At 65.4% G+C, this 56,011-nt stretch carries 56 protein-coding genes and 3 tRNA genes (1 of these 59 cut by a window edge); 35 read left to right on the top strand and 24 right to left on the bottom strand.

Features of this window, described 5'->3' with window-relative positions; genetic code table 11:
• A protein-coding gene (locus tag DES52_RS17060) for a cytochrome c biogenesis protein CcdC (RefSeq protein ID WP_146237341.1) crosses the window boundary here: on the top strand, positions 1-491 show its 3' portion. It extends 13 nt beyond the left edge of the window; 491 of the gene's 504 nt are visible here — the last part of the coding sequence; its start codon lies beyond the left edge, outside the window; the stop codon is at positions 489-491.
• A 15-nt stretch (positions 492-506) separates the two neighbouring features.
• On the opposite strand, the gene DES52_RS17055 is transcribed toward DES52_RS17060, so the two are convergent.
• Positions 507-1,490: a quinone oxidoreductase family protein gene (locus DES52_RS17055; RefSeq protein ID WP_110888036.1), complete on the bottom strand. Its 984-nt coding sequence runs from the start codon at positions 1,488-1,490 to the stop codon at positions 507-509.
• Positions 1,491-1,616: 126 nt separating this feature from the next.
• Positions 1,617-4,682, bottom strand: a complete 3,066-nt coding sequence (carB, locus tag DES52_RS17050) for a carbamoyl-phosphate synthase large subunit (protein ID WP_110888035.1) — start codon at positions 4,680-4,682, stop codon at positions 1,617-1,619.
• Between the two features lie 99 nt (positions 4,683-4,781).
• Between carB and DES52_RS17045 the strand changes: the two genes are divergently transcribed.
• From DES52_RS17045 to DES52_RS17005, 9 genes are all read left to right on the top strand, one after another.
• Positions 4,782-5,267, top strand: coding sequence for a hypothetical protein (locus tag DES52_RS17045; protein ID WP_146237340.1), 486 nt, complete (start codon positions 4,782-4,784; stop codon positions 5,265-5,267).
• Between the two features lie 217 nt (positions 5,268-5,484).
• On the top strand, positions 5,485-6,720 hold the full coding sequence (locus DES52_RS17040) for an argininosuccinate synthase (RefSeq protein WP_110888033.1): 1,236 nt from the start codon (positions 5,485-5,487) through the stop codon (positions 6,718-6,720).
• Positions 6,717-7,187: a GNAT family N-acetyltransferase gene (locus tag DES52_RS17035; protein ID WP_110888032.1), complete on the top strand. Its 471-nt coding sequence runs from the start codon at positions 6,717-6,719 to the stop codon at positions 7,185-7,187. The genes DES52_RS17040 and DES52_RS17035 overlap by 4 nt, the downstream gene beginning before the upstream one ends.
• 26 nt (positions 7,188-7,213) lie before the next feature.
• On the top strand, positions 7,214-8,605 hold the full coding sequence (gene argH / locus DES52_RS17030) for an argininosuccinate lyase (protein ID WP_110888031.1): 1,392 nt from the start codon (positions 7,214-7,216) through the stop codon (positions 8,603-8,605).
• A gap of 16 nt (positions 8,606-8,621) precedes the next feature.
• The gene (locus tag DES52_RS17025) at positions 8,622-9,122 is read left to right on the top strand and encodes a GNAT family N-acetyltransferase (protein ID WP_110888030.1); all 501 of its coding nucleotides are present in this window, start codon (positions 8,622-8,624) and stop codon (positions 9,120-9,122) included.
• Complete coding sequence (locus DES52_RS17020; protein WP_110888122.1) at positions 9,116-9,640, top strand: N-acetyltransferase; 525 nt, start codon at positions 9,116-9,118, stop codon at positions 9,638-9,640. The genes DES52_RS17025 and DES52_RS17020 overlap by 7 nt, the downstream gene beginning before the upstream one ends.
• 122 nt (positions 9,641-9,762) lie before the next feature.
• Positions 9,763-10,947, top strand: coding sequence for a glutamine-hydrolyzing carbamoyl-phosphate synthase small subunit (gene carA, locus DES52_RS17015; RefSeq protein WP_110888029.1), 1,185 nt, complete (start codon positions 9,763-9,765; stop codon positions 10,945-10,947).
• A gap of 207 nt (positions 10,948-11,154) precedes the next feature.
• On the top strand, positions 11,155-11,643 hold the full coding sequence (locus tag DES52_RS17010; protein WP_110888121.1) for a gluconokinase: 489 nt from the start codon (positions 11,155-11,157) through the stop codon (positions 11,641-11,643).
• Positions 11,640-11,855: a DUF2256 domain-containing protein gene (locus tag DES52_RS17005; protein WP_110888028.1), complete on the top strand. Its 216-nt coding sequence runs from the start codon at positions 11,640-11,642 to the stop codon at positions 11,853-11,855. The genes DES52_RS17010 and DES52_RS17005 overlap by 4 nt, the downstream gene beginning before the upstream one ends.
• Here DES52_RS17005 and DES52_RS17000 read toward each other — a convergent pair.
• Positions 11,834-12,241 (bottom strand): DUF3197 domain-containing protein, encoded by a 408-nt coding sequence (locus tag DES52_RS17000; protein ID WP_110888027.1) that lies wholly within the window; start codon positions 12,239-12,241, stop codon positions 11,834-11,836. The two genes, DES52_RS17005 and DES52_RS17000, sit on opposite strands and share 22 nt — an antisense overlap.
• A 71-nt stretch (positions 12,242-12,312) precedes the next feature.
• Here DES52_RS17000 and DES52_RS16995 point away from each other — a divergent pair, with 71 nt between their 5' ends.
• The 5 genes from DES52_RS16995 to DES52_RS16975 all read left to right on the top strand — a co-directional run bounded on the left by DES52_RS16995 (position 12,313) and on the right by DES52_RS16975 (position 15,950).
• Positions 12,313-13,008 carry a S4 domain-containing protein gene (locus tag DES52_RS16995; protein WP_110888119.1) on the top strand — a complete coding sequence of 232 codons (696 nt, stop codon included), beginning with the start codon at positions 12,313-12,315 and terminating at the stop codon, positions 13,006-13,008.
• Positions 13,005-14,003 (top strand): AFG1/ZapE family ATPase, encoded by a 999-nt coding sequence (gene zapE, locus DES52_RS16990; protein ID WP_170131106.1) that lies wholly within the window; start codon positions 13,005-13,007, stop codon positions 14,001-14,003. The genes DES52_RS16995 and zapE overlap by 4 nt, the downstream gene beginning before the upstream one ends.
• 223 nt (positions 14,004-14,226) lie before the next feature.
• Entirely contained in the window at positions 14,227-14,421 is a 195-nt protein-coding gene (locus DES52_RS16985; protein ID WP_170131104.1) for a hypothetical protein, read from the top strand.
• Positions 14,422-14,494: 73 nt separating this feature from the next.
• A complete protein-coding gene (locus DES52_RS16980) occupies positions 14,495-15,589 on the top strand; it encodes a M20 family metallopeptidase (RefSeq protein ID WP_110888025.1) in 1,095 nt (364 codons plus the stop codon).
• A 70-nt stretch (positions 15,590-15,659) separates the two neighbouring features.
• Positions 15,660-15,950 (top strand): hypothetical protein, encoded by a 291-nt coding sequence (locus DES52_RS16975; RefSeq protein WP_110888024.1) that lies wholly within the window; start codon positions 15,660-15,662, stop codon positions 15,948-15,950.
• 3 nt (positions 15,951-15,953) lie between these two features.
• Here DES52_RS16975 and DES52_RS16970 read toward each other — a convergent pair whose 3' ends face one another.
• Positions 15,954-16,787, bottom strand: a complete 834-nt coding sequence (locus DES52_RS16970) for a 1,4-dihydroxy-6-naphtoate synthase (RefSeq protein ID WP_110888023.1) — start codon at positions 16,785-16,787, stop codon at positions 15,954-15,956.
• Positions 16,788-16,852: 65 nt separating this feature from the next.
• Here DES52_RS16970 and DES52_RS16965 point away from each other — a divergent pair, with 65 nt between their 5' ends.
• From DES52_RS16965 to DES52_RS16935, 7 genes are all read left to right on the top strand, one after another.
• A complete protein-coding gene (locus DES52_RS16965) occupies positions 16,853-18,130 on the top strand; it encodes a replication-associated recombination protein A (RefSeq protein ID WP_110888022.1) in 1,278 nt (425 codons plus the stop codon).
• A gap of 405 nt (positions 18,131-18,535) precedes the next feature.
• A complete protein-coding gene (locus tag DES52_RS16960) occupies positions 18,536-23,290 on the top strand; it encodes a DUF11 domain-containing protein (RefSeq protein WP_110888021.1) in 4,755 nt (1,584 codons plus the stop codon).
• Positions 23,291-23,395: 105 nt separating this feature from the next.
• Complete coding sequence (locus DES52_RS16955) at positions 23,396-24,355, top strand: hypothetical protein (protein WP_146237339.1); 960 nt, start codon at positions 23,396-23,398, stop codon at positions 24,353-24,355.
• 8 nt (positions 24,356-24,363) lie between these two features.
• Complete coding sequence (locus DES52_RS16950) at positions 24,364-25,317, top strand: GNAT family N-acetyltransferase (RefSeq protein WP_110888019.1); 954 nt, start codon at positions 24,364-24,366, stop codon at positions 25,315-25,317.
• Positions 25,318-25,335: 18 nt separating this feature from the next.
• Positions 25,336-26,673, top strand: a complete 1,338-nt coding sequence (gene glmM / locus DES52_RS16945) for a phosphoglucosamine mutase (RefSeq protein WP_110888018.1) — start codon at positions 25,336-25,338, stop codon at positions 26,671-26,673.
• Between the two features lie 16 nt (positions 26,674-26,689).
• Positions 26,690-26,974 carry a ribosome-binding factor A gene (locus DES52_RS16940; protein ID WP_110888017.1) on the top strand — a complete coding sequence of 95 codons (285 nt, stop codon included), beginning with the start codon at positions 26,690-26,692 and terminating at the stop codon, positions 26,972-26,974.
• Complete coding sequence (locus tag DES52_RS16935; protein ID WP_281268580.1) at positions 26,971-27,366, top strand: acyl-CoA thioesterase; 396 nt, start codon at positions 26,971-26,973, stop codon at positions 27,364-27,366. The genes DES52_RS16940 and DES52_RS16935 overlap by 4 nt, the downstream gene beginning before the upstream one ends.
• Before the next feature lie 49 nt (positions 27,367-27,415).
• Here DES52_RS16935 and DES52_RS16930 read toward each other — a convergent pair whose 3' ends face one another.
• The 6 genes from DES52_RS16930 to DES52_RS16905 all read right to left on the bottom strand — a co-directional run bounded on the left by DES52_RS16930 (position 27,416) and on the right by DES52_RS16905 (position 31,022).
• Positions 27,416-27,916 carry a CarD family transcriptional regulator gene (locus tag DES52_RS16930; protein WP_110888117.1) on the bottom strand — a complete coding sequence of 167 codons (501 nt, stop codon included), beginning with the start codon at positions 27,914-27,916 and terminating at the stop codon, positions 27,416-27,418.
• A 243-nt stretch (positions 27,917-28,159) separates the two neighbouring features.
• Positions 28,160-28,465, bottom strand: coding sequence for a DUF2171 domain-containing protein (locus DES52_RS16925; protein ID WP_110888016.1), 306 nt, complete (start codon positions 28,463-28,465; stop codon positions 28,160-28,162).
• 9 nt (positions 28,466-28,474) lie between these two features.
• Positions 28,475-28,681 (bottom strand): type II toxin-antitoxin system antitoxin, encoded by a 207-nt coding sequence (locus tag DES52_RS16920; protein WP_110888015.1) that lies wholly within the window; start codon positions 28,679-28,681, stop codon positions 28,475-28,477.
• Position 28,682: 1 nt separating this feature from the next.
• Entirely contained in the window at positions 28,683-29,525 is an 843-nt protein-coding gene (locus DES52_RS16915; RefSeq protein WP_110888014.1) for an SPFH domain-containing protein, read from the bottom strand.
• Positions 29,526-29,656: 131 nt separating this feature from the next.
• On the bottom strand, positions 29,657-30,067 hold the full coding sequence (locus DES52_RS16910; protein WP_110888013.1) for an HU family DNA-binding protein: 411 nt from the start codon (positions 30,065-30,067) through the stop codon (positions 29,657-29,659).
• 247 nt (positions 30,068-30,314) lie between these two features.
• Positions 30,315-31,022 carry a HesA/MoeB/ThiF family protein gene (locus DES52_RS16905; RefSeq protein ID WP_110888012.1) on the bottom strand — a complete coding sequence of 236 codons (708 nt, stop codon included), beginning with the start codon at positions 31,020-31,022 and terminating at the stop codon, positions 30,315-30,317.
• Positions 31,023-31,116: 94 nt separating this feature from the next.
• Here DES52_RS16905 and DES52_RS16900 point away from each other — a divergent pair, with 94 nt between their 5' ends.
• Together DES52_RS16900 and DES52_RS16895 are read left to right on the top strand one after the other, a co-directional pair.
• Positions 31,117-31,695: a glycerol-3-phosphate acyltransferase gene (locus DES52_RS16900; protein ID WP_110888011.1), complete on the top strand. Its 579-nt coding sequence runs from the start codon at positions 31,117-31,119 to the stop codon at positions 31,693-31,695.
• Between the two features lie 8 nt (positions 31,696-31,703).
• Positions 31,704-33,845, top strand: a complete 2,142-nt coding sequence (locus DES52_RS16895) for a hypothetical protein (protein WP_110888010.1) — start codon at positions 31,704-31,706, stop codon at positions 33,843-33,845.
• Between the two features lie 3 nt (positions 33,846-33,848).
• On the opposite strand, the gene DES52_RS16890 is transcribed toward DES52_RS16895, so the two are convergent.
• The 3 genes from DES52_RS16890 to DES52_RS16880 are packed head-to-tail and all read right to left on the bottom strand — an operon-like array spanning position 33,849 to position 35,880.
• Positions 33,849-34,679, bottom strand: a complete 831-nt coding sequence (locus tag DES52_RS16890) for a 4-(cytidine 5'-diphospho)-2-C-methyl-D-erythritol kinase (RefSeq protein ID WP_110888116.1) — start codon at positions 34,677-34,679, stop codon at positions 33,849-33,851.
• Positions 34,676-35,326, bottom strand: a complete 651-nt coding sequence (gene ispD / locus DES52_RS16885) for a 2-C-methyl-D-erythritol 4-phosphate cytidylyltransferase (RefSeq protein WP_110888009.1) — start codon at positions 35,324-35,326, stop codon at positions 34,676-34,678. Before ispD ends, DES52_RS16890 begins: the two co-directional genes overlap by 4 nt.
• The gene (locus tag DES52_RS16880) at positions 35,323-35,880 is read right to left on the bottom strand and encodes a UbiX family flavin prenyltransferase (protein WP_110888008.1); all 558 of its coding nucleotides are present in this window, start codon (positions 35,878-35,880) and stop codon (positions 35,323-35,325) included. Before DES52_RS16880 ends, ispD begins: the two co-directional genes overlap by 4 nt.
• Positions 35,881-36,031: 151 nt before the next feature.
• Here DES52_RS16880 and DES52_RS16875 point away from each other — a divergent pair, with 151 nt between their 5' ends.
• Positions 36,032-37,009 (top strand): GNAT family N-acetyltransferase, encoded by a 978-nt coding sequence (locus tag DES52_RS16875; RefSeq protein WP_211317950.1) that lies wholly within the window; start codon positions 36,032-36,034, stop codon positions 37,007-37,009.
• A gap of 94 nt (positions 37,010-37,103) precedes the next feature.
• Here the strand turns inward: DES52_RS16875 and DES52_RS16870 are convergent, their stop codons facing one another.
• Genes DES52_RS16870 through DES52_RS16855 form a run of 4 tightly spaced genes read right to left on the bottom strand, consistent with a single transcriptional unit; the run spans position 37,104 to position 40,605 of the window.
• Positions 37,104-37,706, bottom strand: a complete 603-nt coding sequence (locus tag DES52_RS16870) for a response regulator transcription factor (protein WP_110888007.1) — start codon at positions 37,704-37,706, stop codon at positions 37,104-37,106.
• Positions 37,703-38,830 carry a sensor histidine kinase gene (locus DES52_RS16865; RefSeq protein ID WP_110888006.1) on the bottom strand — a complete coding sequence of 376 codons (1,128 nt, stop codon included), beginning with the start codon at positions 38,828-38,830 and terminating at the stop codon, positions 37,703-37,705. Before DES52_RS16865 ends, DES52_RS16870 begins: the two co-directional genes overlap by 4 nt.
• Positions 38,831-38,885: 55 nt before the next feature.
• Positions 38,886-39,680, bottom strand: a complete 795-nt coding sequence (locus DES52_RS16860) for an ABC transporter permease (protein WP_110888005.1) — start codon at positions 39,678-39,680, stop codon at positions 38,886-38,888.
• A gap of 28 nt (positions 39,681-39,708) precedes the next feature.
• Positions 39,709-40,605 (bottom strand): ABC transporter ATP-binding protein, encoded by an 897-nt coding sequence (locus DES52_RS16855; protein WP_110888004.1) that lies wholly within the window; start codon positions 40,603-40,605, stop codon positions 39,709-39,711.
• A gap of 104 nt (positions 40,606-40,709) precedes the next feature.
• Between DES52_RS16855 and DES52_RS16850 the strand changes: the two genes are divergently transcribed.
• The 5 genes from DES52_RS16850 (at position 40,710) to DES52_RS16830 (ending at position 42,450) form a co-directional block, all read left to right on the top strand.
• Positions 40,710-41,333: a single-stranded DNA-binding protein gene (locus DES52_RS16850; protein ID WP_245901090.1), complete on the top strand. Its 624-nt coding sequence runs from the start codon at positions 40,710-40,712 to the stop codon at positions 41,331-41,333.
• A 12-nt stretch (positions 41,334-41,345) separates the two neighbouring features.
• Positions 41,346-42,107: a metallophosphoesterase gene (locus DES52_RS16845; protein ID WP_110888113.1), complete on the top strand. Its 762-nt coding sequence runs from the start codon at positions 41,346-41,348 to the stop codon at positions 42,105-42,107.
• Positions 42,108-42,218: 111 nt separating this feature from the next.
• Positions 42,219-42,294 (top strand) — tRNA-Asp (locus DES52_RS16840).
• Between the two features lie 2 nt (positions 42,295-42,296).
• Positions 42,297-42,372: transfer RNA gene (locus DES52_RS16835), tRNA-Phe, on the top strand.
• A gap of 3 nt (positions 42,373-42,375) precedes the next feature.
• A tRNA-Thr gene (locus DES52_RS16830) sits at positions 42,376-42,450 on the top strand.
• Between the two features lie 125 nt (positions 42,451-42,575).
• Here DES52_RS16830 and DES52_RS16825 read toward each other — a convergent pair.
• Positions 42,576-43,772, bottom strand: a complete 1,197-nt coding sequence (locus DES52_RS16825) for a tetratricopeptide repeat protein (RefSeq protein WP_110888003.1) — start codon at positions 43,770-43,772, stop codon at positions 42,576-42,578.
• A 172-nt stretch (positions 43,773-43,944) separates the two neighbouring features.
• Here DES52_RS16825 and DES52_RS16820 point away from each other — a divergent pair, with 172 nt between their 5' ends.
• On the top strand, positions 43,945-44,538 hold the full coding sequence (locus DES52_RS16820; RefSeq protein ID WP_110888002.1) for a beta-xylosidase family glycoside hydrolase: 594 nt from the start codon (positions 43,945-43,947) through the stop codon (positions 44,536-44,538).
• A gap of 96 nt (positions 44,539-44,634) precedes the next feature.
• Here DES52_RS16820 and DES52_RS16815 read toward each other — a convergent pair whose 3' ends face one another.
• Positions 44,635-46,953 (bottom strand): winged helix-turn-helix domain-containing protein, encoded by a 2,319-nt coding sequence (locus tag DES52_RS16815; RefSeq protein WP_110888001.1) that lies wholly within the window; start codon positions 46,951-46,953, stop codon positions 44,635-44,637.
• Between the two features lie 195 nt (positions 46,954-47,148).
• Here DES52_RS16815 and DES52_RS16810 point away from each other — a divergent pair, with 195 nt between their 5' ends.
• The 3 genes from DES52_RS16810 (at position 47,149) to DES52_RS16800 (ending at position 50,648) form a co-directional block, all read left to right on the top strand.
• The gene (locus tag DES52_RS16810) at positions 47,149-47,619 is read left to right on the top strand and encodes a cupin domain-containing protein (protein ID WP_110888000.1); all 471 of its coding nucleotides are present in this window, start codon (positions 47,149-47,151) and stop codon (positions 47,617-47,619) included.
• Between the two features lie 27 nt (positions 47,620-47,646).
• The gene (locus DES52_RS16805) at positions 47,647-49,743 is read left to right on the top strand and encodes a tetratricopeptide repeat protein (RefSeq protein ID WP_146237338.1); all 2,097 of its coding nucleotides are present in this window, start codon (positions 47,647-47,649) and stop codon (positions 49,741-49,743) included.
• A gap of 104 nt (positions 49,744-49,847) precedes the next feature.
• Positions 49,848-50,648 carry a carboxypeptidase-like regulatory domain-containing protein gene (locus DES52_RS16800; protein ID WP_110887998.1) on the top strand — a complete coding sequence of 267 codons (801 nt, stop codon included), beginning with the start codon at positions 49,848-49,850 and terminating at the stop codon, positions 50,646-50,648.
• A gap of 122 nt (positions 50,649-50,770) precedes the next feature.
• On the opposite strand, the gene DES52_RS16795 is transcribed toward DES52_RS16800, so the two are convergent.
• The 5 genes from DES52_RS16795 to DES52_RS16770 form a co-directional block, all read right to left on the bottom strand.
• Entirely contained in the window at positions 50,771-51,544 is a 774-nt protein-coding gene (locus DES52_RS16795; RefSeq protein ID WP_110887997.1) for an AfsR/SARP family transcriptional regulator, read from the bottom strand.
• 1 nt (position 51,545) lies between these two features.
• Complete coding sequence (locus DES52_RS16790; protein WP_146237337.1) at positions 51,546-52,031, bottom strand: cupin domain-containing protein; 486 nt, start codon at positions 52,029-52,031, stop codon at positions 51,546-51,548.
• 324 nt (positions 52,032-52,355) lie between these two features.
• Entirely contained in the window at positions 52,356-52,913 is a 558-nt protein-coding gene (locus DES52_RS16780) for a hypothetical protein (protein ID WP_110887994.1), read from the bottom strand.
• Positions 52,914-52,936: 23 nt separating this feature from the next.
• A complete protein-coding gene (locus DES52_RS16775) occupies positions 52,937-53,689 on the bottom strand; it encodes a carboxypeptidase-like regulatory domain-containing protein (protein WP_110887993.1) in 753 nt (250 codons plus the stop codon).
• 20 nt (positions 53,690-53,709) lie between these two features.
• Positions 53,710-55,413, bottom strand: coding sequence for an NHL repeat-containing protein (locus DES52_RS16770; RefSeq protein WP_170131105.1), 1,704 nt, complete (start codon positions 55,411-55,413; stop codon positions 53,710-53,712).
• 467 nt (positions 55,414-55,880) lie between these two features.
• Between DES52_RS16770 and DES52_RS16765 the strand changes: the two genes are divergently transcribed.
• A partial coding sequence (locus DES52_RS16765; RefSeq protein ID WP_281268579.1) for a CoA-transferase occupies positions 55,881-56,011 on the top strand: 131 nt, incomplete at its 3' end.

Here is a 56,011-nt window from a genome sequence, read left to right as displayed (position 1 = left end):
CCTGGATCGGCTACGTTCCCCTCCTGATGGTTTTGTTCGCCATGTGGCGGCGCTCCAGAAACATCCACAAGCCTCTCAGGGGCAACGGAACGACTTTGCTGATTCCCGCCTTCGGCATCATGACGGGCATTCCCTTCGTGATGCTGCACCCCGACGGTCACATCGGCATTGACGCGCCTCTTTGGCAACCGATGGTCGCGGTGCTCGTCGGCCTCGTATTCGCCGTCCCGCTCGTCTACCACACGAACTACGAGCGCCGCGCCGACGGGCAGATCTATCAGCGTTCCGCTCAGATGCTGCTGCTCACCTTCGGTGTCCTCGTCGGGCTTCGCGTCGTCATGCGCCTGTTGCTGAGCGACATGGACGTCCTCACGGAAACCGCCTTGTTCTTTTTGATGGTCGTCACGTACATCGTCACGTGGCGAATCGCGAGCTTCTTGAAGTACCGGCGCGTCTTGAACGAGACGGGCGGTTCCTCCGCCCTCGCTTGACGCGCCCGCCCCGACCTACGTGTTTCGCGCCGCGACTTCGAGGAGCACCTTGCCCTTCGTGCGGCGCGCCTCCATGTACCCGTGCGCTTCGGGCGCCTCGGCGAGGCCGAACACTCGGTCGACCGTCACCTTCAGTTCGCCGCGCTGAATCCACTCGAACAACTCGCTCGCCCGGCCCATGAGCTCCTCGCGCGTCGCGATGTAGTGACCCAAGGTGGGACGCGTGACGAACACGCTGCCTTTCGCGTTGAGCAACTGCGGATCGAACGGCTCGACCGGTCCGCTGCTCGCTCCGTACAGGCACATCAGGCCGCGCGGGCGAAGCACGTCGAAGCCTTTCAAGAAGGTGTCGCGCCCGACGCTGTCGTATACGACGTCCACGCCTCTTTCCTGCGTGACGCGCTTCGTCTGCGCCACGAAGTCCTGCTCGCGGTAGAGAATGACGTGTCGCGCTCCCAGGCCTCGCGCGATCTCGGCTTTCTCCTCGCTTCCCACCGTGGCGATCACGCTCGCGCCGAGCTTGGCGGCGATTTGCACGAGCAACTGCCCCACTCCGCCCGCCGCCGCGTGCACGAGCGCCGTGTCGCCCTCCTTGAGGGGATACGTGCTGCGCGCCAGATAGTGAGCGGTCATGCCCTGCAGCATCACGGCCGCCGCGATCTCGTCCGTCACGCCTTCGGGAATCGGGGCGAGCTTCCACGCGGGCACGACCGCGAACTCCGCGTACGCTCCGACGCTCGTCGCCCACGCGACCCGCTGACCCGGACGCACCTCCGTCACGCCGTCGCCGACCGCGTCCACCACTCCGGCGCCTTCGCTTCCGATGACGGCCGGAAGGGGCAGCTTGTACGTGCCCGAGCGGTGGTACACGTCGATGAAGTTCAGCCCTGCAAACGCCACGCGTATCCTCGCCTCTCCCGGTTTCGGCGTCGGCACGTCCATGTCGTCGAGCGAGAGGTGCGAGGCGTCGCCGGGCGTGTGGATTCGAATGGCCCTCATGAACGAAGGATACCCTCCGCGCCCCTCGGCGTCACCAAAAAAGCGCCCTCTCGGGCGCTGATAACAACAAGATAACGACTTATACGATGAGAATGTCTTTTATTCACCACCTGCGCGGGCGGGTCCTCAAGACTGCCACTCTTGCAAGCTCGTGACGCCCAGGTTCGCGTGCTTCGCGGCGGCGATCGCCTTCACGGTCCACGTGGCCGCTTCCTTCGTGGTGACGAACGGGGTGCCGTTTTCGAGGGCGCGGCGCAGCAAGGGGGAAGCGGTCGTGTCGATAAGCAGGCTCGGAAGCTCGGTGCCGCTCGACTCGACTTGGAAGCCCGCGTCCGCCAAAGTCGCCTTCACGTCGTCGAGTCCCTCGCCGAGGACGAGCGCCGTGCCTTCGAGGGGCAACATCGTCTTCACGCCGAGCTCGGCGCGGTAGAACGCGAGGTACGGATCGCGGTCGATGCCCATGCTTTCCCCGGTGGACTTCATTTCCGGCCCGAGGATCGGCGAGACGTTCTTGAACTTCAAGAAGGGCAAGTGCACTTCCTTCACGCTGTACATGTTCGGCACGGGCGTGTCGGTGAGGCCGATGTCCTGAAGGGTCTGGCCGACGGCGATGCGCGCCGCGTACTTCGCGAGCGGGTGCGCGACGGCCTTCGATACGAACGGCACGGTGCGCGAGGCGCGCGGATTGGCCTCCAGGATGTACGCGACGCCGTCCTTGATCGCGTACTGGACGTTCATGAGGCCCTTCACGCCGAGTTCGAGCGCGAGCTTTCGCGTCGTCTCCTTCACCGTTTGCAGCAACTCCTCGGAAAGGTGGACGGGCGGCAGGATGCACGCGGAGTCGCCCGAGTGGACGCCCGCCGCTTCGACGTGCTCCATGATGCCCGCGACGACCGCCGTCGTGCCGTCGCACAGAGTGTCGACGTCGAGTTCGAGCGCTCCTTCGAGGAACTGGTCGAGGAGGATGCTCGGCTGCCCTTCGACGGCGGCGTACACTTCGCGCAGATACGAGCGCAACTCGTTCATGCTGCGCACCGTGCGCATCGCGCGACCGCCGAGGACGTAACTCGGCCTCGCCATGAGGGGAAAGCCGAGCTCGCCCGCGAGCCTCAGCGCTTCGTCGGCGTCGCGCGCGACCTTGCCGTTCGGCTGGGGAATGCCGAGTCGCTCGCACAAAGCGTTGAACGAGGCGCGGTCCTCGGCTTCGTGGATGGCGCTCGGACTCGTTCCGATAATCGGCGCGCCCGCCTCTTCGAGTCGCCGCGCGAGCTTGAGGGGCGTCTGACCGCCGAGCTGCACGATCACGCCGACGGGCTTTTCGTGCTCGACGATGTTCATGACGTCCTCGAAGGTCAGGGGCTCGAAGTACAGGCGGTCGGCGGTGTCGTAGTCCGTGGAGACCGTCTCGGGATTGGAGTTCACCATGATCGTCTCGTAGCCCGCTTCTTGCAGCGCCCACACGGCGTGAACGGTCGCGTAGTCGAATTCCACGCCCTGCCCGATGCGGTTGGGTCCCGAGCCGAGGATGACGACTTTCGGCTTGTCGGTGGCGCGCACCTCGTCTTCCCACTCGTACGTGGAGTAGTGGTAGGGAGTGTACGCCTCGAACTCGGCGGCGCACGTGTCGACGGTCTTGTACACGGGCGTCGCTTTGGCCGCCTTGCGAAGTTGGCGCACGTCAAGCTCGGTCTTGCCCGTAAGCTCGCCGACGCGCGCGTCGCTGAAGCCCAGGCGCTTCACTTCACGCCAGATCTCGTACTTCCAAGCTTCGATCGGGCCGAGTTCGGCGATCTCCTGCTCGGCGTCGGTGATCTCCTTGAGCTGCGACAAGAACCACGTGTCGATTTTCGTCGCGTCGAACAGGGCGGCGAGCTCCTCGCCACGCCGCAAGAGTTCCAGCACGGCTTCCAAGCGCTTCGGATTGGGGTAGAGCAGACGCCTCAGTTCCTCGTCGCTCATCTCCTTGAACGCGCCGCGCACGTCCGTCTCGATGCTGCGAAGGGCCTTTTGCAGGCTTTCCTTGAACGTCCGCCCGATCGCCATGACTTCACCGACGCTTCTCATCTGCGTGCCGAGGGCGTCGTGCGTGCCGGGAAACTTCTCGAAGGCGAAACGCGGAATTTTCGTGACGACGTAGTCGATCGTCGGCTCGAAAGCGGCGGGCGTGACGCGCGTGATGTCGTTGGGCAACTCTTCGAGGCGGTATCCGACGGCGAGCAGGGCGGCGATCTTGGCGATCGGGAAGCCCGTCGCCTTGCTCGCGAGGGCCGACGAGCGAGACACGCGCGGATTCATCTCGATGACGATGACGCGGCCGTCGTCGGGATTCACGGCGAATTGGATGTTGCTTCCGCCCGTTTCGACGCCGATTTCACGAATGATCGCCATGGAGTAGTCGCGCAGGCGCTGGTACTCGACGTCGCTGAGAGTCTGCGCGGGCGCCACGGTGATCGAGTCGCCGGTGTGGACGCCCATCGGGTCGAAGTTCTCGATGGACGTGATGATGACGACGGTGTCGCCCGTGTCGCGCATCACTTCCAACTCGTACTCCTTCCAGCCGAGGATGCTTTCTTCGAGCAGGACGGAGTGCACGGGCGAGTCGTGCAGGCCTTGCGCGGTGATCGTCTCGAATTCCTCGTACGAAAAGGCGATGCCGCCTCCGGTGCCGCCGAGGGTGAACGACGGTCGAATCACGACCGGAAGGCCGAGTTCCTTTTGAAACTCGCGCGCTTCTTCCATGGAGTGGACCATCTTGCCCTTGGCGGTTTCCACGCCGATCTTCTTCATCGCCGCTTGGAAGAGCTCGCGGTCCTCGCCCTTCTTGATGGCCTCCACGCCCGCGCCGATGAGTTCCACGCCGAATTCCTGCAAGGTGCCGTCTTCGTGGAGGTCCATGGCGAGGTTGAGGGCGGTTTGTCCGCCGAGGGTCGGCAGCAGGGCGTCGGGACGCTCCTTCTCGATGACTTTGCGCACGAACGCCGGGGTGAGCGGCTCCAGGTACGTCGCGTCGGCGAGGTCGGGGTCGGTCATGATCGTCGCCGGATTCGAGTTCACGAGGACGACGCGGTAGCCTTCCTTTTTGAGGGCCTTGAGGGCCTGCGTGCCGCTGTAGTCGAACTCGGCAGCCTGACCGATCTGAATAGGTCCGCTGCCGAGAATCAAGATGGTCTGGAGGTCAGTGCGCTTCGGCATTCCAGGTGAGGAGCATATCACGCCGGGGTCTTGGAAAGTTTATGCACATTTGCGAACGATGATTTGCAATCGGCCGATGGGTATGGTTCACTTTTTCTCATGAAGAGAACTGCGTTGTTGGCCATGGCGTTGACGTTCGCCTCGACCGCCGCCGCCGATCAAGTCGGCTTCTTCCTCGTGGGCGCCCAGTACCAGCAGGACAACGGCTTGCGCTTCGGAGTGGGCCTGCCGGTCGTGGGATTCTTCGGAAGCGGAGGCGGTCTCGCGTTGAGCGGCGACGTGTCCTACCTCATTCCGACGGGCGCCGCCAATACGGGGCTCGACGCGTACTACGGCTTCGGACTCGGCGCCAGCTTCGTGCTCGCGACGGGTTCGGGCGCCAGCGTCGGCGGGCTCAGCTTGTCTCCCAACGTCCTCGCGGGCCTCAACTTCAACACTGGCACCGCCTTCACGCCCTTCGTGGAAGGTTCGGTCGGGCCGACAATCTCGTTCGCGTCGGCCAGCGGCGGCGGCTCGACGAGCAGCGGGCTCGGCTTCGGCTTCGGCTTCGGGGTGCGCCTCGGCGTGAATTACCGCTTGAACTGAACGCGCTTCACGGCGGCCGGAAGCACGCGTCGTGCTTCCGGCCGTTCGCTTGACCCTGCCGACCGCATCTGATAGCCTTGCATAGAAATACGCGAATCGCGTATAGCTACTCGAAATGCCGACACTGACCTCCCGACGTTGAAGCCTCGCCCCAGTCATTTGACTTCGGGGCGGCGCTTCGCGTCGGGAGTAGTCTTGCCGTGAAGGAGCGAACTCCATGACGAACAACAAGAAGATCGTGCTCGCGTACAGCGGCGGCCTCGACACCTCCATCATCCTCAAATGGCTCCAAACCGAGCGCGGCTACGACGTCGTGGCCTTCACGGCCGACATCGGCCAAGGCGACGAAGTCGAACAGGCGCGGGTCAAGGCCCTGAACACGGGCGCCGTCAACGCCTACGCGCTCGACTTGCGCGAAGAGTTCGTCTCCGACTTCGTCTTTCCGATGATGCGCTCCGCCGCCGTTTACGAAGGCTACTACCTCCTCGGCACCAGCATCGCGCGCCCCCTCATCGCCAAGCACCTCGTCGAAATCGCCAAGCAAGAAGGCGCCGAGGCGATCAGCCACGGCGCGACCGGCAAAGGCAACGACCAAGTGCGCTTCGAGCTCACCGCGCTCGCCCTCGAACCCGAAATCAAGACGGTCGCGCCGTGGCGCGAGTGGACCTTCCAAGGCCGCGCCGACCTCGAGGAGTTCGCGCGCGAGCACGGCATTCCCGTGCCCACCACGAAGAAGGATCCGTGGAGCACGGACGCCAACCTCCTGCACATCTCCTACGAAGGCGGCATCCTCGAAGACCCGTGGTGCGAACCGCCCGCGCACATGTTCAAGCTCACCGTCGATCCCACCGAGGCGCCCAACACGCCCGAGTACGTCGAAGTCGAATTCGAAAGCGGCAACCCCGTCGCGATCAACGGAGTGCGCTACAGCCCCGCCGACCTGCTCGACACCGCCAACAAGATCGCCGGGAAGCACGGCGTCGGAAGGCTCGACCTCGTCGAGAACCGCTTCGTCGGCATGAAGTCGCGCGGCGTGTACGAAACGCCCGGCGGCACCCTGCTCTACCACGCTCGCCGCGCCGTCGAGAGCGTCACCCTCGACCGAGAGGTGCTGCACCAACGCGACGCGCTCGGGCCGAAGTACGCCGAGCTCATCTACAACGGCTTTTGGTACGCGCCCGAACGCGAAGCGCTGCAAGCCTACTTCGACTTCGTCGCGGCGAGTGTCACGGGAACGGCGCGCCTCAAGCTCTACAAAGGCAACGCCATCGTCGTGGGACGCAAGGCGCCCAAGAGCCTCTACGACAAGGATCTCGTGACCTTCGAGGCGGGCGGCGACTACAACCAAGCCGACGCGGCCGCCTTCATCAAGCTCAACGCGCTTCGCTTGCGTGTGCGCGCCCGCGCCGAAAGCAAAGCGAGCGACAAGGAAACCGTGGAGGTGGGAGATTGACGCGACTTCGTGTCGCGGCTCCCTCGGACGCCGAACTCGTCGCGTCCCACCGAGAGCGGATGTTCTCGGACATGGGACGTGACGCGGCGTCCCTCGCGCCCATGACCCTCGCGTTCGTGCCTTGGGTCCGTGCCGCGCTCGCCCGTGGCGCGTACCTCGGCTTCATCGCCGAGGAAGACGGAGTCGCCATCGGCGGAGCGGGTCTCATGATCCTCGACTGGCCGCCCCATCCGCTCGACGCGCAGCCCTTGCGCGGCTACGTCCTGAACGTGTACGTCGCGCCCCATCATCGCGGACGCGGCGTGGCCCGAACGCTCATGACGCGAATTGTGGACGAGGCCCGTTCGCGCGGCGTGCGCGTCGTCACCCTCAACGCTTCCGACGCGGGGCGAGCGATGTACGAACGCCTCGGCTTCGAAGCCACGAACGAGATGCGCCTCCTCGTGCCACGAGAGGCGAGCGCATGACCTCACCGAAGCCGCACAATACTGCCATGACGAACTCGAAGTTGTGGGGCGGGCGATTCAGCGAGGCAACCGACAAGTTGGTGGAGGAATTCAACGCCTCCGTCTCGTTCGACCAGCGCCTCGCCGCGTACGACATTCGCGGCTCCATCGCGCACGCCGGCATGCTCGCCGCGCAAGGCATCATCACCGTCGACGAAGCCGAGGCGATTCAGCAAGGCCTCGAAGGCATCCTCGAAGACGTCCTCGCCGGGAACTTCGAGTGGCGCGTCGACCGCGAGGACGTCCACATGAACGTCGAAGCGGTCTTGCGCGAACGCATCGGCTCGGTCGCGGGCAAGCTCCACACCGCCCGTAGCCGCAACGACCAAGTGGCCACCGACTTCCGCCTCTTCGTTTTCGACGCCGCCCTCGAACTCGCCAGTTCGCTGCGCGAACTTCGCGGCGTCTTCATCGCTCAAGCCGAGCAGTACCTCGACGCCGAGGTGATCTTGCCCGGCTACACGCACCTTCAGGTGGCGCAGCCGATTCTCCTGTCACACTGGTTTCTCGCGTACGCCGAGATGCTCGAGCGCGACGAAAGCCGCTTTCGTGACGCGGCCGAGCGCATGGACGAGTGCCCGCTCGGCGCAGGCGCCCTCGCCGGGACGCCGTGGCCGATCGACCGCTTTCAAACGGCGCGCGCGCTCGGCTTTTCGCGTCCGACGCGCAACTCCCTCGACTCGGTCGGTAGCCGCGACTTCGCGCTGGAGTTTCTCTCGGCGTGCTCTATCGCCATGGCGCATCTCAGCCGCCTCTCCGAGGAGCTCGTGCTGTACTCCACCTTCGAATTCGGCTTCCTGACGCTGCCCGACGCCTTCACGACAGGGTCGAGCATCATGCCGCAGAAGAAGAACCCCGACGTGTCCGAACTCACGCGCGGCAAGGCGGGCCGCGTCTTCGGCGACCTCGTGGCCTTACTGACGGTCGTGAAGGGCACACCCCTCGCGTACAACAAGGACCTGCAAGAAGACAAGGAACCCGTCTTCGACGCGTACGACACCTTGCGCGTCGTTCTGCGCCTCCACACCGAGATGATGCCGCGCGCCACGTGGAACGCCGACCGAATGCTCGCCGCCGCTCAGCGCGGCTACTCGACCGCCACCGACCTCGCCGACTTGCTCGCGCGCTCCGGCGTGCCCTTTCGCGAAGCGCACGAGGTCGTCGGCACCCTCGTCGGGAAGTGCGTGCGAGAAGGCCGCCAACTTTGGGATCTCACGAGCGAGGAACTCGCGGGCGCCCACCCGAACCTCGCGAACGTCACGCCCGATCAGCTCACCGTCCAAGCCAGCGTGGCTTCTCGCACCGTGTACGGCGGCACTGCGCCAAGCGCCGTGCGCGAACTGCTCGGGCGCGCCAAGCGCCGCCTTGAACTGCTCTGACCCGAATGGAGGAAGCATGACGAACGCCGAAGGCACCGCCATCAAGATCAAACCCGCCACCGACCACGACTTCGGCGTCGTGCAGGACCTCATCGTCGCCGTGGGGCTCGCACCGTCCAAGGCGAACCTCAGCGCCACGCCCGACAACTCCACGTACTGGATCGCTTGGGACGGCTCCAAGCCGATCGGCGTTCTCGGCCTCGAGCACGGCGACGGCGCGTCGCTGCTGCGGTCGGCCGCCGTCCTGCCCGAGTGGCGCGGCCGAGGCGTGGGCCGCGCCCTCGCCCGAAGCGCTTTGACGTACGCGAGCTTGCGCGGCGACCGCGCCGTGTACCTCTTCTCGTCGGGCGCCGGAGGGTATTGGCGCAAGTTCGACTTTCGGCAAGTGCCCGTCGCGGAACTCGCGGCGATCTTGCCGAACGCACCGCAAGTCGTGAGCGGCGTCACGCGCGGCTGGATCGACGCGGAAGTCGCGTGGCGCCTCTCGCTCGCCACCTCGGAGGCCGTCGCGTGCTGACCTTAGATTCCATCGCCATTCCCGATCTTCATCCCGACGCGCCCGTCGCGACGCGCAAAGCGCGACTCACGGACATCGAGGCCATCCACGAACTCATCGGGTACTGGGCGGCGCGCGGCCAGATGCTCGTGCGCAGCAAGCAACTGCTGGCCGAGACGATCCGCGACTTCTTCGTCCTCGAAGCCGCGCCCCACGAAGGCAGGCCGGGCGGGCTCGCCGGAGTGTGCGGCCTGCACCTGCTCGCGCCCGACCTCGCCGAAGTGCGCGGCCTCGCCGTTCACCCCGCCTTTCAAGGCAAAGGGCTCGGCAAGACCCTCGTCTTGGCGTGCGAAGCGGAAGGACGCGCGCTCGGCCTGCCCGCCCTGTTCGCTTGGACGTATCAGCAGAAGTTCTTCGAAGCGTGCGGTTACACGCGCATCGACAAGACCAACCTCCACCCGAAAGTCTGGAGCGAGTGCCAACGCTGCGCGTTCTTCGAGAACTGCAACGAGATCGCGATGCTGCGTTCCCTCGACTGACGAACGCTCGCCAGTTCGTCGCGAACAATGTTTTCACCTCGACCTGCTAAACTCGCTCGGATTGCCGCCGAGGGCGGCACACCCATGAAACCGCGACGGCGAGCGCGGAATGGAGGCATGACATGATTCGCAAGGAACGCGCCGTACTGGCGCTGGAAGACGGAACGGTGTACCGCGGCTACGCCTTCGGGCATCGCGGCGAGACGGTCGGGGAAGTGGTCTTCAACACCTCCATGACGGGCTACCAAGAGATCATGACCGATCCGTCGTACAACGGGCAGATCGTGTGCATGACGTATCCTCACATTGGAAACTACGGCGTGGCGATCTACGACATGGAGAGCAACAAGCCCTTCGTGCGCGGCTTCATCTCGCGCGAGTTCACCGAGCACTACTCCAACCACCGCGCCGAGCAGAGCCTTCAGGAGTTCATGGAGCGCTACGGCGTTGTCTCGATCTCCGGGATCGACACGCGCGCCCTCGTGCGGCGTCTGCGTGAAGGAGGCGTCGTGAAGGGCGTCGTCGCGCACCGCTCGTTCACGCACCCCGAAGATCCGTACGGGGAGTTCAGCGTGGAAGAAGAGCAGGAATTCGTGCGCCGCGCCCGCGAGCACCAAGACATCGACGGGCACGACATGACGCAGGAAGTCACGACGGCGTTGCCGTACGCCTACCCCACGCTGCGCGAAGGTAAACGCGTCGTCCTGCTCGACTTCGGCATCAAGCACACCATCATCAAGCGGCTCGCCGAGGTCGGCATCGAGCCGATCGTCGTGCCCGCCAACACCACCCCGGCGCAAATCATGGCGCTTCATCCGCACGGCCTGTTCCTCTCCAACGGCCCGGGCGATCCGGCGCCCCTCAAGTACGCGCACGAAACGGCGTGGAAGCTTCTCGGCCTCGTCCCGACCTTCGGCATCTGCCTCGGCCATCAAATTCTGGGCCTCGCCGTCGGCGGGCAGACGTTCAAGATGAAGTTCGGCCACCGAGGCGGCAATCAACCCGTCAAGAACTTGCTGACCGGCGGCATCGAGATCACCGCGCAAAACCACGGGTACGCCGTCGACATCGACTCCATCCCGAACGGGCAGTTCGTCGCGACGCACATCAACCTCAACGACGGATCGCTCGAAGGCATGGCGCACAGCCGTTATCCCGTCTTCAGCGTGCAGTACCACCCCGAGGCGAGCCCCGGGCCGCACGACAGCCGTTACCTGTTCGAGCGCTTCATCGAGGAAATCGACAAGTTCGACGGCATGACCGGCTTGCCCGTGCAGAAAGCGTCGAGAGGTCGCCTCGGGCTCTGACCCAGACGGGACGCGCCCGTGACGCCTGCGGCGAGATCCAGGACGACGGCGAGTGACGCGAACGTCTTCCGAGGCGCGGTCCCCGTGCTGACCACGCCTCGGGAGACGGAAGGCCGTCGAGGCGAGCTCTGCTTGAGAGCGTGCGTCGAGAAGGTCGGGGAAATTCGGATTACGGCGCCGTGAAACGCGGCGCCGTATCTTGTGGTCGTGATCGTGGTCGTGATGGGCGTGTCGGGCAGCGGAAAGACGACGGTGGGACGAGCAGTCGCGCGTCGGCTGAACGTGACGTTCCTAGACGCGGACGAGTTTCACTCGCCTCGGAACGTGGAACGGATGCGGCGAGGCGAGGCCCTCACGGACGAGGACCGCGCTCCATGGCTCCATGCTTTGCGGGCGCGGCTCGACGAAGCAGATCGGATGGGGGAGAGCGTGGTGCTGGCATGCTCGGCCCTCAAGCACGCGTATCGTGAGCAGCTTCACGCGCCGAGCGTTCGCTTCGCGTTTCTCCGGGTTCCCGAAGCCTTGTTGCGTGAGCGTCTCGCGTCTCGGCGCGGTCACTTCGCCGGTCCGTCGTTCCTGGCAGGGCAACTCGCGACGTTGGAGGAACCGTCGGAGCAAGAGGCGATCGTCGTGCGCGTGGAAGCGTCGGACGACCCCGACGCGCTCGCCGAGCGGATCGTGGAGGCGTTGAGGTGAAGAAGGCCAAAGCTTTCGGCGCGGGGCGCAAGCCGTCCGAGCGGCCCGTCAAGACGTGCGCCACGTGCGGCTTGCCGTTCGCGTGGCGCAAGAAGTGGGAGCGGGACTGGGAGAACGTGAAGTACTGCTCGGACCGCTGCCGAGCGGCGAAGGCGGCGACGTCCGAGCGCAAGGACGTCGTCGAGCGGCGTCACCCGCCGCGAACGAGGTAGATGCCGAGATCGCTGGGATTCGCCGCGGCGATGAGGCGGCGCACTTCGGCTTCGTCGGGTTCGCGCACGACGCGGTTGAAGTCGTAGGTGTTGACGACCGTCTCCTTGACGTTCTCGATGCCATGCGCCCGCGCCCACCCGGCGAGGTCGCGCAACGCCTGCTCGCCGTCTACGCCGTATCGCGGGCCGAAGGCGTCCACGGTGAGCACGCTGAGATCGGGCGCATGCACCAGCACGGCGTAGCGAGCGTCGGCGCGCTTGCCTTGCGTGTCGGTCAGCAGGATCAGCATGGCGCCCGAGAGGTCTATGTCCTCGAAGTGCCCTTTGAGTTCGCTCAGCGTTTCGTACGGCGCGCCGACGACGCCGATCGGTTCGGGAATGTCCATGAAGTGATCTTAACGCCAGCATCAGCGTTTTGGAGGATGGCGAAGTCGGAGCGGCGCGGTATCCTGCCGAGGTGAGCAAGAACCTCTCTCAACTCGTCGCCGGAGCGCGCGGCGGACGCGTGGTACGAACGGGTTTCGTGGACGCCGACACCTTGGACCGTCGCGTCCTCGCCGATCCCGAAGTGCGTCATGTGATCGCCGGAGGTTTCCCGGACGCGCGGCGCGTCGTGCTGACGCTGCACCCCGTGCACATTCCGAGCGTGGATTCGGGTGTGACGGTGCTGCGCGTCTCGGGCGACTTTCGGCCGGGCTTCGACTTGCAAGACTTCACGGTGGCGCTGCGCGGCCTCGGCCTGCCCGACGAGCAACTCGGAGACGTGCGCGAGGATCGCTCGGCGTACCTGCTGGCCGTGACCGGCAAGGCGAAGGCGCAGTTGCTCGAACTTTCGAGCCTCGCCGGAACGGACGTCGAGGTGGAGGAGGTCGGCGAGACGGCGGGCCGCGGTTCGAAGACGCGTGAAGTCGTCGTTCCGAGCTTGCGCGTGGACGTCGTGGGCGCCAAGGGTTTCGGCGTGAGCCGCGCGTACTTCCAGCAAGGCATCGACACGGGCAAGGTGCGCATCAACGGCGCCGTCGCCCGCGCGAGTTCCGAAGTTCGCGAAGGGGACAGCCTGTCCGCCGAGGGCCTCGGTCGGGTGGACTTCAAGCGTGTCGTGAACGAGACGCGGCGCGGGAACTTCAAGGTGGAACTCGAGGTTCATCGTTGATCGACTTGCTGGCTCGTCGCCCGACCTTGACCCCGACGGAGATGCTCGAAGGCTTCGTGCCGAGCGCCCGCTTTCGGAACGTGAGCTTCGACAACTACCTTCCGAACCCCGCGTTTCCGTCACAAGCCGAGGCAAAGGAACGTTTGCGGACGTTCGCGACGAAGTCGCGTTCCAGCGGCGGCTTTCGGTTGTTTCGCCGCTCCAAGCCCGAGGGCGAGGGCGTGTATCTCGACGGCGGCTTCGGAGTCGGCAAGACACACTTGCTCGCCGCGACGTGGTTCGCCTTCGACGGCGCGAAGGCTTTTCTGAGCTTTCAAGAACTGCTGTACGCGATGGGCGCCCTCGGAATGGAGGAGGCGCGCCGAGCGTTCGCGCGCTTTTCCCTGCTTGCCGTGGACGAGTTCGAACTCGACGATCCCGGCAACACACATATGGTGAACACCTTTCTGGCGGGTCTCATGCCAAGCGGCACGAACGTCGTGACGACGTCGAACACGGAGCCGGGCGCATTGGGGCAGGGACGCTTCAATGCCGAGGACTTCCGGCGGCAGATCACGGAAATCGCGCATCGTTTCGACGCGCTCCGCGTCGACGGCCCCGACTTTCGAGCGCGCGGAGTGAAGCCCGCCGCGCCGCTCGACGGCGACGGGTATGCCGCGTGGCGAGCTTCCAAACCCTTCGAAACGTTGGCGGAAGCTTCGCACCGCGACCTCAATCGGCACTTGTTGAACGTGCATCCCGCGCGCTTCGGCAAGCTCTTGGCGGGAGTGGACAACGTCGGCTTGCGCGACGTGGAAGCCATGCCCGACCAAAACGTGGCGTTGCGCTTTGTGCACTTCGTGGACAAGGTGTACGACCTCGGGGTCGGCTTGGCCGTGACGGGCAGCGACCTTTCGAAGATCTTTCCCGACACGTACCGTCATGGCGCGTACGCCAAGAAGTACAGCCGCGCCTTTTCTCGCCTCACCGAATTGTTACGAGAAGCGAGGACGTGACGAGGACGAGAAAAGATGACGCTGGATGAGATCTAGTTCACGGTGGAAGCTCTCCCAGTGATGAAACCTTAAAGTTCCCTTTGGGAAAGTCATCGGTGTCGAGGCGGGGCTCCTTCTAACCTGAAAGTGTCGAACAAAAGACGATACGACGGTTCTCCGTCGTGAGAAGGAGCCGAACATGCATCGACTGGTGTGCCGTTGGGTGCCAGGAACTTTCGACCGTGTGAGACTCCAACTGGTCGATTTGGAACAAGACGCCATCGAACTGACCGTGGACGCCGCGGCACGCCTGCTGGGTCGGCGCAACCTCGACGAGATGTACCTCAAGGGCACCGTTCGCCTCACCGTCTGTGACGACACGCTGAAACGCCTTTCCAATCAGGAAGCCAACATACCGAAGGTCATTCTCAGCGCCTGAGAATCGTCGTGGTGAAGGACCGGTCACTGGGCCGGTCCTTCGCCTTTTCGGAAGACGGAGTACAGTGGGGCGCATGACGCAACCCGACCTGACCGCCCTTCTCGCCGACTTGCGCCTTCTCACCGAGATCGAGTCCCCGTCCGGTGACGCTCGAGGAATCGCCCGTGTGATGGACGTCGTGCAGGGATGGCTCGAAGAGCTCGGCGCGAAGACGGAGCACCTCGTCGGCGACACGCGGCGTTTCACGATCGGCGACGGCGACGGAGGCGTGCTGATTCTCGCGCACGCCGACACGGTGTGGCCGCACGGCACCTTGGACAGGATGCCGTGGCGCGTCGAGGGCGACAAAGTTTTCGGCCCCGGAACGTACGACATGAAAGGTGGCATCGTCGGCGCCGTCCACGCGCTCAAGCTCGTGCGCGACCGCCTCTCGCTTCCGGTCGAAGTGCTGCTCACGCCCGACGAGGAAGTCGGCTCGCTCGCGTCGCGTGAGCACATCGAGGCGGCGGCGCGGCGCGCTCGCGCCGTGCTCGTCGTGGAACCGCCCGTCGCCGAATCACACGCTCTCAAAACGGGCCGCAAGGGCGTCGGGATGTATCACGTTCGCGTGCACGGCGTTTCGTCCCACGCGGGCAACGCGCCGCAGCAAGGCGCGTCGGCGATTTCCGAGGCCGCCCGCTCGCTTCTCCGCGTCGAGAGCTTCGCGCGGCCCGACCTCGGCACGACGCTCTCCACCGGTCGTATTGGAGGTGGTGGTCCCGTCAATGTCGTGCCCGACCTCGCCGAGTTCTGGACGGACGTTCGCGTCTCCACCCTCGCCGAAGCGGAGCGTTTGGAGCGCGAAGTGCGCGGCATGACGGCCGCCGATTCTCGCGTGACGCTCGAAGTCCTCGGCGGCCTCAACCGTCCGCCCTTCGAACGTACGCCCGGAACGGCGCGGTTGTACGAGCGGGCGCGGCAAGTCGCCGTTACCCTCGGCTTCGACGTCTCCGAAGCCTTCGTCGGCGGCGGAAGCGACGGCAACTTCACGGCGCCCCTCGCGCCCACCCTCGACGGGCTCGGCAGTCCCGGCGACGGCGCGCACGCGTTGCACGAGCACGTTCGCCTCGACGTCTGGCCGAGGCACGTTCGGCTGCTCGCCGAGCTGATTCGCGATCCGGGCGTCTGAGCTTTCCTGCGAAAAAGCGCGAGGCGGGCGAGGGGTTTTCTCCTCGGATGGCGGGTCGTACTCTACACGTATGTTCTTTCGCCGCAAACCGCCCGCGAGTCCTTACGTCAAGCAGGACGATCCGAACACGTATCGCCTGCGCCTGAGAACGAAGCGGCACGGAGACGTCGTGGAGCTTCGTTTCACGAAGAGCGCCAACATCGGCACGCGCGATGAAGGCGGCTACGTGTTTCGAAAGGTCTTCGTGTCGTCCGATCACTTTGATCGTGGCGAGGTGACGGTGGTGTTCGACGGGCGGTACAACGTGACGAGCGTGGAGGTCGACGGCGGCGACGCCGTGCCCGTCAGCGAATGGACTTGAAGATCACTCCAAGAAGAGCGGCAAGTCGCTCGGCTTCGTGACGCCCGCTTCGATTGCCCGTCGTTGCAAGGCACGCACGGCGCGCTCGCCTTCCTCGCCGACGTCGATGGAAAAGTCGTTGACGTAGAGGTCGATGTGGGCCTGCATGACCTCGTCGCTCATCTCCAAAGCGTGCGCGCGGATGTAGTCGCGCGGCTCGGCCGGATGGTTCCACGCGTAGCGAAGGGACGCCCGCACGGCTTCCTGCAAGCCGAGTTGCGTCGCCCGCGGCAAGTCGCGCCGCACGAGGATCGCCCCGAGCGGCAGGGGCAGGCCCGTCTCGCCTTCCCACCAAGCGCCGAGGTCCAAGAACTTGCTCAAACCGTACGAGGAGTACGTGAAGCGCGACTCGTGGATGATGAGGCCCGCGTCGACGTCGCCTCGAGCGACGCTCGGCATGACTTCGTCGTAACGCATGCGCACGACCTTCACGGTCGGCTCGAAGGACCGCAGCAGCAACTCGGCCGTGGTCAGGGCGCCGGGCGACGCGACGACCTTGCCCTTCAGCGACGTCAGCGGCTCGTGCGTCACGACGAGCGGGCCGACGCCTCGACCGAGGGCGCCGCCGCTTCGCAGCGCGACGTACTCGTCCATGACGTCGAAGTACGCGCGATAGCTGATCTTCGTCATGGGAAGGCGACCTTCGCGCGCGAAGGCGTTGAGCGTCTCGACGTCTTCGAGGCGCTCGCGCACCGAAAGGGGAGACGGAACTTTGCCGTGTGCGAGGGCGTAGAAGATGAAAGTGTCGTTCGGGCAAAACGAGTACCCGAGGTCGAGCGAGGAGGCGCGCGTCGTCATGACCTCAAGATAATCGTCTCGCCGGGACCCTTTCGTGCGTTGCTCGCCGAGCCTAGGATCGAGGCATGACGTTGTTCGATCCGCCCGCGCCACTCGCCGAACGCATGCGTCCTCGCACCCTCGACGAGATCGTCGGCCAGCAACACCTTCTCGGACCCGGCAAGCCGCTTCGCCGCATGCTGGAAGGAGGGCGCCTGTCCTCGTTGATCTTTTGGGGTCCGCCCGGCGTCGGCAAGACGACGCTCGCGCGGCTCGTCGCCGACCTCGTTCGGGCGCACTTCGTGGCGCTCAGCGCCGTGACGGCGGGCGTGAAGGACGTGCGCGCGGCGGTCGAGGAAGCCCAGCGGCGCGCGCCGAGCGGCGAGCGTACGATTTTGTTCCTCGACGAGATTCATCGCTTCAACAAAGCGCAGCAGGACGCGCTGCTGCCGCACGTGGAGCGAGGCTTGTTGACGTTGATCGGCGCCACGACCGAGAACCCGAGCTTCGAGGTGAATCCGGCGCTTCGCTCGCGCGCGCGCGTCCTCGTGCTCGAACCGCTGACGCGCGAGGACCTTCGGAACTTGTTGACGCGCGCCCTCGGGGACGCGCGCGGCTTGCCAGGCGTCGAGGTGCAACCGGACGCTCTCGACTTGATCGCTCGCCTCTCGGACGGAGACGCGCGGCGAGCGCTCGGCGTGCTGGAGGTGGCGGCGGAAATCGCTCGTCCCGTGACGGTCGAGGCGGCGCGCGAAGCCTTCGGGCGTCATACGCCCGCGATGGACAAGGAAGGCGAGGAGTTCTACAACCTCATTTCCGCCCTGCACAAAAGTGTGAGAGCTTCTCACGTGGACGGCGCGCTCTACTGGTTGGCGCGCATGATTGCGGGCGGGGCAGATCCGGTGTACGTCGCGAGACGGGTCGTGCGCATGGCCACCGAAGACGTCGGGCTCGCCGATCCGGCCGCGCTGCGCCTCAGTCTCGCCGCCAAGGAGGCCGTGGAGTTTCTGGGCAGTCCGGAAGGTGACCTCGCGCTCGCGCAGGCGGTGGTGTACTTGGCGCTCGCGCCGAAGTCGAACGCCGTGTACACGGCTTGGGGGCGAGCGTTGAAGGCCGTGCATGAGGTGACGGCGCCGGTCCCGCCCCACTTGCGCAACGCTCCGACGAACTTGATGAAATCGCAGGGATACGGGCGCGGCTACGCCTACTACTTCGACGATCCCGAGGGAAGCTTCGCCCAGACGTATTTGCCCGAAGCTTTGAAGACCTCTTTGTACACCCCTTCGAATGAAGGGTGGGAGGCGCGAGTCGAGGGACGTTGGACGAAATTAAGAGAATTGCATTCATCCTTTAGGAAGGATTAAAGTGATGTGAGCGCGCTTCCGCACGTACCTGAGCCGAATCTGACGATGGCGTCAGAATTCTCACCATGAGATTACGGTTAGTGCTACGATCTTCGATGAGGACGACCCAAGACAGGGTTTGAACGTCATCGTGGGAGGTGATGGCAGTCGGTGCGCTAAGTCAATAAACGTATCTCAGAAAACGCTTGAAATCGAAAGTGAAAAAGCCCGTGGGGCGGGCGCAAATTTCGTTGACACGCGTTCTGCAGAAACGTATACTCCGTCAAGAGCCTCACACTTCACAGGAATTGGAGTCCATGAGGTCACGGTACGGAATTTCATGAAGGAGCGCCCCTTGCCAGAGACCACTCACGAAGTACGATTCGTCGCTCTGTTGTCGTATCCATCACTCCGCAGGAGGAATGCATGAAGAGTTTGAAGTTCGCTAGCATCGCCTTGACTACGGCAATGGCCCTCGCGGCCTGCTCGCAAGGCCCGACGGCGCCGAGCACCGGCACTGTCGCCGTTGATTTCCAAGGCGACCTGAACAATGTCTCGGTTCCGGTTTCCGCTTTTACCACCATTCCCAACAGCATCACCGGTTCGGTCGACGACGGCGAGCAGTTTACGGTTCCCGCTGGATCGTACACGTTCACTCTCCCGGCCCAAATCGTCGTCGGTGGCGTCACGTACGTTCGTGCGAACGGTGAGACGGGAACGGACACCGTTACGGTCGTTGCCGGCCAGTCCTCGACGGTCTCCCTCAACTACGTTCGTCAACAAAACAACACGACTACTGGTACGCTCGCTACGACCATCACCGGCGTGACCGGCGTGACCGTGAGCGGCACTTTGACCTCCACGTCCGCTGGTTCGCAGCCCCAAACGATTACCCTCGGTACCCCGGTGGCCAATCTTGCGCCGGGCACCTACACCTTGACGGTAGCCAATGTCGCCTCGGGCGGCACGACGTACGCTCCGGCGCAAACGTCTTACCCCATCACCATCACGGCGGGTCAGACGACGACGCAAAACATCGTCTACACGGCACAGCAAAACAACCCGGTCAACAACGCGAACATCGCAATCGTTCTGACTGGCGTGTCAAGCACGAACGTCACCATTCGCACGACGGGTACAACCCCTACCACCGTGTTCCAAGGCACGGCGGGCACGGGCTCGGTCATTCCCGTTCCGGCTGGCACCTATGACGTTGTGGTCGATCAGACCGTCAACGCTGGTGGCGTGCAATTCACGATCCCGCAAGCCAACGCCACGCGTCGCGTGACGGTGGTCGCCAACGGCACGGCGAGCGCGGCGTTCGACTACACGCGTACCGTCACGCCCGGTCAAGTCATTACCGGCATTACCCTCTCGTCGGTCACGGACGCCGAAGGGGTCGCCTTGCCCCTCGTGCCCGAGGTTAACTCGAACAAGAACGTTCAAATCGGCGCCAGCCAAACCGAAGAGTCCGTTTTTGTCACAGCGCGTGTGACGGGCGCCAACGGCCCCATCGCCAACGCCGTGTTGTTCGTCGACCCGCAATACAGCGCCCTGAGCGGCACTTCGGCCACGGTCATCCCAGGGCACGTGCGCGTTAATGACAACGTAGCGACGCCGCTGAAGACGCAAGCCGTGGGTGGCCCGGTCCAAATCGTCACAGACGCCAACGGAATCGCGCGCTTCACGGTCTACGCGGCGAACGGTCGCCTCGAGCCGGTCGGCGGTAGCAACGACCCCATCACGGGCACGATCAGCGACATCGTCAAGTTCGTCGTTTCGGGCGCGACGGTCGGCTCGGACGGTTCGGTCACGCCAGGCGCGGCGCTCACCGAGTTCAAGATGTTCTTCCAGAACATCAGCCACCTCTACGCCTACAACGACTTCGTTGACGGCAGCGCCGGCGACGACGACTCGGGTCTCTTCCAAGCGACCGGTCGCCGCACGGGCACGACCATCCAACTCGGCCGCGCCGCGTTCCGCCCGACCGAAAACCGCGAAGCGTATCTGCAAACGGCCTTCTACCAAAAGCAGCCCCAGGACGGACTGTTCGTCCCGACCCTGCCCTTCCGTAGCAAACTCCCGCAAGTCGCACAACCGGGCGACACGACCGACGACGGCATCATCGATGACGTTCGCACTGGCTACGTCGTCTACCAACTCAACAACACCACCAACTACTTCTTTAGCGGTGGCTGTGACTACACCGCAGTAAGCGCTACCGGAACGGGTAATTTCTCGAACTTCGCGAGCTCCGGTCAGTTCATTCCGTCTGGCGCCTTCAACACCAATCTCAACGGTGCGTCGAACACGGGCTACTGCGTGGACGTGGACGGCAGCGGCGTAACGCTCGGTGTGACGAACAGCACGGACCTCAACGTCATCAACAACTTGCCGGGCGCCCAAATCGCCGCGAACGTCACGGCGACGTATGTGTACACGCAAGACTTCGGTAACACGACGTACGCGTTCCCGCTCAAGAGCTACAACGCGACGCGTACGCTCTTCGGGGCGGCCCTCGACATCGTTAAGAGCGGCCCTACGGTCATCACGTGGGCGGGCTCGAACGCCAATCGTGACGACGTCACGCTGCCCGCGACCGGCTCGGCCGCCAAGAACTACACGTACACGATCACCGTTCGCAACACGAACGCGAACCCGATTACGAACGTCGTTGTCACCGACGAACTCCCGGCGGAACTCGGCTACGTCAGCAGCCCGGCAGGTGGAACCTACGACCCCGTCCTGCACGAAGTCACCTTCACGCAGACGCAAGTTCCGGCGCTCGCTTCGCTCGCCGCGAACGACAACGCTCCTGGCGGCGCCGACGAAGTAACGCTCACCGTCACCGTCTACCCGCGCCACAAGCCCGGCTACGTCTGGAACGACAACAACCAAGATGGCGTTGTGGACGGCCTTACAGGCAACGGCGCGTTTGGCGATCGTCGCCCGATCCTCACTCGCGAGTACAACGACCCGTACCAAGTCACGAACAGCGTCGTCGTCACCTCGGCGGAAGCTGCGGAAGATCGCGCCGACTTCGACATCAACGTCGTGCGTCCGTTCATCGCCATCGACAAGCGCCAGATCTCCCCGAGCGGCACGCTGCGCCTGAACGACCAAGTCACGTACCGAATCACGGCCAGCAACATCGACCGTGCGACGCTCGGTGACTCCGGCTACGCCGCGCTCAAGAGCAGCCCGCGCACCGCCGCCGACTACCTCAACGAAATGACGGCCTACTCGGCGCGCATTGTCGACTCGTTCGGCACGCAAATTGACTACGTCAACTCGAACCTTGCGCCCGCTACGGGTCCGATCACGCAGAACCCCGGCTCGGTCAACCTCAACGACCGTACGGTTACGTTCGACCTCGGCAACCTGGCGCTCGGTCAAACTCGCACGGCGACCACCTCGTTCCGCGCGAATGAGACGGGTGTCTTCGACGACGTCAACTGCGTCCAGCTCTTCGCGAACAACCTCAACCAGCGCATCAACATCCCCCTCGCGGCTGGCGAAATCGTTCGCGACGCGTACCCCTTCTACAACGTGTCTCCTGCCGCGATCGGTGGCCTCTTCACCGAGCGTCTCTCGCAACGCGTCGAGCCGGACAGCTTCTCCCTGCCGCAGACCACGCGCCCCGGCGCTCGCCGCACCGTCCTCAACGGCGCGCCGAACTTCCTCGCCGACTGCGCCGACGTCGAAGTCATCGCTGGCCCCTCGTTCGACACGGAACTCAGCGATAACGCGCCTGACGCCGCCGGTGATGTCTTCACGCTTACAACGGGCGATGCGGATCTCATCAATGAGTTCAATCCGGGCGATAACTACTACAAGAACATCCGCTCCAACCCCGAATCGAGCCCCCTTGCGGAAGTTTTCGGCAACGTCAACGCCGAAGTCTTCCCGATTGGTGGCACGTTCGAGTACAAGATCCGCCACGGCAACTACGGCGACGGTCCGGCGACGAACGTTCGCATCACCAACGCTCTGCCGCGCGTTGCGACGTACTCCAACATGAACGTCGTCCTCGTCAACGGCGTCGAGCGCACGGGCACGGGCACCCCTGTCCTCGCCGACTCGCTCGACCTCGATGGCGCTGGCTCGGGTATCCTCAGCGGCGCTCCCGGCCAAGTCATCACGGTCAACGTGGCGGCTGACGGCAGCACGCAAGTGAACGCCAACTTCCTCAACCCGGGTCAAGAACTGCTGTTCGAGTACGTCGTGGAAGGCCGCGTCGCCGGCGACGACGACGCTCGCACGACCCTCGACTTCGAAGAGAACACTACGGGCGGCCCCCTCCTCAAGGCGGAGCCGACGACCGTTCGCGACAACCTGCCGAGCACCGTGGCGTTCTTCAACGTCGCGACGGCAGCTGCCGATGTTGACGGTACGGCCGATAGCGAACTCGATCGTCCGGTGGCGTCCACCACGACCTTCAACATCACGGGTGCGGTTGACCAGTTCGGTCTGCCGTTCAACGGCACGGTCGAAGTATCCTCCAACAACCCAGCCTTCGACTTTACGCCCGCCACGTCTGCCCTGACTACCACGCAACTCGTGACACTCACCAACGGCACGGGCTCGTTCAGCGTCACTTCGCTCACCCCTGGTAGTGGTCAGATCTACGTCAACGGCTCGGGCGCGGCTGCGTACAATGCGGTTACGAACCTCATCAACTTCCGGCCGGTGCTCACCTCGACGACCATCGTCGACTCGAACAACGCCACGGTTGCCGGTTCGGTTTCGGGTGGCCTCAACAACTTCACGGGTCTGACGCCCACGAACACCTACACCTTCACGGTGCAAGCGTACGTAGATGTCGACGGTGTCGCTGGGTACAGCGCGGCGAACGACTATGAGATCCTTGCGGCGGACCAAGTGAAGCTGGACGCGGTGCTCTCAGTGCCCGCGGGCTACGCGCAAGGTGAGCCGGTCGGTCTCAACCTCGGCAACAACTTCTTCGCGATTCCGTCCTCGACGGTTGGCACCGTCACGAACAGCGCGACCTCGGGCAAAGTGACCTTCACCTTCCGTAACACGTCGAATGTCTCGAACATTGCCAACGACATCACGTTCTTCCCCGCGACGAGCGGCAACGTGGTGGCGCCGACACAAACGGAACCCACGCTCCGCCTCTTCTTCAACAGCACCCCGATCATCATCTTCCCCGGCTTCTAAGCTTCGAAGAGATCGAGCTGGACTCGGAGAACCCACCTGAGGGTGGGTTCTCTTCTTTGTTAGTGCTCGCGTCTGAAGGTCGTTCGAACGCGCTAATATTCATGCATGCTTCAGGCTTCCCGTCCGCCCGTGAGCGTTCGTCCGCTCATACCCGACAATTACGACGCCTACTTGACATTGCTGCAGCAAGTTCGCCCCGAGGCACGAACGACGAAGGATCGGCTTGCCGAATTATTGGGTGGTCCGTCAACGCGTGGAGTTCCTGGTGTGTCATTGCTGATTCAAGAAAAGAAGCTGGTTGGGGCGTTTGTGCTTGACCGGGCGCACTCTACCAGCACGGTCTCGGTCGACGTTCTGCTGCATCCTGGTGCCCGGACTGCGGAGTACCAGAGCATTTTATTCTCGGAACTCCTCACCGCCGCACGCTGGGCGCGAGCCCGAGAATTACGTGCACGCGCGCCCGTCGGCTCGTGGGAGGAGAGCTTCTTTCATCAGCACGGATTTCAATCAAATGTGTCTACGTACGAGGCCGTACGTGCTGTAAAGGCGCCTGAGCCCGAGCGACTTGTCGCAATTGCTCGGCGTGGGGATGCACAGGGCTACCGTTGCTACGTGACACGGACATTGCCTGAGAAGTACCGTGCTGAGTTCAATCGCCTAGTAATTGCAACCATGCGGGACGCGACGCGTGATCCTGATGACCGGCGGGCGCGTGCTCTGCTGGACGCTTGGTACACCTTGCGGCCTAAGGAGCGATTGTACCTGTTCGTCGGTAAAGAGTCGGAAATGGTTGCCGCCTCAATCATGCGGATATTGACCCGTGAGAATCACTTGCGCTTCGAGGGCCAAGGCGTACTCTCATCATCGCGTGGTACGGGAGCGCTCAGTGTAATGGCGCTCGGCATCTACCGTTGGGCAGCCTTCCAAGGATACGAGTCTTTGCATGGCGCAGTTGATGCCAACAATTTACCTATGCTGAACATCATTGAGACGCTCGGATTCAACTTGCAGCCCAGCACGCTGACGTTCGCACTGCAAGTACCACCCCTGTCTCCTCAAGGCTGACGCGCTATATGAATGGATCTCAAGATTCACTTCTTGTTCGTCCTTTGGCTCCGTCCTTGTTCGAGGCGTTTCTGCGATTGTCGCGAGAGGTTGACCCCGGCGCTTCCTTGACCGATCGCGGGCTCAACGCGCTGTTATATCGCCAACTCCCTGGCATCGTGTCCGGTGGTCTAGTCGTGCAAGCGGGTCAGGAACTTCTCGGCGGGTGCCTCTTCGAGTCGGCAGGAGTCGATCTTCCGATTGTTCGGGTAAGCGTATTCTTGCGCGAGGAGGCTCGCGCGAACCCCCCTGAAGATCAATTGTTCCGAGCCTTGTTGGCCGAGTTGCAGGCTCGGTCGATTCGTACGCTGCAGGCAGCTGTTGATCCTGCATCATGGCAAGAGGCGTTGTATCGGCGCCGGCACTTTGCAGTGACATCCGAGCTGTTCGAACACCGCCGACATGTCATGGCGCCCCTGTCGCAAAAGTTCGAGCAAAGCGCCGACCAAGCAGATGCGAGCGGCTATCGAGCATTGATAGGAATGCCGGACGCCGCGTTGCAGCAAGAGTTTGTCGCGTTGCTCGTGGCGTCGCTTCGAGAAGCGACTGGAGAGGTGAACTCCGCACGAGCACAAGTGACAATCTCGTCGTGGTATCGCCTTGCCAAGCAGGACCGGGTTTCGGCCTACGTCTTGAAGGCCGACGGACGCCTCGTCTCGGCAGCTGCGCTGATCCGCAAAGAGCCCAGGACACTGCACTATGTGACAGTAGGAACTGCTCCCGAGGAGCGCAACAGCGGCGTGAACAGCCTTCTACGAAGAAAGGTGCACCAGTGGGCAGCGACGCACGATGTCGACGTGTTGTCCGGCGTCGTCGCTTCGACAAACACGCCCATCATGAACATTGTTCGTGCCTTGAATTCGACGCTGCTTCCCTACGCTTTGCACTTCGAGCTCAATTTGTCATCGAACGCGTCGACCTGATGACGTTATCATGCCGTCATGACGAGTCGGAAGTATTTCGGCACCGACGGGGTAAGATCGGTCGCCGGTGAATTCCCGTTGACGTCCGCGTGGGTCATGCAACTTGGCGCGGCGGCAGCGGAAGTGTTGAAGGCGGAAGGTGGACGCCCCACCGTGGTGATCGGGAAGGACACACGGCAAAGCGGTGACATGCTCGAAGCCGCCCTGGCAGCCGGTCTGACAGCTCGGGGCGTGAACGTCGTTCACGTCGGCGTGCTGCCCACGCCGGGCGTCAGTTACCTCACGCGGCATTTGGGCGCGTCGGCGGGCGTCGTGATCTCGGCGTCTCACAATCCGTATGAAGACAACGGAATCAAGTTCTTCGGCGCCAGCGGTGAAAAGCTGTCCGACGAATTGGAGGCGCGCGTCGAGGCGATGATGGACTCGCTGGCGGACTTGCCTCCCATCACGGGCATCGCCCTCGGAAGCGTCACGGACTACACGGAGGCCGAGCGGCTGTACGTCGACTTTCTGCTGTCTCTCGCTCCTGACTTGTCGGGCCTGCGCGTCGCGATGGACTGCGCGAACGGCGCGGCGTACCGCGTGGCGCCCAAGGTATTTCAACGGGCGGGCGCGGACGTCTTCGCGGTGTTCACGACGCCTGACGGGAAGAACATCAATCGGGGGTGCGGCTCGACGCACCTCGACACGCTGGCGAAGCTCGTGCGTGAAGGTGACTTCGATCTCGGCGTGGCCTTCGATGGCGACGCCGATCGGGCGCTTTTCGTCGATTCGCGTGGAAACGCCGTGCACGGCGACCACATGCTGCTGCTCGGCGCGCGGGCCCGCCGTGAGGAAGCCGTCGTCACGACGATCATGGCGAACATGGCGCTGGAAGTGAAGCTCGCCGAACTCGGCGTGCGGCTGGAGCGCACGGCCGTCGGGGATCGCTACGTCCACGAGCGCCTCAAGGAGCGTGGACTCACCCTCGGGGGAGAGCAGAGCGGGCACGTGCTGTTCCTCGACCTCAGCCCGACGGGTGACGGGGTCCTGACAGCCCTACAAGTGCTGCGGGCCTCCTTGGAAGCGGGCGTGAGCCTTGACGAGTTGTACGCCGAGCTCGTGATGTTTCCGCAGACGCTCGTGAACGTGCGCGTCGCCGACAAGCACGGCGTGTCGCAAGATCCGGAGGTGGCGTTGGCGGTGCGCGCGGCCGAGGACCGCCTCGCGGGTCGGGGACGCGTGAATCTGCGTGCCAGCGGGACGGAGTCGCTCGTGCGCGTGATGGTGGAAGGGCCGGACGAAGCGGAAATTCGCGAAATCGCGTCGTCCATCGCGGGCGTCATTTCATCGCGTGCATCGGTGGCGACACGATGAGGCTGGGGGGAACGCGTTGAAGCCCGCACAAGTCGAGGCGCAGCTCATGCGGGCGCTGTCGGGCGCGATCGCCGAGCTGCGTGATCCGCGCGTGCCGCTCATCGTGACGGTCGAGCGCGTTTCGGTCACGAGCGATTACGGCTTGGCGCGCGTGTACGTGTCGGCGCTCGGGGACATGAGCGGCTTGATGGAGGCCTTGGAGCAAGCGCGAGGTCGCTTGCAGCGCGAGGTGGCACGCACGGTGAAGCTGCGGCGCACGCCGATCTTGGAGTTCTACGACGCCTCGGAGCGTCTTTCGTGAATTTCTGGACGGTGCTGCGCGTTCGTTACGCGGAGACCGATCAGATGGGCGTCGCTCACCACGCGAATTATCCCGTGTGGTTCGAGTTGGGGCGCAGCGACCTCATGCGGGCGCTCGGCTTCAGTTACTCGGAAGTGGAGGCGCGCGGCTACTACCTCATGCTGTCGGGGTTGGAAGTGCAGTATCGCCGCGCCGCCTTATACGACGAGGAACTCGTGCTGCAAACGACGATTCACGAGGCGAGGAGCCGCAAGCTCGTGTTCGCTTACCGCTTGCTGCGAGGCGACGAGTTGCTGGCGACGGGAACGACGACGCACGTTCCGACCGACAAGGCGTACCGCATCGCGCGCATTCCGGAAGACATCCTGGCGTTGCTGCAGCTTGAAGCCTGAAGGAAAAGGCGGCCGGAAGTCGTTCCGGCCGCCTTCGTCAGGGGTGCGTTCAGTTCGGCGTTTCGCACCACGCGGAGTCGATGAGGGCGCGGACGTGCTGCGCTTCGCCGTCGATGAGCTCGCGCACTTCCTGCTCCAGCAATTTCAAGGCGCGGCGGTACGCTTGACGGTCGAGATCGGGCAGCCCTCGCTCGATGTTCCAGCGGCGCAACTCGGCGGCGAGGCTGGCGAGCTCGAAAGGATCGCCGCTCACGAGGATCTCGGTGACTTTGCGGTGACGAGCGGCCCACTGCCGAGGCAGATTGAGACGCCCTCCGCGCAGGCGGGCCAGGAGTTCGGGCATGTCGGCGCTCGTGAGGGCAGGACGCATGCCCGTGCCGTCGGGCGCGATGACGGGTACGAACGCTCGTGACGTCGAGTTCGGGAAGTCCACTTGGTAGTACGCGAGGGTGTCGTCGGCAACGCGGCGTTTGGAGATTCCGCTGACGACTCCGACGCCGTACGGCGGCAGGACGACTCGATCACCGAGGCTGTAACCGCTTTTTTTCACTTCCACGTTTATCCCACATCCCTTCGTATCGCGCGGCCACGAGGGTCGGCTGATGATTGACAAAACGCGAAACGGCTCGGCGAAAGCCGAGCCGAGTTGTTACCCGTAACGTATTTTGACTTGCTGAAGTGATCCGGTAATAAAAGGTTCCTGCGTCTCCCGAATGCGGTTCAGGGACTCGTCAGGAAGCACCGTTCAAGTCTAGCACCCGCCGCCGCTTCTGCCAACTTTCCCACACGCGTGTCAAGACTTTTGTGGATTGAACGAGGGCGGGTCGCTGCCCGGGAAGGTCTCTTCGAGCGCCTCGTCCACGAGCGCTTCCCTGAAAGCGCTGGGATCCTTGCTGAGCCAGCGGCTGGAGAGGTCGTCGCCCGAGCCGGACAAGCAGACTTCTTCGTTCGAGACATCCTTGACGAGCGACACGGGAACCCAGTGATGCGAGCCGTCCGAGCTTGTCTCGATCTCGATGTACTGGTCGCTCGACTCCACCACGCGCCCGATCGCTTCGGATTGCGAGTTGACGACGTTCATTCCGGGTCGGATGTTCATGGTTCGAGTTTAGTCGCGCTCGTCGCCGCGCGCTCTTCTCGCTTCCTTCATGCGCCCCGCGCGCTTCACGGCGTCGGAAAGCAGATACTCGATTTGAGCGTTGACCGAGCGAAGTTCGTCGGCGGCCCAACGTTCGAGCGCGTCGTACAGTTCGGGAGAGATGCGCAGCGCGAACGCCTTGCGCTTGGCACCCCGCCCGCTCGTGGATTCGTCCATGCTAGTACAAGCTGCCCGCGTTCACGACGGGTTGCGTGCCGCGCTCGGACGTGAGGACCACGAGGAGGTTGCTGATCATCTGCGCTTTGCGTTCCTCGTCGAGTTCCACGATCTTTTGATCGGAGATCATGCGCAAAGCCTCCTCGACCATGCCGACGGCTCCGGCGACGATGGTGGCGCGCGCCGCCACGATGGCGGCCGCTTGTTGGCGTTGCAGCATCGCCGAGGCGATTTCAGGCGAGTACGCGAGGTGGGACAACCGCGCCTCGACGACTTCCACGCCCGCGTGCGTGAGGCGCGACGAGAGTTCGACTTGCAGCGTCTCGGCGATCTCGTCGGCGCTGCCGCGCAAGCTCACCTCGCCGTCCTTGTGTCCGTCGTAGGGATAGCGACTGGCGAGGTTGCGCAAGGCGGTCTCGCTTTGGATGGCGACGAAGTTCTCGTAGTTCTCGACGTCGAAGCTCGCGCGCGCCGAGTCCACGACGCGCCACACGACGACCGCCGCGATTTCGATGGGGGAGCCGGAGTTGTCGTTGACCTTGAGGCGCTCGGTCGTGAAGTTGCGAATGCGCAGCGAGATGCTTTTGCGTGTCGTGAGCGGATTGGTCCAGTGCCAGCCGCCGCGCCGCTCGGTGCCGACGTAACGGCCGAACAGCGTCACGACCGTCGCCATGTTGGGTTGCACGATGAAGAAACCGGCGAGTAGGAACACGGCGAGCACGAAACTCGGGAAGGCGAGGACGAACTGTTCGTTCGCGACGGCTCCAATGCCGACTCCCGCCAGCGCGAGAATCACGACGAACATCGGGAATCCTGGAAGACTGAAGCTACGCCGCTCTTGCATGTCGTCACTCCTTCTAGGAAGACTTCGCTTCCATATCAAAGTGATATCACTTTGAGGCCGCGACGGTCAAGAATCGAGACAAGAAGGCGGGCACTCGATCGAGTGCCCGTCAAGCAGCGAAGACGCTCGGCTTACTCTGAAGCCGTGTCGGTGAGGCCCAGCGACGACTTGAGGGTGCTGGCGACCTTGAAGCGCACCTTCTTGCCCGCGGGAATCGTGATGCGCTCGTTCGTGCCGGGGCGCACGCCTTGACGCTCGGCCGTTTGCGCGACGCTGAACGTGCCGAGGCCGGGCAAACCGACGCTCTTGCCGCCTTTGAGGGACTCGGCGACGATGTCGAGCATCGCGGCGACCGCCTCGGAGGCCTGCTTCTTGTTGAGGGTCGTCTTTTCCGAGAGTCTCTCGATGATTTGGGTCTTGGCGATCTTCTCGCTCTTTTCGCCGCCCGCCTTGGCTTCCTTGACTTCCGGGGCCGCAGGGGCCGCCTTCGCGCTCGCCTTGCTGGTCTTGGACCCGGCCTTCGCACCACGCTTCTCTGCCATGTGTACTCCTGAAGGTCTTGAATTTTGAGCTGTGAAGCCGCTCATCTCGGACTATAACATAACTTCGCGTGTAGGACGGCGTTTTCCCAGTTCCGGCCGCACTCTTATGAGCAGACTGAGCTTCGGATGAGCGCATAATCGACAAGGAGACCATGCAAAACCTGCGACAAACACGGCAAAAAACTCGAGGGCGCCGGAATTCCTCCTCCTGGCGCCCTCTCACCGCCCACACATCGATTCGTGCGAATCAGCGCAGCTTGACCAGGCGCGACCGTCCGCTCAGCGCGTCGTACGTCCACAAGCGGCCCAATAGCGGCTCACCCATACCGGTCAGCACCTTCAACACCTCCACGGCCATCGTCGAAGCCACCACGCCCAACAATGGGCCCAGCACCCCGATCGTGTCGCAGTCGTCGCCGCTCGGCTGCGGAAAGACGTCACGCAAGGTACACGACGCGTCGAACACGCACGCCATGCCTTCGAACGCGCCCGCCGCTCCCCACACCCACGTCCGGTTCGCCGCCGCGCACGCGTCCGACACGAGATAGCGCGTCTCGAAGTTGTCCGACGCGTCCACGACGAGATCGTGCCCGGACACCCGCTCCGCGACGTTCTGTGCAGTCAGAGCGCCCGCCGTCTCGATTCGGACGCCGGGATTGAGGGCTTGCAAGCGCGCCGCCGCCACGTCCACCTTCGAGCGGCCCACGTCCGACGTCACGAACAAGAGTTGCCGCTGCAAGTTCGACAAGCTCACCTCGTCCGCGTCGCACAACGTCAACGCGCCCACACCCGCGCCCGCGAGGTACGACACCAGCGGCGTCCCGAGTCCGCCCACGCCCACCACGAGCACTCGCGCCGACCGAACGCGGTCGAAGCGGTCGGCGAAGTCGGGCAGCAGCAACTGTCGAGAGTATCGCTCGATCTCGTCGCGTCGAAGAGGCGTGCCAAGCGTCATACGGCGAGTCTAGAGCACCCACGGAGCCTTCGTTCGACATGACGCTCTCGCGCGCCCGCACCTGTCCGCTCGCATCTCCTACAATGACCTTCGTATGCCCGCTTTGCTCGGCGCGCTCGTCATCGCCATCGCCGCTTACCTTCTCGGTTCGCTGAGCTTCGGCATTCTGTACTCGCGTCTTCGAGGCGGCGACATCCGCGAACGCGATTTGCCCGGGGGCAGCGGCATCTACCGTCAGTACGGGCTCGCCGCCGCCATCCTCGTCGTCGCGCTCGACATGCTCAAAGGCGTGCTCGCCGTGCTCTTCGCCTACGCCGTCGCGCCCGACTTCACGTGGCTCGCCTGCGCCTTCGTCGTCCTCGGACACACGTACCCCGTCTTCTATCGCTTCGATGGCGGCGGCGGCATCGCGCCCCTGCTCGGCGCGCTCGCCGTCGTCGCTCCGCTGCCGCTGGCCGTCATGCTGATCGTCGCCCTCGCCTTCATGCCGCTCTACACGCGCTTTTTGCAGCCCACCTTCAAGATCTATCCCATTCCTGCCGCGACCGTCCTCGCCGTGCCGCTCGGCTTGCTGCTCGCCGCCCGCTTCGGCGGGGTGTGGGACTTGCTCGCCGGAGGGCTCGCGATGTTCGTGCGCGCCTTGCAGCTCCTTCGGAAGAAGCCCAAAGAATGACGCTCCCCATGACGATCCGTGTCCTTCGCACCCTCCTCGCCTTGCTGTTCGCCCTCGCGGGCCTCGCCGCCGCTCAAGTCGCCGTGCAAGATCACATCGTGCGCTCCGAAGGCGAGGGGCGAACGTGGTCGCGCACCTTCGAACGCGCGCTCGGGCCGCTCGTCGGCCCCGTCGACACCGGCGAGCGCGTCTGGATCGCCGCGGGACCGCAACTCTACGCTTTGTCGTCTCAAGGCGCGGTCTTGGCGCGCCTGCATCTTCCCGGCGAAGCCGTCGCGCTCGACGGCAGCGGCGGCGAACTGCGCGTCACCGTTCGCTACGGCGCCGTCAACGAAACGTTCGGCGTCGTGAACGACACCCTCGACGGCCGCGTCGTGTACCCACCCCTCGCCAACGTCACGAGTTCGCTCGAACGCGCCGCGCGCGAAGGGCTCTCCTTCGATCCGCGCCGCCCGCTCGACTCACGCGGCGCCGCCGCCTTGCTGCGCGAGCGCGCCCGCCGCGACCCCTCCAATCCTTTCACGCTCGCTTATCTGTCCGTCGCCGCGCGCAACGCCGGAGACGCCCAGTCCGCTCAAGAAGCGGCCGAGAGCGCCTTGCAGACCCGCGATCCCTTCTTCGTGCTCGTGCGCCTCGCGCGCTTTTTCGACTCGGTCGGCCAAAGCGCGCTCGCCGACCGCGCCCTCGACTTGGCACGGCAAAATGCCGCCGATCTCGGCTACGACCCCGCCTTGCCGATGAACCGAGCTGCCCTGCTCGCCTACGGCAATCCTCTCGGGTACCTCGACTTGCTGCTCGATCAGCAAAAGACGCGCCGCGCGGACGCGTGGATTCGGCACTTGCGCGTCCTCAGTCCGCGCTTCGAAGGCTACCGTGACGTGTACGCCCGCTACGCCGACGTGCTCGAAGCGCAAGGACGCGACGGCGAAGCCTTCGATTGGCGGCGCTTCTCCGACGAACTCTCGAGCGGCACGCCCTACAACCTCGGCCCGAACGCCCTGCTCGCCGTTCGTGATGTCGCCCGGCTCGCCACGCTCGCCGTCGTCGCGAGCCTTTTGGCGATGCTGCTGAGCTTCGGAGCGCGCGCATGGACGCAACAAGGCAAGGACCTCGCGCCGCTCGGAGGACGCTACCGCTCGTGGGCGCGCCACCCCTTGTCGCGTTTGCGCCGCATCCTGCTGTCGTACTGGGGCTTCGGCGAGAAGCTCGTCCTCGTGGCCCTCCTCGCCGCCCTGCTCGTCGTCCTGGGAGCGTGGACGTGGTCGAGCCGCACGTACGTTCGGGCGGGCACCGACGTCCTGAACTTCGGCACGTACGGCGGCGCGTGGTTCTACGACGGCCTCGAACGCCTCGGGCTCGACGTCGCCTCGCGTGAGGCGCGCTTCGTGCGTGGACTGGCCGCGCAACTCGACGACGACACGGCCACCGCCCGCGAGCAGTACGGCCTCGCCGGAAAAAGCGGCTGCAACCTCAACAACGTCGGCGTGCTTCTCGCGGGCGGCGGCGATCCCGCCACGGCCCGCGCCCGCTACCGCGACGCGCTCGCCCTGTCACCGAACCTCGTCGCGCCCGCGTACAACCTCGGACTCGAGCCCGGCGGCTTCGAAACGAACTTCCAGCGCGCGTACCGCGTGGGGCCGCGGCTGTGCTACCCCGACGCGCGCAGCGTCGGCGCGGCCGTCGACGGCGTCCTGACCGGTGAGATTCGCACGATCACCAACAACCCGTGGGCGTACCTCACGCGCTTTCCCAGCGGCTTGGCGCAACCCTTGCAGTGGGCTTGGGTCGGGCTGCTGCTCTTCGCGTGCGGCCTGAGCTTTTTGTGGCTTCTCGTGCCTCGCGTGCCCGGCTCGAAGGTCGCGCGGCGCCCGTGGCGCTACCGCTTGCTGGCCTTTCTCTTTCCCGGCGTGGCGTTCCTCGACGTCGCCTGGGGACTCGTGCTGCTGCTCGCGTGGGCGACGAGCCTCGTGGCGGGCGGCGCCACCCTCGGCCTCGCGCGCTTTCCGTACCTGCTCGACTTCTCGGGAGCGGGCGTGCGGACGACGCTGCTGCTCGCCCTCGCCGTGACGTACGGCCTCAACACCCTGCTGCTGCTGCTCGACGAGGTCGCGCACGTTCGCCGAGTTCGCGCGACGAGCGCGCGGGCGTGACGTTCAAGGCGTGCGCGTACGGCACGCGCACACCCACCACGAAGGGTGGCGCTCACGCAAAACCGCTTCCGCTCGGCGCGCGTCCTCGGCCGAGCGGGCCAGCGCGAAGCACGTCGCGCCCGAACCGCTCATCAGCGGACTCGAAAGCTCCGCCGCCACGAGGGCGTCCAACGCGACTCGAATGATCGGCACGCGCCGCTCGACCGGGCCTTGCAGCGCGTTGAAGTACGCGAGATCGCGCCCGTCGCTCAGGGCGCGCAAAAGCGCGGGCACGTCGAGCGGTTCCGTGAACGCCTCATCCTCGTCGAGCCAGCGGTAAGCGTCGCGCGCGCTGACCTCCACGCCGGGATTCACGAGCACGAGGGGCGTCGTCGGCACCTCGATCGGCGCGAGCTGTTCTCCGACGCCTCGCGCGACCGCCGCCGATTCCAGCAGGAAGAACGGGACGTCCGCTCCGAGCGACAGCGCCACGCCAGCGAGGTTCACGTTCGACGGATACAGCTTCGCGAGTGCCATCAAGGTGCTGGCCGCGTCCGACGACCCGCCTCCCATGCCCGACGCGATCGGAAGGCGCTTGTGCAGCGTGACGCGCGCTCCACCGTCGACCTTCGCCGCCGTCAGGTACGCCCGCGCGGCGCGGTAGACGAGGTTGCCTTCGTCCTCCGGAAGGCTCGCTCCCTTCACCCCGAGCTTGAGGTCGCCCGCTTCGTCCACTTCCAAGTCGTCGCCGATGTCGAGGGGCACCATGACACTGTGAAGCTCGTGGTATCCGTCGGGCCGCACGCCGAGCACGCTGAGGCCGAAATTCACCTTGGCGGGCGCGAAGACTTTCACGCGCTCGTCTCCGCGTCCCAAGCGACCGCGAGCGCTTCGGCGAGCGCGAGATCCGACGGCGTCGTCACCTTGAACAACCGCGCGTCACCCTCCACGAGCCGCACGGGGCGATCCAAGCGCGCCACGAGACTCGCGTCGTCCGTCGCCTCGAAGTCCTCTCGCCGCGCCGCCTCGTGCGCTTCCAAGATCAACGTGCGCCGAAACGCCTGCGGCGTCTGCACCGCCCACAAGCCCGCCCGCGACACGAGCTCGCCCCACGCGTTGTCCGCGCCGCGCACGAGGGTGTCCGCGACGGGCAACGCCACGGTCGCCGCGCCCTGCACGCGCGCGCCCGCCAAAACGTCATGCACCACCCGCGACGGCAGGAACGGCCGCGCCGCGTCGTGAATCAGCACGAAGTCCGCGTTCGTCGCGCGCAGCAAGCGCTCCACCGTTTCTTGACGCGTGCCGCCGCCTCGAATCACCCGCGCGCCTCTCGGAGCGTCCGATCCGTCCGGCGTCGCCACGACGACCTCGTCGACGTGCCCGCGCAACGCTTCCACGGCGCGCGCCAGCAGCGTCTTGCCGCCGACGGTCACGAACGCCTTCGGGCCCTTGCCGAGCCGCGTCCCCGAGCCCGCCGCCGGAACGAGCGCCGCGACGCTCACGATTCCCCCCAGCGTTTCATGCGGCCCGTCTCCAACCCGAACTGATCGAGCGCGCGCGTCGTCACGAACGACAACATGTCCTGCACGGACGTCGGGGCGTGGTAGAAGCCCGGGCTGGCCGTCATGATCGTCGCGCCCGCGTCGAAGGCTCGCAGCATGTTCTCCAGCATCGCCCTCGGCAAGGGGTCCTCGCGAATCACGAGAACGAGCCGCCGCCGCTCTTTCAAGGTCACGTGGGCCGCGCGGGAAACGAGGTTGTCGCCGAGGCCGAGCGCGATCTTGGCCAGAGTCGTCGCGCTGCACGGCACGACGATCATGCCGTCCGTGCGGTAAGACCCGCTCGCGACGCTCGCTCCGAGGTCACGGTCCGAGTGCGTCACGGACGCGAGCGCTTCCAAGTCCGCGACTTTCCCGCCGCCCTCGCTCGACAACACGCGCGCCGCGCCCGCCGTCACGACGAGGTGAGACTCGACCCCGAGCGTCCTCAGCGCGCCCAGGATGTCCACCGCGTACGGGATGCCGCTTCCGCCCGTCACGCCCACCACGATCCGCATCACGCGAAGTATAGGTCAAGCTCGCCGCCTCGTCGTTCGAGCTTCGCGCGGCGAGTGTGCGCCGAACGGGAATCTTCCCCGTCAATACGCCAAGTCGTCGATGCGCCAAGTAGCCGATGTGCCCGCGATGGACGGACGCCACCATGAAGCCATGACGACCATGACTCTTCCTTTCACGATTCGAGACGCGACGCCCACCGACTTTCCGCGTCTCGCCGAGCTTCTCTCGGCGACGTGGCCCGACGCGATCACGACGGCCGAAGGCCTCGCCGAAGAAGACCGCGAGCGCGACCCGACGTGTCACATCGAGCGTTTCGTCACCGAGCAGGACGGCGTCATTCACGGGCTCGCGGTTATCGAACAAGCGCCCGGCATGTACCACCCTCGCAAGTTCATCGCCTGGCTTCGCGTTCACCCCGACTTCGAAGGACGTGGCGTCGGAAGCGCCCTCTACGCCGAACTCGAACGCCGCCTCGGCGCCTTGAATGCCTTGTCGTACATCTCCTTCACCCGCGAAGACCACGTCGGCGGCATGCGCTTCCTCGCGCGGCGCGGCTTCACCGAGAAGATGCGCTACTTCGAGTCGCGCCTGGACGTCGCCGCGTTCGACTTCACGGCTTGGCACGACGTCGTGCCGAACGTCGAGGCGAACGGCTTCGAGATCAAGGCGTGGGCGGACTTTCCCGATGACGCCGCGCACCGTCGCAAGTTCTACGAGTTGTTCGCCGAGTTGCGCGAGGACGTGCCTCGTCCCGAACCGGCCACGCCCGTCTCGTACGAGCAGTGGACGAAGTGGGTGTTCGAAAGCCCCTACTTCATTCCCGAAGCGAACTTCATCGCCGTGGACACGCGAACCGACACCTGGGCGGGCTACAGCGCCTTGTGGCGGCCCGACGCGGGCGAGTACCTCAGCACGGGCCTGACGGGCGTCCACCGCGCCTACCGCCGTAACAAACTGGCCCTCGCCATGAAACTGCGCGCCATCCGCCACGCGAAAGATCGAGGCGTACCCGAGATTCGCACGAACAACGAAACCAACAACCGCCCCATGCTCAGCATCAACGAAGCCCTCGGCTACGTGAAGCAACCTGCCTGGGTGGACTTCGTGAAGGTGCTGCGCGAGGAGTGATTCGGGCGCATCACCGCCACCTTTTCGAAGGGGCGGTGATGCGAGCCTCGAACAAGGGGAGGCCTTCCAAGCCTTCCGCACGGCGGGCGAGAGGTCACAGCCATCCTTTCTCCCGAGCCGTCCGAGCCGCTTCCACGCGGCTTTTCGCGCCGAGCTTCGCGATGGCTTCCGAAAGGTAATTGCGCACCGTTCCCTCCGAGAGGCCGAGGTGACGCGCGATGTCCGCGCTCGAGAGGCCGGTCTCGGCGAGGCGCAGCACTTGACGTTCGCGCTCCGTGAGCGGATCGGGCTCGTCCCACGCTTCCGCCGCGAGGGCGGGATCGATGGCGCGGCCCCCGCCGTGCACGCGCCGAATCGCGTCGGCCAGCTCGTTGCTCGGCGCGTCTTTCAGGAGGTAGCCGCGCGCTCCGACGTCGAGGGCGCGCCGAAGGTAACCGCTGCGCGCGAAGGTCGTGAGGATCACGACGCGGCACGGCAAGCCTTCTTCCCGCACTCGCGCGGCGACTTCGAGTCCGGAACACTTCGGCATCTCGATGTCCGTCACGAGGACGTCGGGCCGCAGTTCGCGCACGCACCGCAAGGCCTCCTCACCGTCGCGCGCCTGTCCCACGACGTCGAGATCGCCTTCGAGCGACAACAGGGCCGACAAGGCCCCCAGCACCATGCCTTGATCCTCGGCGATGACGACGCGAATCAAGCGGTCGCTCCACGAGGAAGCGCGGCGCCCGCGTCCACCTCGTCTTTCGGCAGCGGGAATGAAGCGAGGAGGCGCGTGCCGCTTCGACCGTCGCGTGAAAGTTCGCCTCCGACGGCTCGGACGCGTTCGCGCATTCCCGTGAGGCCGCTGCCTTCCACGGCGTCTCCGCCTCGACCGTCGTCATGCACTTCCAACTCGAACGCGCCGCCCGAGCAGGCGACCCGGATACGGCACTTTCTCGCGTTCGCGTGCCGTACGACGTTCGTGACCGCTTCGCGCAGCACCAGCTCCATCGTCGCCTCGACCGGGCGTGGCAACGTCAGCGGCTCCCCGATGTACTCCAACGTGATGCCCGCCGTGTCCAGTGCGACCTTCGCCCGCCCGAGTTCGGCGTCCAGGCCGCTGCCTCGGTAACCGCGCACCGCCGCGCGCACTTCCGACAGCGCTTCGCGCGAGATGCGCTCCACCTCGCGAATTTCGCTCACCGCCCGCTTCGGGTCACGCTCGGACAACTTCGCGGCGAGTTCGCTCTTGAGAACGATCACGCTGAGGGTGTGCCCCAGCAAGTCGTGCAAATCGCGGGCGATGCGCTCGCGCTCGGCCGTTTGCGCGAGCCTCTCCTTCTCGGCTTGCACCTGCGCGAGGCGGCGGTCGGCGACGAGACGGCGGTACGTCGCTTGATTCGCGTACGCCGCGAACAGCGCGATCACGACGTTCGGTGCGAGCCAAGCGAGCGCGTCCACACCGTACTTTCCCAACCACAGCGGAGCGAGCATCGCGCTGACGTTCGCGAACGTCAGCCACGCCGCGAGAGACACGGCGGGCTGAAACCCGATCATGCTGGCCCCGTAAATGAGGAAGGCGCTGCCCAGCCCGCCGAAGACGCCGAAGCCCGCGACGTACAGCACGAAGCACCACGCCCAACCCAGCACCGTCCACTTCTCGGCGCCGTCGCCCCGTGTCCAAAAGGCTTTCACGTACAGCCACAAGAACACCGCGAGTCCCGCGAGCGCGGCGGCGTACACCATGGGTGCTCGCCGCTCCTGAAACAACCCGAGCAGGGGAAAGATCAGGTAGACCAGCCAGAACAGCGGAAACAAGTTGAACTTCACGGGCAGTTTCATGGAGGCACCTGCAGTGTAGCCTCCCTCTCCCGGCGGGAGAGGGAGAACGCGGAGTTCAGTTGAACTTCCTGCCTTCGTCGCGCCGATAGGCCCACAGCGCGAGGCTGAAGAAAACGATCGTGTACCCCAGCAGCCACAGCCAGTGTTCGCTCGGCGTGCCGCTCGTCTTCGTGCCGATGGTGCCCCAACCGAGCTGAGCGAAGTGGTACGCGGGCATGAACGGCGCGAGGTCGCGCAGGACCTGCGGACCTTGCGACACAGGAATGAACAGGCCCGACATGAACGACAGCGGCAGAAACACGAGGTTGGCGATCGGGGCCGCGCTGGACGGCGACGCCAAGTAACCGATCAGCAGGCCCAAGGCGACGAACGGAATCATTCCGGCGAGAAGCTTCGCGAGGACGAGCGCGAGGACGTCCGGGGCAATGGTCACGCCGCCCGCGAAGTGAGCGAAGGTGACGAGGCACAGCATGCTCGCGAGGCCCATGCTCATCGCCGTGAGAATTTTCGCGACGAAGTACAAGGCGGGCGGCATCGGCGAGACCCGCAGCAGGCGCGTCCACCCCATACCGCGCTCGGCAGCGACGGACACGCCGAACGAGAGCAGCGCGACGGACATCAGCGAGTACGCCGCGTACGACACCACCATGTACGGCCCCGCCCCCACCCCGTCGAGGCTGAACTTGACGTTCGGGAGGCCGAACATCGCGAAGAACAGGATCGGGAAGAGAATCGTGGACATCGTGAACATGGGAACGCGCAGCAACTTGTGAAACTCGGCGAGCACGAGGCGCGGCAGAGGCGCCAAGGCGCGACGGGTGTCGGGAGAAAAGGGGAAAAAGGTCGTCATGACAAAAGTTCCTTTCGTGCCGGGTCTTTCAAGCTTGGGCGGTAAGGCTCAGGAAAGCGTCTTCGAGCGAGGCGCGCGTCACCTCGAGGTCTTTGAAGGCGACGCCCGCACGGACGATGTGCGCCAACAACGCTTCGGGCGCGCGCGTGTGCAAGGTGGCCAAGCCGCGGTCGTCGCACTCGGCGCGCGTCACGAACGGCAAGGCGCGCAGCTCGGCGAGAACGAGGTCGGAGCGCAAGCGGACCTTCGCCGCGTCCACGCTCGCCTTGACTTCGCTCGGCGTTCCGCTCGCGACGAGCTGCCCCTTGTCGATGACCGCCACGCGGTCCGCGGCCCGCTCGGCTTCCTCCAGGTAATGCGTCGTGAGGACGATCGTCTTGCCGCTCGCCTTCATGTGCTCGATGGCTGCCCAGAAGGCCGCGCGGCTTTGCGTGTCCATCGCCGTCGTCGGCTCGTCCAAGAAGACGAGATCGGGATTCCCGACGATGGCGAGGGCGAACATCAAGCGGCGCTTTTGACCGCCCGAGAGGGTAGAGCCGAGCTTGCCCGCCTGCGCGGCGAGATCGGCGACGTTCAGCACGTCCCTCGTCGAGAGGGGGCGAGGGTAGAAGCTCGCGAAGAGCTCCACGAGTTCCGAGACGCGCAGCGTTCCCGGCAAGTCGCTTTCTTGCAGCATCGCTCCGAGGCGCACTTTCGTCGCGCCGTGACGCGGATCGTCCCCGAAGACGCGCACGGTGCCGCTCGAAGGCGGACGCAAGCCCAGCATGAGGCTGATGGCGGTCGTCTTGCCCGCGCCGTTCGGTCCGAGGAGCGCGAGCAGCTCGCCGCGCCGCACGGTGAGCGAGAGGTCCCGAAGCGCCGTGAAGGTGCCGAAGCGCTTGTGCACGCCGCGCAATTCGATCCCGTGAAGATTCGTCGCCGTCATGCCCCTACCGTACGCGGCGCTTTCGGACAATCTCAGTGCACGACGTCAAGCCCGAGAGGTGACATTCGTCACCTCGGCGAAAACAGCTGCTTATACTGTGGTCTATGCATTCGGACCTCGCCGCGGTGCGTGCCGCCCTCTCCGGAAGCGCTTCGGGCCGTGACGTGCGCTTCGCCATGCTGGAAGTGCGCGGTGACCGCGCCCTCGTGACGGCGATCCTGCGTCCCGACGCCGTGTTCGCCGCCCTGACCGAGCGTTTCGACGAGCAGTGGGACCTCGGGTACGACGTCGTCAGCGTCTCGCCGACCGTCGTACGCTGCCGCCTCGCGTTCCTTGGACGCTTTCGTGACGGTCTTGGAACGGGCGCCGACATCGAGGCCGCGAGGCTCGTCGCGCTCACGGACGCCGTTCGAAGCTGGGAGATGACGCCCGAAGGCTTCCGAGCCGAACCGCAGTGGGTGGAGTACGATCCCGAGGAAGGCCCGAACATCGACGAACTCGGCGATGACGACTCTGCTTCTCAGGCACGCGCCGAACCGCCCGAATCGCCACGCGATCCGCAAATGGAAAAGGCGAAGAAGCACATCGACGACCTCATGGATCAACTGCGAGACCGCGGGCTCGGCAAGCAGGCGTCCGTCGTCATTGCTCGCCACGGTGGGTACGGCAAGGACCTCGAAGACAGTCGCCGCGTGTACGCGGAGCTCAAGGCGCTCCTCAAGACGTAAGTGTCGACGAGCATGCACAAGTTCATCTCCATCGGCGACGTCCACGCGGACTGGACGACGCTTTGGGCGGCGCTTCGCGCCGCTTACGCCGTCGACGCGAACGGTCTGCCCACCGCGCCTTTGAAGAACGGTCTCTTTCAAGTCGTGTTGATGGGCGACCTCGTTCACCCCAAGAGCCGCTCGGAGTACGCGCGCCTGGCGGGACGGCCCGAGTTCGACTTCGCGAATCCCGAGCACCTCTTTCTCGCCGCGCGCGCGCAAGTGCAGCACCTGGAGAAGCTCAAGACCTTCGCCGAGGCGAGTGGCGGCCACGTTCACATCCTGCTCGGCAATCACGACGACGCCGTGCTCAACACCAATTATCTGCTCGGCACGGGCGGCGGCGTCATTCACACCGAGTTCGATCCCGGGCGGGGCGGCGTGTATCTGCCCGAACACCTTCGCGCGTGGTTCACGACGTTCGTACGAGAGTTGCGCGTCGGCAACTTGCAGTTCGCGCACGTCGGGCCGCTACCGAGCATGGCGTTCTACGACGATCTCTTCTACGCCGACTCCACCCACAAGACATGGTGGCGTGACACTCCCGACCTCGTGCGAGCGAGCGGCGTGCGGTTCGGCGTGTACGGACACACGCAGATGCAAGGCGGCATCCTCGTGCACGAAAGCGGCGACTTCGCCATGATCGACGCGTTGTCCAACCGTCAGTACCTCGAAATCATGGTGCGGCCCGAACTCGAACAGCCGGTCACGACTTGCCGCGTCGCTCCCTTTTGATTTCCCGAGCTTTCCTCGGTCAAACGTGCCCTGGCGACAAAAGTGTTGACAGAAGAAGGCCCCCCCGCTAGACTTGATCCCGCTGAGAGGAACGCCCTCGAGGCACGGTTTGGTCCGGTAGTGTAGCGGTTAGCATAACTGCCTGTCACGCAGTAGGTCGCGGGTTCAAATCCCGTCCGGACCGCCAACGGCAAGGTAGCTCAGTTGGTAGAGCAAACGACTGAAAATCGTTGGGTCGGCGGTTCAAATCCGCCCCTTGCCACCACCCGCCAGTGTAGCTCAGCGGTAGAGCAACCGATTCGTAATCGGTAGGTCGTGAGTTCGATTCTCACCCCTGGCTCCAGAGAAAACCCCGTCCGCGACGGGGTTTCTTCTTTTGTCGTCCATGCCGAGGCAAGCTGAAATGCATCGCGGATGCATTTGGGCATTTCAGAACGCTCCCGCCGGGGTCTCCGGTAAAAGGTGGAATCAACGAACGTCGAACTGCTCGTGGATCGACATCCGATCGCTCGTCGCGATTCGCTCCGACTTATCGGTCGTGCTCGCAAACTTCAGTGGAACGAGCGCGGTCGCCGAGCACCGAAGAAATTTCGAGCGAGGCGCCCCACTCGGCGCAAGCGTACAACTCCGCGAAGCTGCCGCTTGCTTCGCGTGGCCCTCTCGACCGCCGTTGCCGGGCTTCGCAAATCGTCCGTACGAGATGCGCCGCCAGACCGGGCGTGGAGAGCAAGGACTCCAAGATGACGTTCCCTTCGGCCTCGCGTCCGCCCGAGCGCAGCAGCAAGCCCGCGATTCCGAGAGGCCGGAGTTCGACTGAGCGGCGAGGGCACTCCGCAGAGCATGTTGAAGCGTGCGAAACGCCTCCTCGATTCGGCCTTGTCGAGCGAGCGCCTGAGCGCGAGCGCACTGCAACTCGACGACTTCACGCGGACGGTGATCGTCGCCGATGCGCGTCAGACCTTCCTCGGAGGAGCTCAAGGCGAGGTCGGCTCGGTTCGAGTGCAACGCCGCGCGCGCCTGCACGGCGAGCACGCGTGGCCACAAGACGCCTTCGTACCTCGGCGTGATTCTCAAGCGGGCGCTCAGCGGGAGTTCCAGCGCTTCGCCCGCTCGGACTGACGTGCAGCGCAGCAACAGGTCGGCCAAGCCGACGCGAATCATCACCGTGTGGTAGGCGTCGAGGTCCGGCAAGGCCAGAGTGCGGTCGACCAGTGCTTCGGCGTCCTCGAAGCATCCCCGGTGGGCGAGCACGGCCGCGAGGCAACGAAGAGCGACGCACTGCACGCCGCTGTCATGTCGACCGCTCAACGCGACTGCCTCTCGGTAGCAGCGTTCCGCGGCCACCATGTCGCCCTCGTGCTCGAAGCACTCCCCGAGATTCGCGAGCGTCAAAACGTACACGCGACCTTCCCGCTCGCCGAGCCGCTCGAGTCGCGCGAGGCACCGCTCGGTCGCTTTTCGCGCCGCCTCATGCCGCCCCAGCCGTCCGCTCCAACTGCCGAAGTCGAACAGCACGGCCACGCCGAGTTCCAACTCTCCTACCATCGACATCGCCGAACCGACAGGACCGAGCGCGTCCACGTCGCTGAGCGCGCAGTCCGCGTGTGCCAGCAAATCCGTCAGCAGCCCCATGCGCGAAAGGCCCGCGAACGTCGAGTGCAGCACCGGCAATTGCCGCAGGCATGCCAAGTCTCGTCGGTCCCTTGGATTGGGTCGGAGGATGGCCGACCGTGCGTCACGGCCGAGGCCCCTCGGAAGGAACGCAACGCGCCCCGGCGCTCAAGGCAGGCGAGGTGAAGCTTCCACCCGTCGTGGCCCCCCGATCGACTGACTCGGCGTGGCGTTGCCGAGCTTGTCGGACGAGTTCGCCAACGTCCGCCTGAATGCTCGGTGGAGGTGGGTGCGTGGCCCCGTCGACGTCGGCTTGTCCGGAGGGATGCTGCGACTCACGACCTCGAAAGGCGACCTTGTCGACGCGACGGCGCCCGCCTTGTTGAACGGCGCGCCCCAGGGAGACTACGTGGTCGAGACGCGGCTGAATTTCCCGTTGCCCGACGCGGTGGAGGCGGGCTTGGTAGTGTACGGTGACGACCGGAATTTCGTCCGGCTGACCGTCGGCGCTCTTGGAGCGACGCGGGCCGCGCTCTTCGTGAAGGCGACGAGCGACAACGCGAACCGAGGCTTTCCGAACATCAACTACGCCCTCGCGGGTCCTGCCGCTCCCACCTCTTGGCTGCGGCTCGTGAAGCGCACGATCGAAGGCGAGGAGCAGTACACGGCGTACACCAGTACGGACGGCCGAACTTGGGAGCTGGGCGGCACGTGGACGCACCGACTCGGCGCGAACGCGCGGGTGGGGCTGGTCGCCTTGTGGGGCGCCGGATACATCGCCAACTTCGACTACCTGCGCGTCTTCCGCCTGTCTCGCTGACAACCGGAGACCCAGGGAGAGGGCCCGTCACGCACGGCGCCAAGCGCGGCGAACGACGTTTCGCCGCGCGAACGCGATCGGACCGGGGCCCCGACGTCAGACGAGCCCGTGCTCCAAGGCGTACCGAGTGGCCGACGCGCGATTCGGAACGCCGAGCTTCGAGAAGATCGCGCGTACTTGATCGTTCACGGTGTACAAGCCCGTGCCGCGCCGCGCCGCGATTTGCTTGTTGCTCAATCCTGCCGCGATGAGCTGCAAGACGTCGCGTTCGCTCGGCGTGAGGCGCGTCACGTCCCCGTCTCGCGAAGCGCTCGGCGGCGCCGCGCTTTCCGAGGCGGCGCACGCCGAAGACGTCCCGATGCGGGCTGCCGCCTCGATCGCTTCCACGAGTCGCCACGAGCGGCCTCGGTCGAGCGCGGCGCCGAACGCGGCTTCACCGAGCCGCGCACGCGAACCGTCGAGCAACGGCCCGAACAAAGCGGGTTCGGTTTGAGGCGAGATGTTCCGAACGCTTCGCAGACCCTCGGCCGCGCCGAGCAGGTGGGCGGCCAGCTCATCGGCTCTGTCCAAGGCGGCGACTGCAGCCAAGCCGTGCAAGCACGCGGCGGTCACGGCCGGATCGTTCATGCGCTCGCCGCTCGCGAGACCGTCTCGCAGCAGGCGGGCGGCCGCCTCGACCTCGCCTCTTCGCGCGTGCCACGCGGCGAGCGCGATCCGGTTCCACGTCATGACGTTCTGCTCGCCGCTCGCCGCTCCGAGGGCGAGCGCGGCGAGCAAGGAGCGCTCGGCTTCGTCCATGCGGTCGCTGATCATGTGCAGCCAGCCCGCGACGCTGTTGGCGATGATTTCCAGCCACGGCAACCGCCGCTGACGCGCCACCCCGAGGGCGACTTCGCACGCCCGCACGCCCTCCGAGGACCGCTCCCGATACGGCAGGAGGTCCATCCCGAGCAGCATGGAGGCGTACCCTTCCCCGACGACATCTTCACATTCGTGAAACAACGCCAGGCACTGCGCCGCGTGCTCCACGGCCAGCTCGAAGCGACCGCGGCGGAACATCAACCACGAGCGCGCGTACAGCAACCGCGCCAAGTGCGCGGTTCGAGGCGGATCGAGCCGCATCACGTCCTCCAGCACGCGCTCGGCACGGTCGTCGACGCGCACCGCCCACGCCCAGCCCAAATTCCAGGCGACACGCGCCACCGTGTCGAAGTCGCGCGCTTGCGCGCGCTCGCGAACGGCCGCGAGGACGTTGGGCTGCTCCGCTTCGACCTGCCCGAGCCACTCCAACTGCCCCGGTCCTTCCAAACCTAGGCGGGCTTGCTCGCTCCAGCGCGCGAAGTGCCGAGCGTGCCGCTCGCGCATCCAAGCGTCCTCCTGGCGGTGCGCCAACTTTTCCAAAGCGTATTCGCGCAGCGTCTCCAGCATGCCGAACCGCGCTTCTCCGGAAACGTCCGTGCGTTGCACGAGGCTCTTTTCCACGAGGGACGCGAGCCCGTCGAGCACGTCGTGGTCGTCGGACGTGCGGCAAATCGCCTCGGCCGCTTCCCACGTCCAGCCGCCCACGAAGACCCCGAGCCGCGCGAACAAGGCTTGCTCGTGCGGGTCCAGCAGGTCGTGGCTCCAGTCCAGGGTCGCTCGAAGCGTTTGTTGGCGGGCGGGCAAGTCACGCGCGCCGCCCGCCAAGAGTCCCAAGCGGTTGTCGAGGCGTGCCAGAAGGGCGCGCAACGGCAGCAGCCGAGCGCGGGCGGCAGCGAGTTCGATCGCGAGCGGCAAGCCGTCGACCCGCCGACAGATGTCCTCGATCACGGAAGCGTTGTCGGGCGCGAGCGTGAACGACGGCATGACCGCGCGAACACGCTCGACGAACAACTGCCCCGCTTCCCCGGATTCGCCCTCGGACGGCAACGACAGCGGCGGCACGGGAAGTTCGTGCTCGCCGTACAACTTCAAGCACGCTCGGCTCGTCACGAGCACCGTGAGGTCGGGCGCGGCGCGCAACAAGGCCGACACGTCCTCGGCAGCGTCGAGGACGTGCTCGAAGTTGTCGAGGACGAGCAGCATCTGGCGGTCGCGCAAGAACGCGCCCACCACGTCCAGGGTCGGACGGACGGACTCCTGCAACCCGAGGGTCTGCGCGATCACCGCGAGGACGTCTTCGTGACGCTGCACGGGCGCGAGCGGCACGAACACCGCGCCGTCCGCGTACTGTCCGGCGAGTTGACGTGCGACCTCGATCGCCAGCCTCGTCTTGCCCACGCCGCCCGGTCCGGTGAGCGTCAGCAACGAGACTTGCGGCCAATTCAAGATGGCGCGAACGCGGGCCACTTCGTGCTCCCGTCCCACGAGGGACGTCATCGGGTCCGGAAGCGCCACGAAGCGGATCGGGTCGGCGAAGGCCCGAGCTTTGGTCATGTCCGATGGTAACGCGAGCGACCGACGCTTCGATGTGACCGTGAGGCCAGAGCGCACCACAACCACGCTTCAACCACGGCCCACTTCTTATCGTTGCGTCACCGCACCGAGAAGGTGCCGGAAGGAGAAGCACGTGAACAATCCTTTCCTCGGATTCGCACCTACCGCCCCGAACGGGCGGGTCGGAAGCCTTTCATGACCACATCGATCAACGTGCGGCCCAAACTCGTTCGTGCGGGTGAAGGCGAGACGCACGTCGTCGGCCTGGAGCGCGTGACGTTCCTGCTCACCGACGACGACACCGACGGCGTGTTTTCGCTCGGGCTCCTGACCGTGGAGCCTGGCGGTGGGCCGCCGCCGCACGTGCATCACCGCGAGGACGAAGTCTTCGTGATGCTGTCGGGCGAACTGCAAGTGTGGACGCCCCAAGGGTGGTTCACGGCCCGCTCGGGCGACGTCGTCTTTCTGCCGGCCGACGTCCCGCACACGCACCGCAACGATTCGTCCGAGTCGGCACGGTTGTACCTGTTGGCCAATCCGGCGGGGTTCGAGCGTTTTTGCGCGCAACTCGCACGCTTGTTCGAAGCCTCCGGCGGCCCCTCTTCGTCCGACGTCGCCCAAGTCGCCGAGGAACACGGTCTCTCGCTCCTGCCGCCCTTGCCTTGATCGCCTGCTCGTGAAAGGACTTTTCCGATGATTCGAACCTCTGTGTTGTGCTTCGCCCTTTTGGGGGCTTGCGCGTCGGGCGCGGTCGCGCAAGGCGCGCCCGCTTCCGGCGCCACCGTCTTGCGTGCGTGGAGCGACGCGAACCCGTTGCCGCAAGCGAGCGAGATGCGTCAAGACCTCGACCGCGAGCGAATTCTGGGATGCTGGGCGCCGGGCCCGACGATGGCGCGCGACCGCTTGCGCCGCTTCGACACCGAAGTCGCGAAGCTTCCTCAAGGCAACCCCGAGCGCGCGTCGTACGAACGGCTGCGCCCCACGTTTCTGCAAGCCGCCGAGGCGGAGGCCAAAGCGCCTTCAAAAGCGATTCCCGCGCCGAAAGACCTCGCGGAGGCGTTGGGACGCGCCGAGGCGTGGCTCGACAAGAACGAGCCCGCCGGCATGAAAGCCTTTCGCGCGAGCGCCGACGCCAAGGACGCCGCCAAGGCGAGCCGAGCGGCGTTCGAGGCCAGCCTCGCCGGACAGCACAGCGCGGCCCTGGCCGCCTTGATCGCCGCGCACCGCCTCGCGCCGAAGAACGCCGACGTGCTCGTGAACCTCGCCGGCGCCCTTTCACACTTTCGAATGAACCAAGAAGCCCTCGTGGTGCTGGCCGCCGCCGAGAAACTGCCGCTTGGCGAAGGCGTGCTCGGCTGGCCCGTCAAGGCCACGCTTCTCAACAACCAAGGTTACGCCCTGATCGGTCTGGGACGCTTCACGGAAGCGGAAACGGCGCTTCGAACGGCCTCGCAACTCGCGCCCAACCTCGCCGAGGCACAGCAAAACCTCGCGCGGACCTTGACCTGCCAAGGCAAGACGAACGAGGCCTTGATCGCCGCGCGACGAGGCGTGCGACGCACGGCCGCCGAGACCGCCAAGCCCGGCACGCCGGTGCCGCCGGAAGCCGTCGTGGAAACGCCGCAGCCCGAACCCGACGAGGACGCTCCGAAAGAAACCTTCCGTCCGTCCGAGTTCGTGTTCGACGTGTCGCGCGGCAAGTCCTTCAACCTTCCGAACCTCAAACTGCCGCAAACGCCCGTCGAAGCCGTGCAACTTCTGCCGAGCTACAAAAAGCTTCTCGAGGAATTGCGCGCCCAAGACGACGCCATGAGCGAGCGGCAGCAAGAACTTCAACAGGTGATTCGAGGCCGTCAGGAACCGACGCGACTCGTGCAGCAACGACGCGACCTCTTGTTACGGGCGATCTACAGAGCCGACGACGCCCCCAGAATCAAGCCGCTGTGGCGGGCGCACGCCAAGAGCCGCGCGGCCGTCTCGGACATCTGGACGAACTTCTGGCACTGCGAGGGTGGCTGCACGATCTCGAACATCATGAAGCAGGCGAGCGCGAGCTCGGATTACGACAAGACCTTCCGCGATCTGTGCGTACCCGCACTTTCGGGCGCGAACAACTCGTGGCGCGGCGCGATGCACGCGCAAGCCACCGACCTTGCCAAAGCGGCCGAGGCGACGTACCGCCTTTCGACCGGGCTCGCCGCCAACTACAGCGACCCTTCGTGGCACGAACTCGCCTCGCTGCAAGCCGAGAAGGGCGCCTTGGCGGCGTTCACGAACCTCGTCTACGACGCCATGATCTGGGCGCAGGACGTCGAGAAGTTCCAAGACAAGTGCGTTCCGCAAGCGACCGTGACGCCCCCCGTGAAGGTCGCCGAGGACATCAAGTTCGACCGCACCGCTTCTTGCAAGGACTTGTTCGGCACGGCCGCGCTCAAGGCGTCGTTCAAGATCGTCGAGATCAGCGTCGCGTGCGAAACCGTCTCCTTGAAGTTGTCGACGCCCGGTTGGCTCGCCGCGTTCGGCAAGGTCGAGAAGAACTTCGTGAACGACGCCGTGACGGTCGCGGCAGGCGCCGAGTTGGGCGTGACCATCCCGGGCACCGCCCTGGGCGCGAAGGGCGCCATGGGCATGTACGTCACCCTCGACGGCCAAGGCGAGTTCAAGGACGTCGGTACCCTCGCCGAGGCGGGCGCGACGCTCGGCCTCAAGATCGACGAGGGCGGCAAAGCGGGCCTCGGCGCCAAGGTCGGCGGCAAGTGGAGCTTGCTCAACAGCGTCGGCTCGCCTTGAAGGCGCGGTCCGCTCGATCACGCCCCAATCAGGGTGTACTTCCTACCTTGCTTTTCAAGAAAGCGCCGTGGCCGTGCCCACGCTTCGCTTCCCGGAGGATTCCTATGCATAAAACAGCCCTCGTCGCCTGCCTGACACTGTCCGCCGCCCTCGCCGTGACGCCTCCCCAATCAGGTGAAGTCAAGGGAACCGTGCTCGACGCCAAGGGCCGTCCGTTGCCGGGCGCCATCGTCTGGCTGTTGCCGTCCATCTCGGGCAACTTCGGCTACACGTCGTCGAGCAACCTCGTCAAGACTCGCACCGACGCCAACGGGCAGTACAGCGTGAAACCGCTGCCCAACATGCTCTTCGGCGCCACCGCCTGGGTGAAGGTCCCGTACCAAGGCGAATCGTTTTGCTTGCGTCTCGCGGCCGAGAACGACGCGCAGTACGAGCCGTTCTCGCCAAAAGGCGGTGTGGTCCGCAACTTCCGCCTCAAGCTCACGGGGCCCGTCCCCGACACCGACATCGCCAACACCTACTTCGGTGCGGAAGTGCGGCTCATGACCATGACGTGGGAAGGAGCGGACGAGGTCGTGCCGCTGAACTCGACGAAGGTGGAGGTCACGCTCACCCCGACCGGTCCCCTCATCGACGGAAGCGAAGGCAAGACGATCGTGAAGGTCACGAAGCCCGGCGAGAACTTTCTGTACGACATTCCCGTGGGACGCTACACCGTGACGGCCGCCGAGGTGCAGCCGAACGGAGCGCGCACGCCGGTTCTCGTGACGCGCGACTACACGATCGACAAGGGCTTCAAGACGACCCTCACCTTCAAGCCGAACAGCGACCTGTGCGGCGGAGCGCCCGGCACCACCAGCTTCGTGGAACGCGCCATTCTGTACGTCGCCCGCCCCACGCGCTGACACCATTCGTCCACGCGAACGAGCCGAGTTCCAATTGAACTCGGCTCGTCTTGTTTGCCTGCCCTGCTCGGCGAGCCCTGAACGCCGAGCAGGGCAGGCAAGTCGGTCGTGTCGCGCGGCGTTCAAGCTTGAACGCCGCGCGACACGAGGTTCGGCGCGACGAAGGAGAGATCGGCGCTTCGAATGGTCCGCGCGAGGTCGACCGTCGCCCGCAACGGCTCGGCGTTCAATTCGCGCCGCAACAAGTCGCACAAGCGGTCGAAGGCGCGCAGCGCACGGTGACGGTTGCCCCTCAGGGCGTGCAGGCGCATCAAGCGGTAGTACGCGTCCTCGGAGAACGGGTCGAGGTCGAGCAGGCGCAAGACGCACGCGAGGGCGGCGTCGTACGCGCCCGCCTCTTCGAGGGTCCGCGCCCGTTCGCCCAGCGCGAGCAAACACCATTCTTCGAGTCGTTCGCGTTCGCACGCGACCCACTCCTCCAAGTCCTGGCAGTCGTCGAACGAGTGCGTGCCGAGCAGCGTCGCGTGGACGACGTCTTCGGGCAGCGCCGCTCCGCCGAGCTGCAACGCGTGGACGTCCACGCGAACGCTCGGCGCGAGCGACAACAGCTCGCGGCCCTCGACGAGCACGAAGTTGGCGAGTTGGTGCAGCTTGCGCAGAAGATGCACGAGGTTGTTCCTGGCGGCCGCTTCACGCGTGTCGGGCCACAAAAGCGTGACGAGGCGGCCGCGCTTCATGGCTCCTTCGAGTGCGAGCAGCGCGGCCGCTTTGCGTTCGAGGAGCCGCCACTCGCCGCCTTCGTCGCGCACGAGCGGGTGGCCGAGCAGACGCACGGTGAAGTCGGGCGAGGATGCGGTCACGTCGGCGAAGGTGGTCACGTCAGCGAGGGTGGTCACGTCAGCACTCCCGCGAAGGGTAGAAGGTGACGCCGTACTGCTCGCCGACCGTCACGAGGAGGGGAACGTTCGGCACGCCGGGATCGAACGCGTCGTCGACCGAGGTGGACGCGGGCCGCGACACTTCGCGCAAGAATCGCTCGAAGCCCGCCGGGCTGTACGTCACGACGAGGCGCGCCGTGTCACTTCGCAACTTCACCTCGTGCGGAACTCCGCACGGCAGTAGCACGACGTCGCCGACGCTGGCACGGCGCGTTTCCTCGTCGATTCGCACGTCGAGCTCGCCTTCGAGGACCACGACGAGTTCGTCTTCGAAGGTGTGCACATGCACGGGCAGTTCGAACGAACGACGGCCGCGCACTTCGACGGTCGCGAAGCGGCCGTGGGTGTCGTCGCCGGAGATCAAGACTCGGAAGCGGTCGGCGTGAAGATCGAAGGGATCTTCGTGCGTCGGTGAACGCGGGTGGAGCGTGGCAAGTCGTTTCATGAGCACCTCTGTCTCTCAAAGTAGCGGGCGCGCCGTCGAACCTCATCCCGAGTTCTCGGGAAGGGCGCGCTCCCCAAGGAACAGGGGGAACGCTTTCCACCGAGGCGCCTGTCGAGCCACGGAAGACTCGTTCGCTTCGCCTCGGTTCGCGAAGAAGCGGCGCTCGGCGCGACCTTCGAGCGCCGCAAGCCCGTTCGGTCCGGCCCTCGCGTCTCGGACGCCCCCAAGAATCAGGGGAACGCGGTGCGGCTCGGGCAACAGCGCGAAAGGGCGAGACGCGCCCTCGACAAAAGGGCGCGTCTCGAAGTCGAGTGCGTGTTTCGTTCAAGCGGGGCGTGTGACGCCGCGAGGACCGGACCGAAGCGCGGCGAGCAGCAAGGCGACGCCCAGCGACGCCGCGAGGGCGAGCACGGCGACGGTCAGGGCCGGCTTGATCGTCATGAGCAGCACGAGCCACAGCATCAAGGTGTACCGAAGGTGCGCGGCGAGCCGCAGGCGAGGATCGTTCAGGCCCGCGCGCACGAGTTCGAACGACGCGCCCGAGTCGAGCAGGCGGCCCGCGTTCATGTAGCGCGGCACTTCGTAACCTCGCGCGAGCGCCGCGCAGAGCGCGAAGCCCACGAGCGACAAGTTCACCCAGGGCGTGCGAAATCCCCACGCGACGGCGCACAACGCCAGACCGCTGATCAGCAGCAAGGGGGGAATGGGTCCGATGTAGCGTCCGAGGGTCTGGAAGCGGGTCAAGGCGGCGCGCAGAAGTTCGGGCGTGCGCGTGGCGCGCGCTTCTCGCACGGCGAAGAAGAGGGCGCCTTCCATCGCGAAGAACGCGAGCGCGGCGAAGACGTGCACGAGCAGCAAGAGCGGGTACAAGGCGGTCAGCATGAGGGGTCCTTTCGGGGAGCGCGTCAGCGCTCGCGCGAGACTTCGACTTCCATGATTTGGCCGGAGCCGCGCTGCGAGAAGAACGACGCGACGCTCGGGCCGAACTCGCCGTTGTTGCGCGCGCGAATCGTCAGCTTGACCGGCGAGCCGCCCTTCGGCACGTAGCGAGCGGAAATCGCGTACCGTCCGAGGGGAACGTCGACGAGTCCTTCTTGCCCGTCGGGCGTTTGCTTGATCGTTCCTCGGACTTCCACGCCGGGACTGCCGTCGATGCGCGGCCCGGTCGGCGTGAGGATCAGCTCGATGTTCGGAATCCAATCGAGCAGGCCCGGATCGAAGAAGTCGGCGTACACGGTGACGGTCGCGCCGACTTTCTGCCCGTCAGGCTTCGTGCCGGTGAGCTTCCACGTGAAGTTGCGCACGGCGCCTTTGGTGACGTTGAACGGTGCGGTGGAGTCGGGCAGCAAGTCGAAGGTGTAGCGGTGTCCGTCGAGGGTCGCCGTGACTTGCCCACCCGCGTAGTACGATCCGGCGGGACCGTTCAAGTCGATGCGGTAACGACCGTCCGCGCCGCTCTTCGCGAGGAGGTTGGTGTTGAAGTAGACGGTGTGCCCGGCGAAGATGGAGGCGCCGGGCACGGGTTGCCCCGCGCTGTTGCGCACGATGCCCGTCATGGTGGCCGTCGCGGCGGCGGACGACGCGGTGCCGACGATGTTTCCGGTGAGAAGCGCGAGGAGCAAGGCCGAGGCGAGCGGTAAGCGGGGGAATCGATTCATAAGGAAGCCTCCTGTGCCGTTCAAGGCCAGAAACGAACGACGGCGAAGTCGGCGAAGCTCGGCACGCGCTCGCCCGCCGCGAGAACGCGCACGGTCGGAACGCGGTCGTCGGGCTGCAGCGTCAAGGCGCGCGCGAAGTCGTTTTTACCGGCGGGTGCCAGCGGCACGATGGTGAAGCCCGCCGCGCCGAAGCTGGAGTCGACTTGCCCGTTGGGCAGCAAGCGCAGCACGCACAAGTTGGCGGTCGTCGTGGCGTCGTTCGCCCACCCGCCGAGCACGAGCTTGCCGTCGGCTTGCACGGCGACCGCGGTCGCCTCGTCCCAGTCGTTCGGGCTGACGGCGAGGACTTTGCGGCCGCTCGTGCCAGGATCTCCGAAGGCGGCGTCGAGCGTTCCGTCGGTCTTGAGGCGCGCCGCCGCCGTGTTGTTGGCGGCGTTGCCGACGAGCACGAGGCGCTCCTCGCCGTTCACGGTCACGACTTCCACGTCGCGCGCCCGCCCGATGTTGCTTCCGAAGAGGCCCGTGATCTTTCCGTCACTGCTGAAGGCCGTGTCGAGCGCGCCCGCGCTCGTGTAACGCGCGATCATGAAGTCGGCCTCTCCGCCCACTGCCACGATGCCGCCGCCTTGCTCGGCGAGCGCGTACACGGCGTCGGTGACGCTGCCGTTCGCGACGGCGGTCGTGACTTTGCCGCCTTGCCCGAACGACGTGTCGAGTTGCCCGCTGGCGAGGAGGCGCACGAGGGCGAAGTCGAGGCCGCTCGCACTGCGCGAGTCGCTCGTTCCACCCACGACGATTCGACCGTCGCTTTGCACGAGGACCGCGTACGCGCGGTCCTCGGCGGTGCTCACGGCGACCGTGACTTTGCCGCCTTGCCCGAAGGACGTGTCGAGTCGTCCGTCCGGTTCGAGTCGAGCCACGGCGAAGTCCCGGGCGCTTCCGGCGCTCGCGAAGCCCGCCACGAGAATCTTGCCGTCGCTTTGCAAGGCGACCGCGTACGCTTGGTCGTTGCCGCTTCCGAAGTTCACTTGCGTCTTGCCGCCCGCGCCGAAGGTCGTGTCGAGATTGCCTTCGCGGTCGAGGCGCGCCACGGCGAAGTTTTGGCCTTCCCCGGTCGCGCCCGGCGTATGGCCGGCGACGAGGACGCGGCCGTCGGGCTGCACGGTCATCGCCGTGGCGTAGTCGTCCTTGCCGCCGAAGTCGATGCTGCGCGAACCGCTCGCGCCGAAGGTCGTGTCGAGGCTCCCGGCGGGTCCGCGCACGGTGACGGTGAGCGTTTTCGACACGACTTGCTGCTCGTTCGTACCCCGCAGAGTGATGGTGGTGGGAAAGGAATGCGGCGCGGTCGCGCTCGCTCGGACCGTCAAGGTCGCGCTCGATCGGTCTTCAGGAATCGTGACCTTGGCGGCGCTCGCGCCGACGGGCAAGCCGCCGAGCGTTAGCGTGACCGGGCCTGTGAAGTCGCCTTGTCGAGTCAGGTTCACGGTCACGGTGGCGCTCGCGCCCGTAATGACGGACACTTTGTCGGTCGAGAGGGTGAGGTCGAACGAGGCGGGTGCGGCGACGGTCAGGTTGGCTGTCTGCTCGCTGGTCACGGCCAAGGGGCTCGACTCGAGGACGCCGCTTCGATGGTCGAGCGGCGCGGGCGCCGTCGTTGCGCTGCTCGCGCACAACGCGAGGCTCCCGACGAGCAAGGCTGTACTGATGTGAGTTCTCAAGCGCATGTTCTTCCTCCGTGCCTTCTGGCTTTTGCAAGGTAGGAGGAAGGCCATGACCGAAGCATGGTTGGCGGCGCAGAGAACGCGGTGGATCGAACCATCGCGCGGACGTTTCCGACCGCTCGAGCTCGCGCGGCCCGTGTTCGTCCACTCGGAATGTGCCACCACGCTTCGATCACGCGGGTCCCCTCCGAGCATGGAATTGCGAACGTGGAGAGGCCGGATTGCCACAACGTCCCGGCGACGAAAGGACGAAACGTGGACCTCGCTTCTCGGGCCATGAAGGCTCCTCCCCTCGGGGTCGAATCGACGCTCGTGTTCTCCTCCGATCTCGCTGCCCCCACGGGCTCGACGGCTTGCTCGGCACGTCCGAGTCCAAGCTCGATCCAAGGCGTGTTGCCTCGGCCATTCGGTGGCTTGAATCCTGCCTGGCGCCCCGTGAAGCCAAACGAGCGTTCGGGTATGCTGCGAAGGTGAACAAGGTTTTTGGGAGTGCGTTCGAAGCGCTGAGGGACGTGGTGCAACACGGCCAAACCATCGCCGTGGGCGGCTTCGGTTTGTGCGGCATCCCCGAAGCGCTCATTCTCGCCCTGCGCGACAGTGG

It is taken from the genome of Deinococcus yavapaiensis KR-236, from assembly GCF_003217515.1.
Classification (GTDB): Bacteria; Deinococcota; Deinococci; order Deinococcales; family Deinococcaceae; genus Deinococcus_A; species Deinococcus_A yavapaiensis.
The sequence above is the reverse complement of the archived record's forward strand: the minus strand, read 5'-3'. Positions and strand labels throughout refer to the sequence as shown.

What these genes read in the sequence shown, in the direction of transcription:
- DES52_RS16805 (WP_146237338.1), top strand. Translation starts at nt 47,647, where the DNA reads ATGATTCGAACCTCTGTGTTGTGCTTCGCCCTTTTGGGGGCTTGCGCG.
- DES52_RS17040 (WP_110888033.1), top strand. Translation starts at nt 5,485, where the DNA reads ATGACGAACAACAAGAAGATCGTGCTCGCGTACAGCGGCGGCCTCGAC.
- DES52_RS16970 (WP_110888023.1), bottom strand. Translation starts at nt 16,787, where the DNA reads ATGACGACGCGCGCCTCCTCGCTCGACCTCGGGTACTCGTTTTGCCCG.
- DES52_RS17000 (WP_110888027.1), bottom strand. Translation starts at nt 12,241, where the DNA reads ATGGACATTCCCGAACCGATCGGCGTCGTCGGCGCGCCGTACGAAACG.
- DES52_RS16880 (WP_110888008.1), bottom strand. Translation starts at nt 35,880, where the DNA reads ATGCGGATCGTGGTGGGCGTGACGGGCGGAAGCGGCATCCCGTACGCG.
- glmM (WP_110888018.1), top strand. Translation starts at nt 25,336, where the DNA reads ATGACGAGTCGGAAGTATTTCGGCACCGACGGGGTAAGATCGGTCGCC.
- DES52_RS16965 (WP_110888022.1), top strand. Translation starts at nt 16,853, where the DNA reads ATGACGTTGTTCGATCCGCCCGCGCCACTCGCCGAACGCATGCGTCCT.
- DES52_RS16865 (WP_110888006.1), bottom strand. Translation starts at nt 38,830, where the DNA reads ATGAAACTGCCCGTGAAGTTCAACTTGTTTCCGCTGTTCTGGCTGGTC.
- DES52_RS16860 (WP_110888005.1), bottom strand. Translation starts at nt 39,680, where the DNA reads ATGACGACCTTTTTCCCCTTTTCTCCCGACACCCGTCGCGCCTTGGCG.
- DES52_RS16975 (WP_110888024.1), top strand. Translation starts at nt 15,660, where the DNA reads ATGTTCTTTCGCCGCAAACCGCCCGCGAGTCCTTACGTCAAGCAGGAC.
- DES52_RS16790 (WP_146237337.1), bottom strand. Translation starts at nt 52,031, where the DNA reads ATGAAACGACTTGCCACGCTCCACCCGCGTTCACCGACGCACGAAGAT.
- DES52_RS16915 (WP_110888014.1), bottom strand. Translation starts at nt 29,525, where the DNA reads ATGCAAGAGCGGCGTAGCTTCAGTCTTCCAGGATTCCCGATGTTCGTC.
- DES52_RS16900 (WP_110888011.1), top strand. Translation starts at nt 31,117, where the DNA reads ATGCCCGCTTTGCTCGGCGCGCTCGTCATCGCCATCGCCGCTTACCTT.
- DES52_RS16895 (WP_110888010.1), top strand. Translation starts at nt 31,704, where the DNA reads ATGACGATCCGTGTCCTTCGCACCCTCCTCGCCTTGCTGTTCGCCCTC.
- DES52_RS16815 (WP_110888001.1), bottom strand. Translation starts at nt 46,953, where the DNA reads ATGACCAAAGCTCGGGCCTTCGCCGACCCGATCCGCTTCGTGGCGCTT.
- DES52_RS16845 (WP_110888113.1), top strand. Translation starts at nt 41,346, where the DNA reads ATGCACAAGTTCATCTCCATCGGCGACGTCCACGCGGACTGGACGACG.
- DES52_RS16980 (WP_110888025.1), top strand. Translation starts at nt 14,495, where the DNA reads ATGACGCAACCCGACCTGACCGCCCTTCTCGCCGACTTGCGCCTTCTC.
- DES52_RS16875 (WP_211317950.1), top strand. Translation starts at nt 36,032, where the DNA reads ATGACGACCATGACTCTTCCTTTCACGATTCGAGACGCGACGCCCACC.
- DES52_RS17025 (WP_110888030.1), top strand. Translation starts at nt 8,622, where the DNA reads ATGACGAACGCCGAAGGCACCGCCATCAAGATCAAACCCGCCACCGAC.
- DES52_RS17055 (WP_110888036.1), bottom strand. Translation starts at nt 1,490, where the DNA reads ATGAGGGCCATTCGAATCCACACGCCCGGCGACGCCTCGCACCTCTCG.
- carB (WP_110888035.1), bottom strand. Translation starts at nt 4,682, where the DNA reads ATGCCGAAGCGCACTGACCTCCAGACCATCTTGATTCTCGGCAGCGGA.
- DES52_RS16955 (WP_146237339.1), top strand. Translation starts at nt 23,396, where the DNA reads ATGCTTCAGGCTTCCCGTCCGCCCGTGAGCGTTCGTCCGCTCATACCC.
- DES52_RS16910 (WP_110888013.1), bottom strand. Translation starts at nt 30,067, where the DNA reads ATGGCAGAGAAGCGTGGTGCGAAGGCCGGGTCCAAGACCAGCAAGGCG.
- DES52_RS16950 (WP_110888019.1), top strand. Translation starts at nt 24,364, where the DNA reads ATGAATGGATCTCAAGATTCACTTCTTGTTCGTCCTTTGGCTCCGTCC.
- DES52_RS16925 (WP_110888016.1), bottom strand. Translation starts at nt 28,465, where the DNA reads ATGAACATCCGACCCGGAATGAACGTCGTCAACTCGCAATCCGAAGCG.
- DES52_RS16775 (WP_110887993.1), bottom strand. Translation starts at nt 53,689, where the DNA reads ATGAATCGATTCCCCCGCTTACCGCTCGCCTCGGCCTTGCTCCTCGCG.
- DES52_RS16850 (WP_245901090.1), top strand. Translation starts at nt 40,710, where the DNA reads ATGCATTCGGACCTCGCCGCGGTGCGTGCCGCCCTCTCCGGAAGCGCT.
- DES52_RS17045 (WP_146237340.1), top strand. Translation starts at nt 4,782, where the DNA reads ATGAAGAGAACTGCGTTGTTGGCCATGGCGTTGACGTTCGCCTCGACC.
- DES52_RS16780 (WP_110887994.1), bottom strand. Translation starts at nt 52,913, where the DNA reads ATGCTGACCGCCTTGTACCCGCTCTTGCTGCTCGTGCACGTCTTCGCC.
- DES52_RS16800 (WP_110887998.1), top strand. Translation starts at nt 49,848, where the DNA reads ATGCATAAAACAGCCCTCGTCGCCTGCCTGACACTGTCCGCCGCCCTC.
- DES52_RS16960 (WP_110888021.1), top strand. Translation starts at nt 18,536, where the DNA reads ATGAAGAGTTTGAAGTTCGCTAGCATCGCCTTGACTACGGCAATGGCC.
- DES52_RS16770 (WP_170131105.1), bottom strand. Translation starts at nt 55,413, where the DNA reads ATGCGCTTGAGAACTCACATCAGTACAGCCTTGCTCGTCGGGAGCCTC.
- carA (WP_110888029.1), top strand. Translation starts at nt 9,763, where the DNA reads ATGATTCGCAAGGAACGCGCCGTACTGGCGCTGGAAGACGGAACGGTG.
- DES52_RS16920 (WP_110888015.1), bottom strand. Translation starts at nt 28,681, where the DNA reads ATGGACGAATCCACGAGCGGGCGGGGTGCCAAGCGCAAGGCGTTCGCG.
- DES52_RS16905 (WP_110888012.1), bottom strand. Translation starts at nt 31,022, where the DNA reads ATGACGCTTGGCACGCCTCTTCGACGCGACGAGATCGAGCGATACTCT.
- DES52_RS16855 (WP_110888004.1), bottom strand. Translation starts at nt 40,605, where the DNA reads ATGACGGCGACGAATCTTCACGGGATCGAATTGCGCGGCGTGCACAAG.
- argH (WP_110888031.1), top strand. Translation starts at nt 7,214, where the DNA reads ATGACGAACTCGAAGTTGTGGGGCGGGCGATTCAGCGAGGCAACCGAC.
- DES52_RS16810 (WP_110888000.1), top strand. Translation starts at nt 47,149, where the DNA reads ATGACCACATCGATCAACGTGCGGCCCAAACTCGTTCGTGCGGGTGAA.